At 71.8% G+C, this 56310-nt stretch carries 49 protein-coding genes and 1 pseudogene (1 of these 50 only partly in view); 23 read left to right on the forward strand and 27 right to left on the reverse strand.

Annotated elements, in window-relative coordinates:
• Positions 1 to 338 precede the first annotated feature (338 nt).
• Positions 339 to 1502, forward strand: a complete 1164-nt coding sequence (locus ACGF2Y_RS29085) for a hypothetical protein (protein ID WP_392953442.1) — start codon at positions 339 to 341, stop codon at positions 1500 to 1502.
• Here ACGF2Y_RS29085 and hemC (ACGF2Y_RS29090) read toward each other — a convergent pair.
• Positions 1489 to 2421, reverse strand: a complete 933-nt coding sequence (gene hemC, locus ACGF2Y_RS29090) for a hydroxymethylbilane synthase (protein WP_392953444.1) — start codon at positions 2419 to 2421, stop codon at positions 1489 to 1491. The genes ACGF2Y_RS29085 and hemC (ACGF2Y_RS29090) overlap by 14 nt on opposite strands.
• A gap of 98 nt (positions 2422 to 2519) precedes the next feature.
• On the opposite strand from hemC (ACGF2Y_RS29090), the gene hemC (ACGF2Y_RS29095) reads away from it, so the two are divergent.
• The 3 genes from hemC (ACGF2Y_RS29095) to ACGF2Y_RS29105 all read left to right on the forward strand — a co-directional run bounded on the left by hemC (ACGF2Y_RS29095) (position 2520) and on the right by ACGF2Y_RS29105 (position 4850).
• The gene (gene hemC / locus ACGF2Y_RS29095) at positions 2520 to 3287 is read left to right on the forward strand and encodes a hydroxymethylbilane synthase (protein WP_392953447.1); all 768 of its coding nucleotides are present in this window, start codon (positions 2520 to 2522) and stop codon (positions 3285 to 3287) included.
• Positions 3284 to 3439: a hypothetical protein gene (locus ACGF2Y_RS29100; protein ID WP_392953449.1), complete on the forward strand. Its 156-nt coding sequence runs from the start codon at positions 3284 to 3286 to the stop codon at positions 3437 to 3439. The genes hemC (ACGF2Y_RS29095) and ACGF2Y_RS29100 overlap by 4 nt, the downstream gene beginning before the upstream one ends.
• Before the next feature lie 64 nt (positions 3440 to 3503).
• On the forward strand, positions 3504 to 4850 hold the full coding sequence (locus ACGF2Y_RS29105) for an XRE family transcriptional regulator (protein ID WP_392953451.1): 1347 nt from the start codon (positions 3504 to 3506) through the stop codon (positions 4848 to 4850).
• Positions 4851 to 5197: 347 nt separating this feature from the next.
• On the opposite strand, the gene ACGF2Y_RS29110 is transcribed toward ACGF2Y_RS29105, so the two are convergent.
• From ACGF2Y_RS29110 to ACGF2Y_RS29125, 4 genes are all read right to left on the reverse strand, one after another.
• Positions 5198 to 5557 (reverse strand): hypothetical protein, encoded by a 360-nt coding sequence (locus ACGF2Y_RS29110; RefSeq protein ID WP_392953454.1) that lies wholly within the window; start codon positions 5555 to 5557, stop codon positions 5198 to 5200.
• A 291-nt stretch (positions 5558 to 5848) separates the two neighbouring features.
• On the reverse strand, positions 5849 to 6430 hold the full coding sequence (locus ACGF2Y_RS29115) for a hypothetical protein (RefSeq protein WP_392953457.1): 582 nt from the start codon (positions 6428 to 6430) through the stop codon (positions 5849 to 5851).
• Between the two features lie 117 nt (positions 6431 to 6547).
• Positions 6548 to 7369: a DUF4328 domain-containing protein gene (locus ACGF2Y_RS29120; protein WP_392953460.1), complete on the reverse strand. Its 822-nt coding sequence runs from the start codon at positions 7367 to 7369 to the stop codon at positions 6548 to 6550.
• 220 nt (positions 7370 to 7589) lie between these two features.
• Positions 7590 to 9200, reverse strand: coding sequence for a family 20 glycosylhydrolase (locus ACGF2Y_RS29125; protein ID WP_392953462.1), 1611 nt, complete (start codon positions 9198 to 9200; stop codon positions 7590 to 7592).
• 479 nt (positions 9201 to 9679) lie between these two features.
• Here ACGF2Y_RS29125 and ACGF2Y_RS29130 point away from each other — a divergent pair, with 479 nt between their 5' ends.
• From ACGF2Y_RS29130 to ACGF2Y_RS29170, 9 genes are all read left to right on the forward strand, one after another.
• Positions 9680 to 10228, forward strand: a complete 549-nt coding sequence (locus ACGF2Y_RS29130) for a 2-oxo-4-hydroxy-4-carboxy-5-ureidoimidazoline decarboxylase (RefSeq protein WP_392953464.1) — start codon at positions 9680 to 9682, stop codon at positions 10226 to 10228.
• 300 nt (positions 10229 to 10528) lie between these two features.
• Positions 10529 to 10909 carry a succinate dehydrogenase, cytochrome b556 subunit gene (gene sdhC, locus ACGF2Y_RS29135; RefSeq protein ID WP_329158766.1) on the forward strand — a complete coding sequence of 127 codons (381 nt, stop codon included), beginning with the start codon at positions 10529 to 10531 and terminating at the stop codon, positions 10907 to 10909.
• Positions 10910 to 10914: 5 nt separating this feature from the next.
• Entirely contained in the window at positions 10915 to 11397 is a 483-nt protein-coding gene (locus tag ACGF2Y_RS29140; protein WP_392953467.1) for a succinate dehydrogenase hydrophobic membrane anchor subunit, read from the forward strand.
• Between the two features lie 29 nt (positions 11398 to 11426).
• The gene (sdhA, locus tag ACGF2Y_RS29145; RefSeq protein WP_392953469.1) at positions 11427 to 13181 is read left to right on the forward strand and encodes a succinate dehydrogenase flavoprotein subunit; all 1755 of its coding nucleotides are present in this window, start codon (positions 11427 to 11429) and stop codon (positions 13179 to 13181) included.
• Positions 13181 to 13957: a succinate dehydrogenase iron-sulfur subunit gene (locus tag ACGF2Y_RS29150; RefSeq protein WP_215110459.1), complete on the forward strand. Its 777-nt coding sequence runs from the start codon at positions 13181 to 13183 to the stop codon at positions 13955 to 13957. The genes sdhA and ACGF2Y_RS29150 overlap by 1 nt, the downstream gene beginning before the upstream one ends.
• A 141-nt stretch (positions 13958 to 14098) precedes the next feature.
• Positions 14099 to 14707 (forward strand): hypothetical protein, encoded by a 609-nt coding sequence (locus tag ACGF2Y_RS29155; protein WP_392953473.1) that lies wholly within the window; start codon positions 14099 to 14101, stop codon positions 14705 to 14707.
• 135 nt (positions 14708 to 14842) lie between these two features.
• Complete coding sequence (locus ACGF2Y_RS29160; RefSeq protein ID WP_392953476.1) at positions 14843 to 15277, forward strand: hypothetical protein; 435 nt, start codon at positions 14843 to 14845, stop codon at positions 15275 to 15277.
• Positions 15274 to 15708, forward strand: a complete 435-nt coding sequence (locus tag ACGF2Y_RS29165; RefSeq protein WP_392953640.1) for a thiol-disulfide oxidoreductase DCC family protein — start codon at positions 15274 to 15276, stop codon at positions 15706 to 15708. The genes ACGF2Y_RS29160 and ACGF2Y_RS29165 overlap by 4 nt, the downstream gene beginning before the upstream one ends.
• Positions 15709 to 15718: 10 nt before the next feature.
• A complete protein-coding gene (locus tag ACGF2Y_RS29170; RefSeq protein ID WP_392953478.1) occupies positions 15719 to 16456 on the forward strand; it encodes a TetR family transcriptional regulator in 738 nt (245 codons plus the stop codon).
• A 20-nt stretch (positions 16457 to 16476) separates the two neighbouring features.
• On the opposite strand, the gene ACGF2Y_RS29175 is transcribed toward ACGF2Y_RS29170, so the two are convergent.
• The 3 genes from ACGF2Y_RS29175 to ACGF2Y_RS29185 form a co-directional block, all read right to left on the reverse strand.
• Positions 16477 to 18030 carry an ABC transporter substrate-binding protein gene (locus ACGF2Y_RS29175; protein WP_392953481.1) on the reverse strand — a complete coding sequence of 518 codons (1554 nt, stop codon included), beginning with the start codon at positions 18028 to 18030 and terminating at the stop codon, positions 16477 to 16479.
• Positions 18031 to 18300: 270 nt separating this feature from the next.
• Positions 18301 to 19779 carry a metallophosphoesterase gene (locus ACGF2Y_RS29180; protein ID WP_392953643.1) on the reverse strand — a complete coding sequence of 493 codons (1479 nt, stop codon included), beginning with the start codon at positions 19777 to 19779 and terminating at the stop codon, positions 18301 to 18303.
• 33 nt (positions 19780 to 19812) lie between these two features.
• Complete coding sequence (locus ACGF2Y_RS29185) at positions 19813 to 20058, reverse strand: SCO4848 family membrane protein (protein WP_392953484.1); 246 nt, start codon at positions 20056 to 20058, stop codon at positions 19813 to 19815.
• A gap of 133 nt (positions 20059 to 20191) precedes the next feature.
• Here ACGF2Y_RS29185 and ACGF2Y_RS29190 point away from each other — a divergent pair, with 133 nt between their 5' ends.
• On the forward strand, positions 20192 to 21583 hold the full coding sequence (locus ACGF2Y_RS29190; protein ID WP_392953487.1) for a D-alanyl-D-alanine carboxypeptidase family protein: 1392 nt from the start codon (positions 20192 to 20194) through the stop codon (positions 21581 to 21583).
• Here ACGF2Y_RS29190 and ACGF2Y_RS29195 read toward each other — a convergent pair.
• Positions 21580 to 22584 carry a YihY/virulence factor BrkB family protein gene (locus ACGF2Y_RS29195; RefSeq protein WP_392953489.1) on the reverse strand — a complete coding sequence of 335 codons (1005 nt, stop codon included), beginning with the start codon at positions 22582 to 22584 and terminating at the stop codon, positions 21580 to 21582. The genes ACGF2Y_RS29190 and ACGF2Y_RS29195 overlap by 4 nt on opposite strands.
• A 172-nt stretch (positions 22585 to 22756) precedes the next feature.
• On the opposite strand from ACGF2Y_RS29195, the pseudogene ACGF2Y_RS29200 reads away from it, so the two are divergent.
• Positions 22757 to 24138 (forward strand): annotated as a pseudogene (locus ACGF2Y_RS29200) (FAD-binding protein).
• Between the two features lie 54 nt (positions 24139 to 24192).
• The gene (locus ACGF2Y_RS29205; protein WP_392953491.1) at positions 24193 to 24948 is read left to right on the forward strand and encodes a decaprenylphospho-beta-D-erythro-pentofuranosid-2-ulose 2-reductase; all 756 of its coding nucleotides are present in this window, start codon (positions 24193 to 24195) and stop codon (positions 24946 to 24948) included.
• A 16-nt stretch (positions 24949 to 24964) separates the two neighbouring features.
• Here ACGF2Y_RS29205 and ACGF2Y_RS29210 read toward each other — a convergent pair whose 3' ends face one another.
• Both ACGF2Y_RS29210 and trpS read right to left on the reverse strand, forming a co-directional pair.
• Positions 24965 to 25564, reverse strand: a complete 600-nt coding sequence (locus ACGF2Y_RS29210; RefSeq protein ID WP_392953494.1) for a 2'-5' RNA ligase family protein — start codon at positions 25562 to 25564, stop codon at positions 24965 to 24967.
• Between the two features lie 124 nt (positions 25565 to 25688).
• Positions 25689 to 26756: a tryptophan--tRNA ligase gene (gene trpS / locus ACGF2Y_RS29215; protein ID WP_392953497.1), complete on the reverse strand. Its 1068-nt coding sequence runs from the start codon at positions 26754 to 26756 to the stop codon at positions 25689 to 25691.
• Between the two features lie 237 nt (positions 26757 to 26993).
• On the opposite strand from trpS, the gene rocD reads away from it, so the two are divergent.
• Positions 26994 to 28199, forward strand: coding sequence for an ornithine--oxo-acid transaminase (gene rocD, locus ACGF2Y_RS29220; RefSeq protein ID WP_392953500.1), 1206 nt, complete (start codon positions 26994 to 26996; stop codon positions 28197 to 28199).
• A 148-nt stretch (positions 28200 to 28347) separates the two neighbouring features.
• Here rocD and ACGF2Y_RS29225 read toward each other — a convergent pair whose 3' ends face one another.
• The 3 genes from ACGF2Y_RS29225 to ACGF2Y_RS29235 all read right to left on the reverse strand — a co-directional run bounded on the left by ACGF2Y_RS29225 (position 28348) and on the right by ACGF2Y_RS29235 (position 31377).
• Complete coding sequence (locus ACGF2Y_RS29225; protein ID WP_392953502.1) at positions 28348 to 29535, reverse strand: glutathionylspermidine synthase family protein; 1188 nt, start codon at positions 29533 to 29535, stop codon at positions 28348 to 28350.
• Positions 29536 to 29540: 5 nt separating this feature from the next.
• Positions 29541 to 29861 (reverse strand): hypothetical protein, encoded by a 321-nt coding sequence (locus ACGF2Y_RS29230; RefSeq protein ID WP_392953505.1) that lies wholly within the window; start codon positions 29859 to 29861, stop codon positions 29541 to 29543.
• A 115-nt stretch (positions 29862 to 29976) separates the two neighbouring features.
• Positions 29977 to 31377, reverse strand: a complete 1401-nt coding sequence (locus ACGF2Y_RS29235; protein WP_392953507.1) for a PLP-dependent aminotransferase family protein — start codon at positions 31375 to 31377, stop codon at positions 29977 to 29979.
• A gap of 47 nt (positions 31378 to 31424) precedes the next feature.
• Here ACGF2Y_RS29235 and ACGF2Y_RS29240 point away from each other — a divergent pair, with 47 nt between their 5' ends.
• Positions 31425 to 31940 (forward strand): carboxymuconolactone decarboxylase family protein, encoded by a 516-nt coding sequence (locus ACGF2Y_RS29240; protein WP_392953510.1) that lies wholly within the window; start codon positions 31425 to 31427, stop codon positions 31938 to 31940.
• Between the two features lie 81 nt (positions 31941 to 32021).
• Here the strand turns inward: ACGF2Y_RS29240 and ACGF2Y_RS29245 are convergent, their stop codons facing one another.
• The 4 genes from ACGF2Y_RS29245 to ACGF2Y_RS29260 all read right to left on the reverse strand — a co-directional run bounded on the left by ACGF2Y_RS29245 (position 32022) and on the right by ACGF2Y_RS29260 (position 36806).
• Positions 32022 to 33011 carry a malate dehydrogenase gene (locus ACGF2Y_RS29245; RefSeq protein ID WP_392953513.1) on the reverse strand — a complete coding sequence of 330 codons (990 nt, stop codon included), beginning with the start codon at positions 33009 to 33011 and terminating at the stop codon, positions 32022 to 32024.
• 332 nt (positions 33012 to 33343) lie between these two features.
• Positions 33344 to 34681 carry a DUF2690 domain-containing protein gene (locus ACGF2Y_RS29250; protein ID WP_392953516.1) on the reverse strand — a complete coding sequence of 446 codons (1338 nt, stop codon included), beginning with the start codon at positions 34679 to 34681 and terminating at the stop codon, positions 33344 to 33346.
• 502 nt (positions 34682 to 35183) lie between these two features.
• Entirely contained in the window at positions 35184 to 35900 is a 717-nt protein-coding gene (locus tag ACGF2Y_RS29255) for a DUF3017 domain-containing protein (protein ID WP_392953519.1), read from the reverse strand.
• Between the two features lie 24 nt (positions 35901 to 35924).
• Positions 35925 to 36806 carry a bifunctional methylenetetrahydrofolate dehydrogenase/methenyltetrahydrofolate cyclohydrolase gene (locus tag ACGF2Y_RS29260; protein ID WP_392953522.1) on the reverse strand — a complete coding sequence of 294 codons (882 nt, stop codon included), beginning with the start codon at positions 36804 to 36806 and terminating at the stop codon, positions 35925 to 35927.
• A 221-nt stretch (positions 36807 to 37027) separates the two neighbouring features.
• Between ACGF2Y_RS29260 and ACGF2Y_RS29265 the strand changes: the two genes are divergently transcribed.
• Positions 37028 to 37645, forward strand: a complete 618-nt coding sequence (locus tag ACGF2Y_RS29265; protein ID WP_392953525.1) for an RDD family protein — start codon at positions 37028 to 37030, stop codon at positions 37643 to 37645.
• 73 nt (positions 37646 to 37718) lie between these two features.
• Here ACGF2Y_RS29265 and ACGF2Y_RS29270 read toward each other — a convergent pair whose 3' ends face one another.
• The 3 genes from ACGF2Y_RS29270 to purN all read right to left on the reverse strand — a co-directional run bounded on the left by ACGF2Y_RS29270 (position 37719) and on the right by purN (position 41671).
• A complete protein-coding gene (locus tag ACGF2Y_RS29270) occupies positions 37719 to 39278 on the reverse strand; it encodes a DUF2079 domain-containing protein (protein WP_392953528.1) in 1560 nt (519 codons plus the stop codon).
• Positions 39279 to 39474: 196 nt separating this feature from the next.
• Positions 39475 to 41028 carry a bifunctional phosphoribosylaminoimidazolecarboxamide formyltransferase/IMP cyclohydrolase gene (gene purH, locus ACGF2Y_RS29275; RefSeq protein WP_392953531.1) on the reverse strand — a complete coding sequence of 518 codons (1554 nt, stop codon included), beginning with the start codon at positions 41026 to 41028 and terminating at the stop codon, positions 39475 to 39477.
• Positions 41015 to 41671, reverse strand: coding sequence for a phosphoribosylglycinamide formyltransferase (gene purN, locus ACGF2Y_RS29280; RefSeq protein ID WP_392953534.1), 657 nt, complete (start codon positions 41669 to 41671; stop codon positions 41015 to 41017). Before purN ends, purH begins: the two co-directional genes overlap by 14 nt.
• A 261-nt stretch (positions 41672 to 41932) precedes the next feature.
• On the opposite strand from purN, the gene ACGF2Y_RS29285 reads away from it, so the two are divergent.
• Positions 41933 to 43003, forward strand: coding sequence for a hypothetical protein (locus ACGF2Y_RS29285; RefSeq protein ID WP_392953537.1), 1071 nt, complete (start codon positions 41933 to 41935; stop codon positions 43001 to 43003).
• On the opposite strand, the gene ACGF2Y_RS29290 is transcribed toward ACGF2Y_RS29285, so the two are convergent.
• On the reverse strand, positions 42993 to 44819 hold the full coding sequence (locus ACGF2Y_RS29290; RefSeq protein WP_392953646.1) for a DUF6350 family protein: 1827 nt from the start codon (positions 44817 to 44819) through the stop codon (positions 42993 to 42995). The genes ACGF2Y_RS29285 and ACGF2Y_RS29290 overlap by 11 nt on opposite strands.
• A gap of 126 nt (positions 44820 to 44945) precedes the next feature.
• Between ACGF2Y_RS29290 and ACGF2Y_RS29295 the strand changes: the two genes are divergently transcribed.
• Positions 44946 to 46244, forward strand: coding sequence for a helix-turn-helix domain-containing protein (locus ACGF2Y_RS29295; protein WP_392953540.1), 1299 nt, complete (start codon positions 44946 to 44948; stop codon positions 46242 to 46244).
• Positions 46245 to 46429: 185 nt separating this feature from the next.
• On the opposite strand, the gene sucD is transcribed toward ACGF2Y_RS29295, so the two are convergent.
• From sucD to ACGF2Y_RS29320, 5 genes are all read right to left on the reverse strand, one after another.
• Complete coding sequence (gene sucD / locus ACGF2Y_RS29300) at positions 46430 to 47314, reverse strand: succinate--CoA ligase subunit alpha (protein ID WP_392953543.1); 885 nt, start codon at positions 47312 to 47314, stop codon at positions 46430 to 46432.
• A gap of 21 nt (positions 47315 to 47335) precedes the next feature.
• The gene (gene sucC, locus ACGF2Y_RS29305) at positions 47336 to 48517 is read right to left on the reverse strand and encodes an ADP-forming succinate--CoA ligase subunit beta (RefSeq protein ID WP_392953545.1); all 1182 of its coding nucleotides are present in this window, start codon (positions 48515 to 48517) and stop codon (positions 47336 to 47338) included.
• Between the two features lie 205 nt (positions 48518 to 48722).
• On the reverse strand, positions 48723 to 50090 hold the full coding sequence (locus tag ACGF2Y_RS29310; protein ID WP_392953548.1) for a VWA domain-containing protein: 1368 nt from the start codon (positions 50088 to 50090) through the stop codon (positions 48723 to 48725).
• Positions 50087 to 52606 carry a DUF5682 family protein gene (locus ACGF2Y_RS29315; protein ID WP_392953551.1) on the reverse strand — a complete coding sequence of 840 codons (2520 nt, stop codon included), beginning with the start codon at positions 52604 to 52606 and terminating at the stop codon, positions 50087 to 50089. The genes ACGF2Y_RS29310 and ACGF2Y_RS29315 overlap by 4 nt, the downstream gene beginning before the upstream one ends.
• Positions 52603 to 53727 carry an AAA family ATPase gene (locus tag ACGF2Y_RS29320; RefSeq protein WP_392953553.1) on the reverse strand — a complete coding sequence of 375 codons (1125 nt, stop codon included), beginning with the start codon at positions 53725 to 53727 and terminating at the stop codon, positions 52603 to 52605. Before ACGF2Y_RS29320 ends, ACGF2Y_RS29315 begins: the two co-directional genes overlap by 4 nt.
• A gap of 313 nt (positions 53728 to 54040) precedes the next feature.
• On the opposite strand from ACGF2Y_RS29320, the gene ACGF2Y_RS29325 reads away from it, so the two are divergent.
• Together ACGF2Y_RS29325 and ACGF2Y_RS29330 are read left to right on the forward strand one after the other, a co-directional pair.
• Positions 54041 to 55450, forward strand: a complete 1410-nt coding sequence (locus ACGF2Y_RS29325; protein ID WP_392953555.1) for an SWIM zinc finger family protein — start codon at positions 54041 to 54043, stop codon at positions 55448 to 55450.
• Between the two features lie 340 nt (positions 55451 to 55790).
• Positions 55791 to 56310: the start of a DUF5691 domain-containing protein gene (locus ACGF2Y_RS29330; RefSeq protein ID WP_392953558.1), read on the forward strand. 1136 nt of this gene lie beyond the right edge of the window; only the first 520 of its 1656 coding nucleotides appear in the window; it begins with the start codon at positions 55791 to 55793; its stop codon lies off the right edge, out of view.

The following is a 56310-nucleotide window of genomic DNA, read 5'->3' on the forward strand; positions in this document are numbered from 1 at the left end:
GACGGCAGCCGCCTGATAGCCACACCCAGCACCCCTGGGCGACCCAACCCTACGAATGGCTCGATCAACCCGCTCAAGAAGGTAGAGCCGCCTGACCGACTGGCGTGAGTGGGCGAACACCCTGCTCCCTCTCCTAAATGCACCGTCGTAACTCGCTTACCGGTGGCCGAGGCGATGGTTGCCCTCCTCGACATGAGCGGTGGGCCCGACGACGTGGATGACCTCCTCTCAGACATGGGCTTCGTGCTCTGTGAACTGGGAGTCCACGACAAGGACACCGACCACGCCGCACGCCTGTGGACCGCCGAGAAGCAGCCTCCCAAGGGGCTGTGGTTCATGTGGACCGAGATCAGCGACCTCACGTCCTCCACCGTTTCGCCACCCTCACCCTGTGCCCCTACTGGCAGGTCATCGTCGGGGAGGACTCTCGCCAGTGGTGCGACTTCCACGAGGACCATGAGAACCACGTGCTTCACGACCCTGAGGCCCACGACCTGGTCGGGGCCTTGATCACCGGTCCCCCCGAACCATCCCGTACGCCGCAGAACCTCACCCTTTCAGGAGGAGCCTTGCCCACCCATCGCTTATCGGTCCGGAACTACCTTGGCGGACCGGGGCTCACCCCCGAAGACCTCACGATGGTCTTCCTGATGCGCGAGGAGGACGACAAGTCGCCCACGTACATGCCGACGCGCACGGTCGGGGAAGCGGCGGAGGCCGCACGGGCGATAGAGGCCCTGGGGATGCGGTCCGTCAAGGTGTTCGCGGGCTCACGCATCCGGGACGGCCACGCCTCGCAGGCTGCCGCCCCGACGGGGCTCATGGCCCGCACCATCAAGGCCGTGAAGAAGGCCACGCCCGGCCTCGCGGTCATGACCGAGACGTGCGTGTGCTCCCACACCGACTCGGGCGAGTGCTGGCTCGCCAACGAGCGGGACAACAGCATGGACCTGGAGAAGACCACCACCGTCCTGGCGGCCCAGGCGGTCATGCAGGCCGAGGCCGGCGCCGACATCGTGGGACCGGCCGCGATGATCCCGGGATCGGTTCGGGCGGTACGTGAAGCTCTGGACGGAGCCGGCCACCGGGACGTGGCGATCATGCCGCACCTCATCTTCGAGTCGGTTCTCTACCAGGGATACCGGGTCACGATGGGGGCGGCCCCCCGGTCCGGAGCGCGAGCCTTCCAGATCAACCCGAGGCGGCCCGAGATGGCCGTTCACATCGCTCTGGAGATGGTCCGGGAAGGTGCGGACATGATCCTCACCGAACCCGCGCTTCACACGGTCGACACCCTCGTACACCTGAAGGACAAGCTGCCCGTCCCCGTGGTGCCTTTCTCCGTGTCCGGCGAGTACCTGCGTCTCACGGACCTCCAGGAGGGTGGAGAGCGGGACGTGAGCGGCCTGATGGAGGCGTACACCGTCCTCAAGCGGGCTGGGGCCGATCGGATCATCACCTACGGCGCGGTGGACATAGCCCGCAGGCTCAGGGCTTCCTGATCACCGCCAGAATCTCGGCGGCCCCCTGATTCAGCAGGTCGGCCGCTACGCAGAAGCCAAGCTTCTCCGGTTCGTCTGCCGGACCCGTTGCGTCTGCGGTTACCTGTTGGGCCCCGTCTGTGGATGTGACGGCGGCCGAGAGGTGCAACAGCCCGTCTTGCCCTACCCGGCCCCATGCGCCGACCGGTACCGAACAGCCGCCGTGCAGTTCGGCCAGCAGGGCGCGCTCTGCCCGTACACATGCGTCGACCTCACCGTTGCCGGTTCCGGCAAGGAGCTGGGCGGCCGTCGAGCCCGTACGGACCTGGATACCGAGCGCGCCTTGCCCCGGCGACGGAGGAAAGACATGCGGATCAAGCACCTCGTGCACCTCGGGCATCAGCCCGAGCCTGTTCAGTCCGGCGGCAGCCAGCACCACCGCGTCCAGCGCCCCCTTGGTGGTCCGGGCGAGTCGACCCGGAACGTTTCCGCGGATCGGCACCACCTTGAGATCAGGGCGGAGGGCAAGGAGCTGGGCCACCCGCCGGGGTGCCCCCGCGCCCACGGTCGCCCCTTCGGGCAGCTCGGCCAGGGTCGCCCCACACAGCACGTCCCGTACGTCTTCGCGGGGGCCAGGCGTGGTGAGCAACGTCGTGCCCTCCGTGACGGTCGTGGGGAGGTCTTTCAGCGAGTGCACGATCACATCCACCCGGCCTGTGACCAGGGCGGCTTCCTGGTTGGTGGAGAAGGCGGAACCGCCGGCCGTTTTGGCGACCTCGGCGAGAGTCGGCGTGACGCGGTCCTGATCGCCGCCTTCGAGGATGGCCTCACGCTTGAAGGTGACCCCGGGAAACTGCCCGATCAGCGGTGCAATCCACTCGCTGACCTGAGCCCTTGCCAGCTTGCTGGCCCTGGAGCCGATGCGCACCACGTCGCCCATTCGGGTCAACTCCTCGCAATAGCAGGTCCGTTGACTCGACATCGTACTTGCACCAGAACGATACACCTTCCGACAGATTGTCACTAAAGGAGAAGTTCGTGAACCCTCTCCGCGTGGGCGCCCGCGCCTCGAAGATGTCCCTCATGCAGACCGCGCCGATCTTGGCCTCCCTCTCCCCTGCCGTCCCGACCATCCTGCGCCCCTTCACCGAGGCCGGAGGCGACAGGACGAAGAACCGCGCCCCGCTGGAGTCGGACGGCGTCTTCTCCGACGAGATCGAGACCGCGCTCCTGGCTGGTGAGATCGACGTAGCCGTGCACTGCCTCAAGGACGCACCGACCCTCGACACCCCTGGCCTGACCATGTCCGCCTACCTGCGGCGCGACGACATCCGCGATTGCCTTGTCACCCGCGAGCCTGGTGTCACCCTCGACTCCCTTCCGGCTGGTGCCACCATCGCCACCGCCTCGGTGCGCCGTACCGCTGCCTTGCGCATCCACCGCCCGGACATCACAGTCGTTCCGCTGCGCGGCCCGGTCGACACGCGCCTCCGAGCCCTGGACGACCCCGCGAGCAGGATTGATGCTTTGGTCGTGGCCACTTGCTCCATGGAACGCCTGGGTATGGCCCACGCAGTCGCTGACCGCATCAGCCCCGAAGTCATCTGCCCGCCGCTCGGCGCCGCGATCATCGCGTTCCAGACCCGCGAGGACGACACGGTCACCCGCGAAGCGATCAGCGCACTACACGACCCGACGACCTCAGTCGAGCCGAGGCCGAGCGCCTGGTCCTCCGACAGCTGGGGGGTTTCTGCAATGCCCCGCTGGCCGGGTATTGCAGCACGGTCCGTGACGCGGAGGGAATGATCTCGTACATGGTTCGGGCCCGATCCTTCACGCCGGACGGCACGACCTCGATCGATGTCCGCCGCAGCGGAAGCGATGCCGCGGAAGCGGCCTTGGCCGCCTCTCACGAACTGATTCGCTTCGGCGCCAATGAGCTGGCAGCCGTGCACTGACGAACCACTCAGTCAGGCGGGGGTCACTACGGTGCCGTACAGACACCAGAGTTGAGGGGTGAGCATGACCACAGCAGCGGTACGGCATCCCCTGACCTACGTGCGCCAACAGCGCGGGTGGAGCATGGAACAGCTCGCCCATCACCTGAACCTGGCCGCCCAACGCCGCGGTCTTCGCATCCCTGCCGACCGCAGCCGCATCTACCGGTGGGAGCACAGACGGGTAGGCGTGCCCAGTGACCTCTATCAAGAGCTGCTGGCCGACGTTCTGGGCATCGATTACGCCCGGGTGCGGACCGTGGCATGGCCGTGGTGGCTTCCCGCCTACGACCGCCCATTCCCCTTCAGCCCAGCCGGCGCCCGCGCCGCCCACACGGAGTTATTGGTGGATCTCGACCAGCCTGACCGCCGCACCTTCCTCGTCCTCGCCGCCGGATCCTTGGTCGGAACGGCAACCGAATGGGCTCGTGTCGAGCCCGAACGCCTTGCCGGGGCTCTGGCCGGGCGCCGCGTCGACGAAAGCCTGCTCGCCTGGCTGGAGAGCAGCGTCGAACGTCTCCCCGGCCTGGCGAACACATCCCCTCAGGAGTGTGCCGACCTTCTCGGCGCGGCCATGCGTGTCACCATCAACCTGCTCGACTCGGCCCGCTACGGCGAACCCACCGGCCGCCGCCTGCGTACCGTCCTGGCTCAGGCAGCCCAGAGTGCCGCCTGGCTCCACTTCGACCAAGGCCGCCATGCCTCGGCGCAACGCCACTGGCGCACCGCCCTGCACTCAGCCCACAGCGCCGACGACCGCGACCTCGGAGCCGGAGTCCTCTCCGACCTCGCCTACTCCGCCACCTGGCTCGGCCATCCCAGTGAGGCGGTCAAGATCCTCTCCCTTGCCCGTACCCGAACCCGCCATGCGACAGCCCGCTCCCTGCTGGATGTACGCCGGGCTCGCGCCCTCGCGGTTCTCAAGGACGATGTCGGCACCGCCCGCGCACTCAACGACGCCGAACGCCAACTGGAGCGTGGCAGAGCACAATCCGCACCCGCGTGGGTGTCCTGGATGTCATCCGCCGACCTCGCCGTCGACGCCGGGCGCTGCTGGCTGGATCTGGAAGATCCACGGCGAGCCACAGCCGCGTTGGAGGAGGGCCTGAGCCTGCTGGTTCCCGAACGGGAGAGAACCCGCGCCATCATGCTCACCTATCGTGCCCACGCTGCGCTCGCCGGCCATGACGTCGACGCCGCCGTGTCGGATACCCGAACAGCTCTGGACACCGCCCTGGGGACAGGTGCTTCACGGTGCCTCGACCTGGTGCGCAGCACCCTGCGGGAGTCACTCGAACCCCACAAGGGCGAAACTGCCGTTCGCGACCTGCGCTCGTACGCACACCAGCGGCTGACGTCGGTGCGTGCGTGAAGGGCCTGCCCGGACACCGGACGAGCTGGGCGCATCGCATGACCAACGCGTGACCAACAGCGCCCGGGAACAGACAGAAACACCTGGCAGCAGGCCGAGGCAGTCGGAAGTCGCGAACCCGCACCTAGACAGCAAACTTGCAGGTCAGGGGGATCCCTCGACTGGGTTCGGCCAGGGGTGGCGGCCCCGGTCGTCGCTCCTCTTCGCCCGCGCCCTGACCAGGGACGCTCTTGGACGCAGATGCTCTGCGTGACCAACGGTGTGACCAACCGCGCGGACCAACGCGTCACGGATTCGTCCGAGCCTCTGCCGCCACCGGTGAGGGGTGGTCGACATCATCGCGGCACTCAGCGGCACTCATGAGTCAGCCCCTGGCCCGGGATCTGCTCGGCCACGACGACCACCGCGCTGAGATAGCCGCACAGGCCGAGAACAGTGGCGAGCCGGCTGAGCGCGGTGTGCGGACCGGTCCCGTCGGCGCGCATACCGAGATGGGCCAGCGCCGCGCGGCTCACGTGAGGCTGCGGACCGTGCGGCGGGCGCCTCTCCAGGGCCCGGCGCAGCCTGCACCGGTCTGTGGTCTCCCGCAGGCCCAGGCACACTCCGTCCCGATCGCGTACCAGCAGCACCCGGTCCGACACCCCGCCACTGGAGAAACGCGTCAGCACCCGCACCCGCTCGACGGCGGACAGGTCGACGGTTCGCACACCGGTCAGCGATCCACGCGGTCAGTCGGTCCCCGGAGACACGGACCGGTGACCGGCCCACGTGCACCTCGCCGATCAGGACGAAGCCCACGAGCGCGGCGAGCGAACCGGGAACCAGCGGGACGCCAGGACGGGTCCCCGCGGTCGCCGCCACTCCCAGCGCGGCGAACGGGCACGCGAGAGTCCGGCGACCAGGGCCACCCCCGTTCCGCGTACGACGTCGTCCGGTGCCCGGCGGCACGGGACGCTTCTTCTCGCGCTTCACCACCGGCCCCGTTTCGGCCGCTGCCGTCAGCCCCGGCCGCGGGCCCGGCGCGACATCACCGCGCGCAGCACCCGGCGCCCCTCCGTGGACAGGTCCAAAGCCTTGCGCACCCCGGCTCCGCTGCCCGCCGTGCCGGCGGTCTCCGCGAGGATCTCCAGAATGCGGACCTGCCGTCCCAGCTCCCCCGCGACCAGTGGCCCCACGGCGGCCGGTTCGCCGCTGCGGGCTGCCTTGAGCAGGTGCTCCTCGTCCGGTGACGGGTCCCCGTCCGGGGCGTCGAACCGGCCGTGGATCCTCAGCGCGACCAGCGAACAGGCGTCGGCCCACTCCCGCAGCGGTACGGGGGCGAAGTCGGAGGGGGCGGCGCCGAGCATGGCCCGCACGCGTGCGGCCGGCCCGTCCGCCACGGACTCGTGGTCCATCGCCGTACGGACGGCCGCGAGGCGCATGGCCCATTCCCGCCCGTCCTCGCAGCTCGCCCAGAGCGGGCGCAGCGGCTCGGCCCCCTCCCGCCCCGGCAGCAGCGGCAGGCAGCGGTCCAGGCAGGCCACGGCACTGGCTGCGAGCGTGCGCTCGTCGGCTCGCCCGATCAGTTCCAGCAGACTCATCGACGTCTCCCTCGGTCTATCGGGTACTGCGCCGAATGGCTGAAAATCGTCACTTCGGAGTGAACGTCGCTTCGGAACGAGCGTCACTCCGGAGCGGCCGTCACTTGTGAGTGGCCGTCACTTGTGAGCGCCCGGGGCCGCCGGGGCGGGAGCCGGCGCGTGCGCGGCCCGTTCGACCTGCATCCGGGTCACGGCGCGGACGAAGAGGATCGCGAGCACCGCGGCGACGATGTCCAGCGTGTCGGAGGCCGCCACCAGGCCCGCGGCCCGCGCGATCTCCTCCGGCTCCTCGGCCCGCTCCCACAGGCGCCCGGTGGCGCGGGAGAAGAGGAGGGTCGCGACCCAGGCGCTCCACCAGAGGTTGAGCGGGGTCCGGGGGACCGTGCGCCAGCCGCCGTCCGGCCGGGTCTGCGCACTGGCCTCCCAGATGCCGCCGGCGACCCGGTAGGGCAACCAGAAGTTGGCGAGCGGGACGAACCAGCCGCCCACCGCCCAGCCGGGGCCCATCCGCTGCACGCCGGCGTCGAAGACCTCGGCGTTCCGGCGGGTCCGGTGGAACCAGATGATGAAGACCACGGCGGTGGCCACCAGCCCCGTGCCCTGGGCCAGAGCCGCGATGCCGTACAGCCGCTCGGCCAGGCGGCCGTCAGCGCCGTAGACGTCCAGGGAACCGTCCGTCGCCAGCCCGTCCCAGAGGTCGCGCACGCGCAGTCCGGTGCCGATGGCGAACACGTCGGTGGCGATGACCACGCCGAGCAGCGCCGTCACCGCCCGGGACAGGCCGACGGGCGAGCGCGGCCAGGTGCCGACGCCCCAGCCACCGGGGGCGGAGACCGGCGGTATCAGGCCGCCGGGCAGCGGGGGGCGGGTGCCCGAGCAGAAGGTGCACAGGCCGTCGTCGGTGACGGCCGTTCTGATACGGCAACGGGTACAGAGCATGGAGCAGTCCCCCCAGGACGTGAAACAGAACGCGAGGCAGAACGCGAACAAGCCTCGGAACAAAGCACCGAACAATCCGCGAAACAAAGCGTGGAACAGGACGTGAAAGCGGTGGGTGACCTCGTGCCCCTCCCCCAGCAGCGCGCGGTCGGCGGACCGTAGCCCGTGGACAGCGGTGCTGTCCACGGGCTTGTGGCGCCGCCGGACAGCGCCCCCGGGCTCACCTCGTGCTGCCGGTCCGCTTCGCCAGTTCCTGGAACTGTGCCCAGCTCAGCGCGGGCTTCCGCGGGTCCCACAGTTTCTGCGAGGTCGCCACCAGCGGCATCCTGATGCCGCTGGCCACCTGCTCGGTGGTCTGCGCGTTCGGCAGGTCGCCCCAGACGGCGAACCGGCCGCCGAGGATCTGCGCCGAGTAGCGCTCGGCCACGGGCTCGGTGCCGCGCAGGACCAGCGGGGTCCACTGCTCGTAGATCCGCTCGCCGGTCGGGTAGACGAACTGGTTGGGCTCGCCGAGCACGTAGTAGAGGAACTCGTCGTTGAGGTTCAGCATCTTGTAGCCCGCGGCGAGGTACTCCTGCGGCGGGCGGGCGCCGATCTCCTTGCCGGTCCAGTACTCGACCTCGATGTTCTCGTCGGCCTTGACCCTCGTGTCCCGGAACAGCCCGTCGTTCCAGGCCTTGGCGGTCCGGCCCTTCGCGACGACGACGGCCGCGCGGTCGTTCAGCCAGCCGGTGGCCAGGTCCTCGATGGTGGCGCCGGAGCCGTACCGCTGCTCTGCCGCCCGCTGGAGCTGGGGGTAGGAGGCCGCCGGGTTCCGTACGGTCAGCGCCTGGTACTCGTCCGCGCCGAGGTGCCAGTACCTCCCCGGGAACAGCTCGGTGTACTCGTCGAGGAGTTCGTCGACGATCTTGGCCGCGCCCGGATCGGAGATGTCGATGGACCCCTTCGACTCGACGCCCGCGGTGTTGCGCAGCTGGAGGTCGGGGTGGGCGGCCAGCACCGCGCCGAGGTGTCCGGGCGAGTCGATCTCGGGGACGACCTCGATGTGCCGGCTGTTGGCGAGGCCGACGATGCGGCGGACCTCGTCCTGGGTGAGGGCCGGGTCGGAGACCACCTCGGGGTGGGTCTTCGACTCGATCCGGAAGGCCTGGTCGTCGGAGAAGTGCAGGCCGAGCTGGTTGAGCTTGAGGTCGCCCATCTCGCGTATGCGGTCCTCTATCCACTCCGCGCTGTAGTGCTTGCGCGCGATGTCGAGGTTGAGCCCGCGCTGCGGCCGGTCCGGCCGGTCGTTGACGACGCCCTCGGGAACGGTTCCGTCCGCCTCGAGGGACTGTTTGAGCGTGCGGGTGCCGTAGAAGACGCCCGATTCGTCGGGTCCGGTGATCTTCACCTTCGCGTCGCGCACGGTGAGCGTGTACGACTCGGTGGGGCCCGCGTCCGTCGCGCCGAGCGCCAGCTCGACGTCTCCTGTCCGGGCCGGCTCGGCGCCCCGGTAGGCGATCTTCAGCTCCTTGGCGAGCAGCTCCGCCTCGTCGGCGAGCACCGCGCTGCCCTTGGCTATGACGACCGTGCTGTCCTTGCCCGGCTGCCAGCCGGGCCCGCGCGCCGCGGTGTGCTCGCGGACCGCCGGGATCACGCTCGGCGCGCGGGACATCGGATAGCTGCGGGAGGGCGACGGGGCGGCGGCCTCGGCGGAGGTGCCGGAGGGCGACGCCGCGTCGCCGGACGGTCCGCTGCCGGATCCCTCCGGCCAGACGACGACGGTGAGGGCGACGACGGCCGCGGCCGTGACGGCCGCACCGGCGACAAGGGCACCACGCGTGGGCGACATCGGGAACATTCCTCCGTTGTGGGGACGGGAAACGGGTGAAACCGGTGAAACAGGTGAACCGCGGGTGAAACCAGTGAAGAGGGTGCAAGGTTGGCATTTTTGCCGGGGCCTCGCCCATCGGGGAGTTCGAGGGGGCGAACGGAACCCCCGCCGACGCAGGTCAGGCGTCCATCACGCGTTCCGAAACTCTCCCGTTCGGGTGATTTTTCTTCGGTCTGCCGGACGGCCGCCGACCGATATCGCTAGCGTTGGGGCACATTCGTCTCTCTCTTCACCCCCACCCCACGCAACCTCATCGCGCTCCGGCCTGTCTTCCTTCCAGGAACGGAGGCCTCTTTTCGGGGCCACGGGGTCACGGAGTCACAGATGCCGTCGACCTCATAGATGTCGTTGAGTACGAGGAGTCCACGCTGTCCAGGTCCAGCGAGTCCCCCGCCGGCCTGCCGAAGCGATCCGCGCCCCCGGCCGGCCGGTCGGCCGTGCCCGTGCAGCCGCGCCGCCCGGTTCCGGCCGAGGACCCGGGAGCGCCGCCCGCCGACGGGCCGCCAGTTGATCATGCCGTCGGCCTGGCCCATTTCAACAGCCTTCCCTTCGCCGCCGCCGAGGCGGCCTTCCTGGAGTGCTGCGGCAGTCTCCGCTGGGCCCACCGGATGGCCGCCCACCGCCCCTTCCCGGATCTCGGCTCCCTCCTGGCCGCCTCCGACGAGGCGGGCTACGACCTCGCGCCCCAGGACATCGCGGAGGCCCTGGCCTCGGAGCCGGCCCCCTGTCTGCACCACGACGCCCCCCGAGCCGCCCATCTGGCGCTGCGGGCCGCGCACGCGGCGTACGAGAGCAGGTTCGGCCACGCCTTCGTGATCTGCCTGGACGCCTATCAGCCCGCCCAGCACGTGGACCAGGTGCTGGCCGGGATCAGGGCCCGGCTGGCGCACGACCCGGACGAGGAGCGGGCGGTCACCGCCGAGGAGCTGCGACGACTCGCCCGGAGCCGGATCGTCGAGCTGGTCGTCTCGGACCCCGCACGGTAGCGGCCCTGTGGACCCCGCACCGTAGCGGCTCTGTGGACCCGGCACGGTGATGGCCCGTGGATTCCCGTGCGGCAGCGGCCCAGGACCCCGCGTGGCAGCGGCCCGCGGGCCCCTCACGGCAGGGGGCGCTCTAGCCCGTACGTGCCTGTTTGATTGCCACTTTGATCACACCAGAGGCCCCGGCGCGAACGAACCGACCATGCGTCGCTACGATGGCCGGGGCCGGTGGACCGTACCCGGCCGGGTCAGACCGACAGTCAAGCCGGCCGACCCCAATCCCCGCTCCCGGAGGGTTCTTCCGTGCCGGCTGGAACGCTGTACCGCGGCCGGGAAGGCATGTGGTCCTGGGTGGCTCATCGAGTCACCGGTGTCCTCATTTTCTTCTTCCTGTTCGTACATGTCCTGGACACCGCTCTCGTCCGCGTCTCCCCCGAGGCCTACGACGACGTCGTGGCCACCTACAAGACGCCGATCGTCGCGCTCCTCGAATACGGCCTCGTGGCCGCGATTCTCTTCCACGCGCTGAACGGTCTCCGGATCATCGCCGTGGACTTCTGGGCCAAGGGCCCGCGACTCCAGAAGCAGATGCTCTGGACCGTGATGGGCATCTGGATCGTGCTGATGGTCGGGGCCCTGTACCCCGTCCTCGGTCACGCCGTACGCGACGTCTTCGGGAGCTGAGGCCCATGTCCAGCGAAACTTCTTCCGCAGCCGCGATCGGCGACGTCGAGGGCGTGAGCCTCTACGACGTCGACCACCCGGCCCCGGTGATCGAGCCCCCGCGCAAGCGCACGGGCAAGACACCCAAGGCCTCGCGCGGCAACTTCGAGATGTACGCCTGGCTCTTCATGCGCCTGTCGGGCATCGTCCTGGTCGTCCTCGTCCTCGGGCACCTGCTGATCCAGCTGGTGCTCGACGGCGGCGTCTCCAAGATCGGCTTCGCCTTCGTGGCGGGCCGCTGGGCCTCGCCGTTCTGGCAGGCCTGGGACCTGACGATGCTGTGGCTCGCCATGCTCCACGGCGCCAACGGCCTCCGTACGGTCATCAACGACTACGCCGAACGGGACAACACCCGCTTCTGGCTGAAGATGCTCCTGTACACCGCCACGGTGTTCACCGTCCTGCTGGGCACGCTGGTGATCTTCACCTTCGACCCGAACATCCGCTAGGCGCCGGGACAGAGGGACCAGAGGAAACCATGCAGATCCACAAGTACGACACCGTCATCGTCGGCGCCGGCGGCGCCGGCATGCGCGCGGCCATCGAGTCGACCAAGCGCAGCCGTACCGCCGTGCTGACGAAGCTCTACCCCACCCGCTCCCACACGGGCGCGGCGCAGGGCGGCATGGCCGCCGCGCTCGCCAACGTGGAGGAGGACAACTGGGAGTGGCACACCTTCGACACGGTCAAGGGCGGCGACTACCTGGTCGACCAGGACGCCGCCGAGATCCTGGCGAAGGAGGCCATCGACGCCGTCCTCGACCTGGAGAAGATGGGCCTGCCGTTCAACCGGACGCCCGAGGGCCGCATCGACCAGCGCCGCTTCGGCGGTCACACCCGCGGCCACGGTGAGGCCCCGGTCCGCCGGTCCTGCTACGCAGCGGACCGCACGGGTCACATGATCCTCCAGACGCTGTACCAGAACTGCGTCAAGGAGGGTGTGGAGTTCTTCAACGAGTTCTACGTCCTGGACCAGCTGATCACCGAGGTCGACGGGGTCAAGAAGTCCTCCGGCGTCGTCGCGTACGAGCTGGCGACCGGCGAGATCCACGTCTTCCAGGCGAAGTCGGTCATCTACGCGTCCGGCGGCACCGGCAAGTTCTTCAAGGTGACGTCCAACGCGCACACCCTGACCGGTGACGGCCAGGCCGCCTGCTACCGGCGCGGCCTGCCGCTGGAGGACATGGAGTTCTTCCAGTTCCACCCGACGGGCATCTGGCGCATGGGCATCCTGCTGACGGAGGGCGCCCGCGGTGAGGGCGGCATCCTCCGCAACAAGGACGGCGAGCGCTTCATGGAGAAGTACGCGCCGGTCATGAAGGACCTCGCGTCCCGTGACGTCGTCTCGCGCTCCATCTACACGGAGATCCGGGAGGGCCGCGGCTGCGGTCCCGCCGGTGACCACGTGTACCTGGACCTCACGCACCTGCCGCCGGAGCAGCTGGACGCCAAGCTCCCGGACATCACCGAGTTCGCCCGGACGTACCTCGGCATCGAGCCCTACACGGACCCGATCCCGATCCAGCCGACCGCGCACTACGCCATGGGCGGCATCCCGACCAACGTCGAGGGCGAGGTGCTGGCCGACAACACCACCGTCGTCCCGGGCCTGTACGCCGCCGGCGAGGTCGCCTGTGTCTCCGTGCACGGCGCCAACCGCCTGGGCACCAACTCGCTGCTCGACATCAACGTCTTCGGCAAGCGCTCGGGCATCGCCGCCGCCGAGTACGCGACGAAGACCGACTTCGTCGAGCTGCCCGAGAACCCCGCCCAGCTGGTCGCCGACCAGGTCGAGCGGCTGCGGAGCTCCACCGGCACCGAGCGCGTCGCGACCCTGCGCCTGGAGCTCCAGGAGTGCATGGACGCCAACGTGATGGTGTTCCGCACCGAGCAGACGATCAAGACGGCGGTCGACAAGATCGCCGAGCTGCGCGAGCGGTACCTCAACGTGTCGATCCAGGACAAGGGCAAGCGGTTCAACACCGACCTGCTGGAGGCCATCGAGCTGGGCAACCTGCTCGACCTGGCCGAGGTCATGGCTGTTTCCGCGCTCGCCCGCAAGGAGTCCCGCGGTGGTCACTACCGCGAGGACTACCCGAACCGCGACGACGTCAACTTCATGCGCCACACCATGGCGTACCGCGAGGTGGCCGCCGACGGCGCCGAGTCGATCCGGCTCGACTACAAGCCGGTCGTGACGACCCGCTACCAGCCGATGGAGCGTAAGTACTGATGGCTACCCCGACCCTGGACAAGACCGACGGGACCGCGAAGCCCGAAGCCGGCTTCGCCGACTCCCCGTTCATCACCGCCACGTTCCGGATCCGCCGCTTCAACCCGGAGGTCTCCGACGAGGTCCAGTGGCAGGACTTCCAGATCGAGATCGACCCGAAGGAGCGTGTCCTCGACGCCCTTCACAAGATCAAGTGGGAGCTCGACGGAACCCTGACGTTCCGCCGGTCCTGCGCGCACGGCATCTGCGGTTCCGACGCGATGCGGATCAACGGCAAGAACAGGCTCGCCTGCAAGACGCTGATCAAGGACATCAACCCGGACAAGCCGATCACGGTGGAGGCCATCAAGGGCCTCACGGTCCTCAAGGACCTCGTGGTCGACATGGACCCGTTCTTCCAGGCGTTCCGCGATGTCATGCCCTTCCTCGTCACCAAGGGGAACGAGCCGACCCGCGAGCGTCTGCAGTCCGCCGAGGACCGCGAGCGGTTCGACGACACCACCAAGTGCATCCTGTGCGCCGCGTGCACGTCCTCGTGCCCGGTGTTCTGGAACGACGGCCAGTACTTCGGCCCGGCGGCGATCGTCGCCGCGCACCGCTTCATCTTCGACTCGCGCGACGAGGCCGGCGAGCAGCGTCTGGAGATCCTCAACGACCGTGACGGCGTGTGGCGTTGCCGCACCACGTTCAACTGCACGGACGCCTGCCCGCGTGGCATCGAGGTCACCAAGGCGATCCAGGAGGTGAAGCGCGCGCTCATCACGCGTCGCTTCTGACCCTCCCGGGTCCTCCCGTACGTCAACAGGCCCCGCCCCCGCAGTGCGACCGCTGCCGGGGGCGGGGCCTGTTGCTGCGCCGGGACCACCCGGACGGTACGGTTCAGCGGAGCTGAGCACCGAAAGAGAACGGGGATCGCCGTGAGCGAGCCGAATCCGTACGCGAACGACGGATACCAGTGGGGCCCGCCCCAGCCGGGGCACCAGCCAGGTCACCAGCCGACCGTGGCCGACGGTCAGGGATACGGCTACCCGGCGCCGGGCGCCCCGCCGGCGTACGGCTATCCGCAGCCGCTGCCGGAGTCCGCGGCCCAGCCCGGCCCCGGTTACGGGTACCCCGGCGCGGCGCAGCCGACGATGCCCGGCCAGTACCTCCCGGCGCCGCAGGGCGCACCGGCCCAGGGCGGCGTCCCGGTGCTGTCGATCGGCGACATCACGGTGCTGAGCGACGCGATCGTCACCCCGTCCGGGTCGATGCCGCTCAAGGGCGCGGTGTGGACGGCCACGGACATGTCGCGCACGGAGGAGAAGATCCCGGCGCACGCGATCGTGCTGGCGATCGTCTTCGCGTGGTTCTGCCTGATCGGTCTGCTGTTCCTGCTGATGAAGGAGAAGCGGACCGTCGGCTTCGTCCAGGTCACGGTCACCGGCGGCGGCCGTTATCACTCCACGATGATCCCGGTCATGGGCCCGTACACCTTCCCCGCGGTGATGGGACACGTCAACCAGGCCCGTGCCATGTGCGCCTGAGGCACGGGACCCGCCCACGGCACGTTTCGAGCACACGGCGACACCACCTCCACGACCCCTTCTTGAACATGTTCAAGAAGGGGTCTACAGTCATGCCCAAGAGCATTTTTGAACGCGTTCAAGGGAGGGTGGGGCATGGACCTCACTGTTGTCGCGTACGTCATCTACCTGCTGATCACCGGGGCGCTCACCGTCTGGGTCGCCCGCACGCTCAGCCGCAACGGGCGGATCTTCCTCGCCGATGTGCTGCACGGGAACGAGAAGCTCGCCGACGCCGTCAACCATCTGCTGGTCGTCGGCTTCTACCTGGTCAACCTCGGGTTCGTCGCGCTCTACCTCAAGAGCACCGACGGGGTGGCCAGCGCCCGCGAGCTGTTCGAGGCCCTCTCGGTGAAGGTGGGCGTGGTCCTGCTGGTGCTCGGCGTCATGCACCTGGGCAACGTGTGGCTGCTCAGCCGGATCCGCCGCCGCAGCGCCCTGGAGCGCGAACAGACGCCGCCCGTACCGCCGCAGGGCTGGACGCCTCCGGGTGCCCAGGGCCCGTGGGCCGCTCCCGCGCCCGGACAGTGAGTGCGGTGACCGGGCCCGCCCCCGTACGTCGGCTCACCGTGCTCTACGACGCGCGATGCCCGCTCTGCGTACACCTGCGGCACTGGCTCCAACGGCAGCGGCAGCTCGTCCCGCTGGACCTCGTACCGGCCGGATCGGCCGAGGCGCGGCGGCGGTTCCCGGAGCTGGACCACGCGGCGACGCTCCAGGAGATCACCGTGGTCGGCGACCTGGGGCAGGTCTACCGGGAGACCTCGGCCTGGATCGTCTGCCTGTGGGCACTCGCCAAGTACCGCCCCAGGGCCCACTGGCTGACCACCCCGGCGGGCCGGCCCTTCGCCCGGGGCACCGTGCTGGCCGCCGCCCGCTACCGGTCCCGGGCCCTCCCGCCCTGCGCCCCCGGCGCCCAGGAGTGCGAAGCCCCGCCCGGAGGGCCGTGGGGTCCCCGTTAACCTTGGGCCCGTGGCGAAGGAAGAGAAGAACGTGCAGGAGAACAAGCCGGCCAAGGCCGCGAAGAGCGAGCAGACCCGCACGCTGATTCTCGAAACGGCGCTCCGGCTCTTCGCGGAGCGCGGCTACGACCGGACGACGATGCGGGCCATCGCCCAGGAGGCGGGCGTCTCGGTCGGCAACGCCTACTACTACTTCGCCTCGAAGGAGCACCTGGTCCAGGGCTTCTACGACCGGATCGCCGGCGAACACGCGGCGGCGGTCCAGCCCGCGCTGGAGGGCGAGGGAGATCTGACCGTACGCATCAGGGGCGTGCTGCTCGGCTGGCTGGACGTGGCGGAGCCGTACCACCGCTTCGCCGCCCAGTTCTTCAAGAACGCGGCCGATCCGGACAGCCCGCTCTCACCGTTCTCCGAGGACTCGGTGGCCGCCCGCGACGCGGCGATCTCCATCCACGAGCGCTGCATCGCCGGGGCGGACGTCAAGAGCGACCCGGAACTGGCTCCGCTGCTGCCGCAGTTGATGTGGCTGATGCAGATGGGGCTGGTTCTGTTCTGGGTGTACGACCGCTCCGAGGGCGCCGACCGCAGCCGCCGGCTGGTCGAGCGCACCGCGCCGATCGCCGCACGGGCCATCGCGCTCTCCCGGTTCCGGGTGCTGCGACCGCTGGTGCGGCAGATCCACGCGCTGCTGGTGGAGTTCCTGCCGGGTACGGCGACGGCCGGGGCTCCGGCGGCGAACCGCCCCTGAGCCCCGGCCGGCCGATCCGGTCAGATCCAGCTGAGTTCCCACAGGCGCCAGAAGCCGGTGCCGTCGGAGAGGTACTGGGAGCCGGCGACCTCGGACTTGGCGACGACGTAGTCCTTCTTCTGCCACAGCGGCAGCAGCGGAACGTCCTCGCCCACCAGCGACTGCATCTCCTTGAAGTCGTTCGCGGTCCGGCCGCGGTCGCTGAACTGCTGCGTGGCGGCGATCAGCTGGTCCATCTCCTTGCTGGAGTAACCGCTGTGCAGGACGTTCCCGGTTCCGACCAGCGGCTGGCTGAAGGTGTCGGGGTCCGGGAAGTCGGGGAACCAGCCGACGGTGTACATGTCGTACTCACCGGCCGCGTACCCCTTCTGGTACCTCGTCCACTCCACGGCCTCGACCTCGACCTCGAACAGCCCGTCCTTCTCCAGCTGCCGCCGCAGCTCGGCGGTCTCCTTGGTGTACATGTCGCCCTCGCGGTACGCGAAGTGGACGGCGACCGGCGTCTCCACCCCGGCCTGCTCCAGCAGTTGAGCGGCGCGCTCGGGGTCGGAGGATGGGTAGGCGTCGAAGAAGGGGGTGCTGTGCCCGATGTAGCCGGTGGGGATCAGCGAGTAGAGCGGGTCGACGGTGCCCTGGTAGACCTTCCTGACCAGCGGACCCCGGTCGAGGAGGGTGGCGACGGCCTGGCGGACCTTCTTGTCCGCGAACGGCGAGCTCTCCCGGACGTTGAAGATGATGTTGCGGATCTCGGCACTGGCCGCCTCGGTCACCCGCAGGTCCGGGTCGGCCGAGTCCAGTTCGGCGAGCTTCTCGGACGGCAGCTGACGGTGGGCGATGTCGACCTCGCCGCCGTCCCACGCGGTCAGCAGGTCCTCGGAAGCCTTGAAGTAGCGGATGGTGACCGCCTCGCCGGTCTTCTTGAGCGCACCCTTGTACTTCAGGTTCGGCACCAGCTCGGCACGGTTGTTCGACTCGTACGACATGAGGACGTACGGGCCGGAGCCGTCGACCTGGTTGCCCTGGCGGAGCTTGTCCTCCGGGTACTTGGTCCGGTCGACGATCGCCGCGGCGCCGGTGGCGAGCTTCTGCGGGAAGGTCGCGTCCTTGCCGGACAGGTTGAACGTGATCGTGCGGCCCTCGGTCGCCACCGATTCGAGCGTGCTGAAAAGACCCGCGGGGCCGACGTCCGACTTGATCGTGAAGATCCGCTCGAAGGAGTGCTCGACGTCTTCGGCGGTGATCTTGCGACCGTTGGAGAAGGTCAGGTCGTCACGGAGCTTGCACTGGTACGTCTGGAGCTTCTGCCCGACGAATCCGCAGCTCTCGGCGGCGTCCGGTTCCGGCGTGACCGCACCGGGCTTGAAGGTCATCAGCGACTGGTAGAGGTTGCTGTAGATCGCCCAGGAACCCGCGTCGTACGCACCGGCCGGGTCGAGGGAGGTGACGACATCCGACGTCCCGACGGTGATCGCACCGGTCTTCGCCTCCCCCGACGGGAGCAGTTGCCAGGCGCCGACGCCTGCGATGACCAATACCGCGAGAATCGCGAGAATCCGTACCCGGACCGACCGCATTGCCGTGCTCTCCCTTACCAGCCCCACCTCGACGGTTGCGCTCAGATCCGCACATCGCCGCACGTTCGCGCTTACCCAATCACACGATTTTCACATCTGGAAGAGTAAATGGGGTACTCACAGCCTTTTATTGGACACGTACGGGAACCCCTGTCCGAAAAGGCTGTTTCCTGCCTCCCACCTGCGGGTTTCCGTAGCTGACGGTGACGCGTCGGTGTGGATTCCATGACGACGGATCCGGGGCTCCGGGCCGTCGCACCCGCAACGGAGTCACGCCTGACGGGAGGCGAGCTCCACGACGGTGATGTCGGACGGGGCGCCCACTCGGACCGGCGGCCCCCAGGCCCCCGCGCCACGCGAGACGAAGAGCTGGGTGTCGCCGTAGCGTTCGAGCCCGGCGACGGTGGGGTTGGCCAGCTCGGCGAGGAGGTTGCCGGGCCAGAGCTGTCCGCCGTGGGTGTGGCCGGAGAGCTGGAGGTCGACGCCGTGCTCGACGGCGTCGTGGATGACGACGGGCTGGTGCGCGAGGAGGACGGCGGCGCGGCCCCGGTCCCGGTCGCCGAGCGCCTTGCCGAAGTCGGGCCCCTGGCCCTCGGTCTCGCCCGCCACGTCGTTGACGCCGGCGAGGTCGAAGCCCTCGATCTCGACCCGGGCGTTCTCCAGCGGGCGCAGACCCAGTTCCCGGACGTGGTCGATCCAGGCCTCGGCGCCGGAGAAGTACTCGTGGTTGCCGGTCACGAAGAAGCTGCCGTGCCGGGCGCGCAGACCGGCCAGCGGTTCGGCGGCGGAGCCCAGGTCCGCGACGGTCCCGTCGACGAGGTCACCGACGACGGCGACCAGGTCGGGCGAGGTCGCGTTGATCGTGTCGACGATCCGGCGGGTGTGGGCGCGGCCGAGGATCGGGCCGATGTGGATGTCGCTGACCACGGCGATCCGGAAGCCGTGGGCGGCGCGGGGCAGTCTGGCCAGCGGGACGGTGACCCGCTTGACGCTCGGCCCGCGCAGCACCCCGTACGCGCCGTACCCGACGGTGGCGAGTCCGGCGGCGGCGGCCGCGCCGCCGACGACGCGGGAGACGAAGAGCCGCCGGGAGGGGGCGAGGGCGGGAGCCGGGGCGACCGGGTCAGCCGGGGCTTCGGCGGTCGGTCCCGTCTCCGACCCCGATCCCGGTCCTGGTGCCTCTTCTGGTTCCGTTTCCGCTTCCGTTACGGGTTCCGGGGCCGTACGCACCGCCGCTTCCGGGAGGGCGGATCCACCGCCCCGGCGGGACGTCACCAGCTCTTCGGCACGGGGATCGGCACAGGGGTCGGTACGCGGAAGGGTCTCGTCCGCAACGCCGGCACGGGTTCCGGGGACCGTTCCGCTTTCCGTCTCCGGGCGCGCGGCAACCGAGCCCGCAGCGGCCTCGGCACCGGTCCGCGCCCTCGCCCCGTCGCGCCGGGCGAGGGCCCGCAGGAGAACCGGACGTACGACCTCACCCACGAGCAGCGCCAGCGTCAGATACAGCAGGCAGGCCAGCCACAGGAAGCCCGGCCAGGCCAGCACCTGCTGGAGCCGGAAGGGCGCACCCACCCGGCCGGACGTCATGGCGCCGACGCTCAGCAGGGGCAGGACGAAGGCCGCGACCGTGCCCGCCCGTCGCAGCGCGCTGCCCGGCGCCGTCGTGTCACCGACGAAGCGCCGCCACAGATACCGGTGCACGGCGCCGAGCAGCGCCAGCACCACGAGCCCCACCAGGGCGAAGACCACTACAGCCATCCGAGCTTCCCCACGTTCCCGTCGTCATGCGCGCTTGTCACGCGAAGCCCGGACTCCACGCAACCCGATCGCGCCGACCGCCGTCCCCAGAAGAAAGGACGTGATGGCGAGCAGCAGGTGCACCCAGAAGTACCCGGTCGGTTCGCCCGCGTCGTCGAAGGCGAGCCCGCTGCCGTCCTGCCACAGGTTCTTGACGAAAGTGATCCAGATGAACCAGCTCCACGCCCCGAACGCGAGCAGGAACCAGGACACGCGGCGGCTGAGCTTCATGGATCCAGTATCGCCGCCGGCCCCCGGCCCCCTGCCCCGGGGTGGCGTCCGAACGGGGCCGTCCCGGCGTTCCCTGCGGCGGGTCAGTCGGTCCGGGTCCGCATCCACATCTTCGCCCTGTACGTTTCCGACCGTGCCTGCTCTGAAAAAGATCGCCCTCGTGGTCACTTCCGCCGCCCTGTTGTCCGGTTTCGTCCTCAGTCCCGCCGCGGCAGCCGACAAGGACAAGAGCGACGGCAAACAGCCCAAGCCGCCGAGCACGATGTCCGGCCTCGGCGGGGAGCAGCTCGCCAAGGCCGGCACCCAGGTCAACCTGGGCCCGGGGGCGCCGGTGCTGCCCAAGGAGCTGACCGGCCGGTCGTGGATCGTCGCGGACGCGGAGAACGGGGACGTCCTGGCGGCGCACAACTCGCACTGGCGGCTACCGCCCGCTTCCACCATGAAGATGCTCTTCGCGGACACGCTCCTCCCGGCGCTCCAGCCCACCACGCTGACCCACAAGGTGAAGGAAAGCGAGCTGGCCGGGGTCGGCGAGGGCAGCAGCCTGGTCGGGATCAAGGAGGACCACACCTACACGGTCCACGACCTGTGGCTCGGGGTGTTCCTGCGCTCGGGCAACGACGCGGTGCACGTCCTGGCCGCGATGTACGGGGGCATGCCGAAGACGGTGGCCGCGATGCAGGAGCACGCCGAGGAGCTCCAGGCCCTGGACACCCGGGTGGTCTCGCCGGACGGGTACGACGCGCCGCGCCAGGTCTCCAGCGCCTACGACCTGACCCTGATCGCCCGCAGCGGGATGCAGAAGAAGGACTTCCGCGAGTACGCGGCGACCGCGTCGGCCGACTTCCCCGGCAAGCAGAAGAAGGGGAAGAAGCGCGAGTCCTTCGAGATCCAGAACACCAACCGGCTGATCACCGGCGACATCGGCGTGGACCCGTACCAGGGCATCGCGGGCGTCAAGAACGGCTACACCACCCACGCGGGCAACACCTTCACCGGCGTCGCCGAGCGCAACGGCAAGGTCCTTCTGGTCACGGTCATGAACCCGTCGAAGGAGGAGAGCCACGCCGTCTACAAGGAGGCCACCCGCCTGCTCGACTGGGGCTTCGCCGCGAGCGGCAAGGTGACCCCGGTCGGCGTGCTGGTGCCGCCGAAGTCCGTGGACACCGGCACCGGGACCGGGACCGGGACCGGCGGCAAGGGCGCGGCACCCGCCGCCGGGGCGGACCAGGGCTCGGGGGGCCGGGCGGAGGCCTCGCACGCGGCGGCCGCGAACGGTTCCAGCGGGGTCGGGATCGCCCTGGCGATCGTCGGCGGTCTGCTGGTGCTCATGGCCGGCGGGGTGTTCCTGGTCAACCGCCGCTGGCCGCTGCCCGGCCTGGCCCGCCGCACCCCGGCGGCGACCGGACCGACCGAGCCCACGGACCCGGCCGAGCCCACCGAGCCGACTGCTTCGACCACCCCGGCCGGAACGGCCGGAACGGCCGGTACAGCGGGCACAGCGGGCACGGCCGAAAAGTCCTAGGAGGTGGCTCGTCGATCCGGGCCCCGTGGAACCGCCCCTGATCGACGGGAACCCCCCTGGACCCGGGTGGAGCCGCCGGGGCGGGTGGAGCCGCCCCCGGCGGTCTCCCCTGTTCCGGCCTCGTCCTGGTCGTCCTCCCGGGCTCCCTCGTCCTTGCTGCCGGTCGCGGTCCAGGCGGCGCAGAACAGCAGCAGCTTCGCGGTGAAGTTGATCCACAGGAGCAGCGCGATCGGCACACCGAACGCGCCGTACATGCTCTTGCCCGCGACCTCCCTCATATAGCTGCCGAGCAGCAGCTTGAGCAGTTCGAAGCCGACCGCCCCGAGCAGGGCCGCGACCACCAGCCGCCGCCGGGGCGGCTGGACCCCGGGCAGCAGCGTCAGCAGATAGAGCAGCAGCAGGAAGCCGGCGACGACCGCGACCGCCAGTGCGGCCACCCGCAGCAGGACGCCGCCCGCCCCGCCCTCGGGGACACCGATCAGTTCGGCGGTCCTGCCGACCGCCATCGAGCCGACGGTGGAGACCGCCACGGTGGCGAGCGCCGCGCCGCCGAGGCCGACCAGCAGCACGGCGTCCTTCGCCTTGGCGACGACGGGGTTGGCCTTCTGGACGTCGTCCAGCTCCCAGACCGCGCGCAGGCACTCCCGCATCGAGCCGACCCAGCCGATACCGGTGAACAGCAGCAGCGCACCGGCCACCAGGCCGACCGTGCCCGCGTTGGCGACCAGCCCGTCGATGCCCAGCTGGTCGGAGATGCCGGGCACCTGATCGGCGAGCTTGTCCTTGATGGTGTCCAGCTGTTCGTCGCTCAGCAGGGCGGCGGCGATGGCCGCGCCGACCGCGATCAGCGGGAAGAGGGCCAGGAAGCTGATGAAGGTGATCGCCGCGGCGAGCCTGGCCCAGTGGACCCGGTCCAGCCGCTCGTACGAACGCCACGCGTGCGTCTCCATCAGCCGGGCGGCCAGGGGCCCGATCACCGGGAGTTTCTTGAGCCAGTCCATGACGTAACGCGTACCCTCCTGGGCCCGGAACACCAGCGGCCCGCCCCGGACTCTCCCGGACCTGTCCCGCGGATCTTCGTCACGCTCCGCTGACACTCACTCCGTCACCCGTTCCGGTGAGCGAATTCACCAATGCCGCGAAGGGGATTTCCCGGACGATACGGTCACCTCCATGTCCGTCGACACGGTGTCCTTGACCGGCTGGGGCCGCACCGCCCCGACGACCGCCGTGCGGTTTCGCCCCCGTACCCACGAGGAGGCGGCCGCCGTCGTCCGGGGGCGCGGGCCCCGGGGGGTCATCGCGCGCGGGCTGGGACGGTCGCCCGGTGACGCGGCGCAGAACGCGGGCGGCTCGGTGCTCGACACGACGGGCCTGGCCCGGATCGGCGGGGTCGACGCCGCCGCCGGCCTGGTGCGCTGCGACGCGGGCGTGAGCCTGGAGCGGCTGCTGCGGGTCCTGCTGCCGCTCGGCTGGCTCCCGCCGGTCGTGCCCGGGACCGGCAGGGTGACGGTCGGCGGGGCGATCGGCTCCGATCTGCCCGGCCTCGACCACCGGCGGTCGGGTTCGTTCGCCCGGCAGGTGAGCGCCCTGGAGCTGCTCACCGCCGGCGGCGAGGTCCGTACGGTGCTGCCGGGCACCGCCCTCTTCGACGCGACCGCCGGGGGCCTGGGGCTGACCGGGGTGATCCTGGGCGCCACGCTCCGCCTCCGGCGCGTCGCCACGGCCCTGATGTCCGTCTCCACCGAGCGCGCCGGGGACCTGGACGATCTGCTGGCCCGCTTCACCGCAGGCGGCGACCGGCTGCCGTACGGCTCCGCCTGGATCGACCTGATGGCCCGGGGCCGGGCGACCGGACGCGGGGTCCTCACCCGGGGGGAGCACGCGCCCCTGGATATGCGCTCGGCGCACGCGGGGCGCACTCTGTCGTCCTCGCGTTCCCGGGGTGCCCGGGGGCGGCTCTCCGTACCCGGCTCCCCGCCGCTGCCACTGCCGCCGCCGCTGCCGGGCGGACTGCTCGGCCCGGCAGCGGCCGCCCTGTACAACGAGGTCCGCTACCGCGGCGCACCCCGCGCGCGGACCGGTGAGCTCCGCCCGGTCCCCGCCTTCTTCCACGCTCCGGACGCCTTCCCGGACGCGAACCTGCTGTACGGCCGGGGCGGCCTGGTGCGCTACCGGTTCGCCGTCGGGTACGGCCAGGAGGAGACCCTGCACCGGGTGGTGCGCCGGATCGCGGCACGCCGGATCCCGGCCGTGCGGGCCGCGCTCCAGCGGTTCGGGGCGGCGGACCCCGCCGGCTGTCGTTCGCCGCGCCCGGCTGGTCCCTGGCCCTGGACCTGCCCGCGGCCCTGCCCGGACTGCCCCGCTTCCTGGACGGCGTCGACGAGGAGGTGGCCGCCGCCGGGGGCCGGGTCTGCCTGGCGAAGGACTCCCGGATGCGGCCGGAGACGGCGGCGGCGATGTACCCGGGGCTTGCGGACTTCCAGGAGCTGCGGGCGCGACTGGACCCGACGGAGGCGTTCCGCTCCGACCTGTCGCGCAGGCTCGGGCTGTAGGCCTTCCCCCTCCTCTGCCCCTGCCCCCTCTGAACCCCTGACCAGGAGATTTCCGTGAAGGATGCCTTCGGCGCCCCGCAGTCCCTGCTCGTCCTCGGCGGCACCTCCGAGATCGCCCTGGCCACCGCGCGCCGGCTGATCGCCCTGCGCACCCGCCGGGTCTGGCTGGCCGGGCGTCCCTGCCCCGCCCTGGAGTCGGCCGCCGCCGAGCTGCGCGGCCGGGGGGCGGACGTGCGGACCGTCGACTTCGACGCGCTGGATCCCGTCTCCCACGAGGTCGCCCTCGGCAAGGTCTTCGCGGAGGGCGACATCGATGTGGTGCTGATGGCGTTCGGGGTCCTCGGCGATCAGGCGCGGGACGAGGAGGAGCCGATGGCCGCGGTCCGGGTCGCCCAGACCAACTACACGGGGGCGGTCTCCGCCGGGCTGGTGTGCGCCGGCGCACTACAGGCGCAGGGGCACGGTTCGCTGGTGGTGCTGTCCTCGGTGGCCGGGGAGCGCGCCCGGCGCACGGACTTCATCTACGGCTCCAGCAAGGCGGGTCTCGACGCGTTCGCGCAGGGGCTCGGTGACGCGCTCCAGGGGACCGGGGTGCAGGTGATGGTCGTCCGCCCCGGCTTCGTCCGGACCCGGGCCACGGCGGGGCGGCCGGAGCAGCCGCTCGCGACCGGCCCGGAGGAGGTCGCGGAGGCGATCGTCACGGGGCTGCGCCGGCGCTCGGAGACCGTGTGGGTGCCCGGTTCGCTCCGGGTGGTGATGGCGGCACTGCGGCACGTCCCCCGGCCGCTGTTCCGCAGGCTCCCGGTCTAAGGGCTGTCCCGGGTGCTCAGGGCCGCAGCGACGGGGACGGCGGCACGTCGACCGTGTAGCCGCCCTGGGCGGGGACGGCGGGCGCCCCGCCGCCCCCACCGAACGGGAAGTCCTTGATCTTGCGCCAGACGGCGTCCGGGCCCTGTTCGTACAGCGCGAAGGAATCGCAGGTCCAGGCCGCCTCGTAGTCGGCGAGCTCCTCGTAGGCCCGGTCCATGGCCTCCTCGGCGATGCCGTGGGCCACGGTGACGTGCGGGTGGTAGGGGAACTGGAGCTCGCGCACCAGCGGGCCGGAGGCGTCCCGCACCCGCTTCTGGAGCCAGGCGCAGGCCGAGGCGCCCACGGCGACCTGGACGAAGACGACCGGCGACAGCGGCCGGAAGGTGCCGGTGCCCGACAGCCGCATCGGGAACGGCCGGCCGGCCGTGGCGATCCCGTCGAGGTGCGCCTCGATCGCCGGCAGGTCGGCCGACTGCGCCTCGGTCGGCGGCATGAGGGTGACGTGGGTGGGAATGCCGAAGGCGGCAGGGTCCCCGAAGCTCGCGCGGCGTTCCTGGAGCAGGCTGCCGTAGGGCTCCGGGACCGCGATCGAAACGCCGAGCGTTACGGTCCCCACGTCGTTCTCCTCCATCGTCGATGGTCGATTTCCGGTCATGCCGCGCGGGCCGGGTGTCCGGCCCGCGCGTTCCGCCGCCGCAAGTGTGACCCCTGCGGCCATGATCTCGCCAGAGTCCTTGGACTCAGTGCTTCGCGGGCAGGAAGCCCATCCGGTCGTACGTCTGTGCCAGCGTCTCCGCGGCGACGGCCCTGGCCTTCTCCGCTCCCTTGGCCAGGATGGAGTCCAGCGTCTCCGGGTCGTCCAGATATTCCTGGGTGCGGGCCCGGAACGGAGTGACGAATTCCACCATGGCCTCGGCCAGGTCGGTCTTCAGCGCGCCGTAGCCCTTGCCCTCGTAACTCCGTTCCAGATCCTCGACCGGGCTGCCGGAGAGGGTGGAGAGGATCGAGAGCAGATTGCTGACGCCCGGCTTCTTCTCGGCGTCGTAGCGGATCACCGTGTCGGTGTCGGTGACCGCGCTCCTGACCTTCTTCGCCGTGACCTTCGGGTCGTCCAGGAGGTTGATGAGGCCCTTCGGCGTGGAGGCCGACTTGCTCATCTTCACGGCCGGGTCCTGGAGGTCGAAGATCTTCGCCGTCTCCTTGAGGATGTACGGCGCGGGGACGGTGAACGTCTGTCCGTACCGGCCGTTGAAGCGCTCGGCGAGGTCGCGGGTCAGCTCGATGTGCTGGCGCTGGTCCTCACCCACCGGGACCTGGTTCGCCTGGTAGAGCAGGATGTCCGCGACCTGGAGCACCGGGTAGGTGAAAAGGCCGACGGTGGCCCGGTCGGCGCCCTGCTTGGCGGACTTGTCCTTGAACTGCGTCATCCGGGAGGCCTCGCCGAAGCCGGTGAGGCAGTTCATCACCCAGCCGAGCTGGGCGTGCTCGGGCACATGGCTCTGGACGAAGAGCGTGCAGCGCTCCGGGTCCAGCCCGGCCGCCAGCAGCTGCGCCACGGCGAGCCGGGTGTTGGCCCGCAGCTCGGCGGGGTCCTGCGGGATCGTGATCGCGTGCAGGTCCACGACCATGTAGAAGGCGTCGTGGGTCTCCTGCAGCGCCACCCACTGGCGCACCGCGCCCAGGTAGTTGCCGAGATGGAACGAGCCCGCGGTGGGCTGGATCCCGGAGAGCACGCGCGGACGGGCGGCCGCACCGGTGCGGCCCGTCTGCGGCTGGTCGGTGGGGAGCGAAGGGCGATCAGAGGCCATGGCCCCATTGTCTCAGGTACGGGGGCGATCCCCGGCAGCCGGTGCGCGGCGGGCAGGGCGCGTACCCGCACGGTTCCGGGGCACGGGAGCGCGCGCCTGAGACGAACCGCACATTCCGGCCGCTCGGCGTGCGACGGCGGGCGCGCCGGGCGGTGGAGGTTTCCCGGCGTGGGATCCGACCGACGATACAAAGTGGGCACCACCCTCCGCCCACGCCGCACGACGAACGGAGATCCCGTGTCGACCACGGAAACCGCCATCGCCTCCGCCGAGGCGCACAGCGCGCACAACTACCACCCGTTGCCGGTCGTCGTGGCCACGGCGGACGGCGCCTGGATGACCGATGTCGAGGGCCGCCGGTACCTCGATCTGCTCGCCGGATACTCGGCGCTCAATTTCGGCCATGGCAACCGCCGTCTCATCGACGCGGCCAAGGCCCAGCTGGAGCGGGTGACGCTGACCTCCCGGGCCTTCCACCACGACCGGTTCGCCGACTTCTGTACGGAGCTGGCGGCGCTGTGCGGCATGGAGACGGTGCTGCCGATGAACACCGGGGCGGAGGCCGTGGAGACCGCGGTGAAGACCGCCCGCAAGTGGGGCTACCGGGTCAAGGGCGTGCCGGACGGCATGGCGAAGATCATCGTGGCCTCGGACAACTTCCACGGCCGCACGACGACGATCGTCAGCTTCTCCACCGACCCGGAGGCGCGGGCCGACTTCGGCCCGTACACCCCGGGGTTCGAGATCGTGCCGTACGGGGATCTCACCGCGATGCGGGAGGCGATGACCGAGAACACCGTGGCGGTGCTGATCGAGCCGGTCCAGGGCGAGGCCGGGGTGCTGGTGCCGCCGACCGGCTATCTGCCCGGCGTGCGGGAGCTGACGCGCGAGCGGAACGTGCTGTTCATCGCGGACGAGATCCAGTCGGGCCTCGGCCGGACCGGGAAGACGTTCGCGCTGGACCACGAGGGCGTGGTGCCGGACATGTACGTGCTCGGCAAGGCGCTGGGCGGCGGGGTGGTGCCCGTCTCCGCGGTCGTCTCGTCGGCGGATGTGCTCGGCGTGTTCCGGCCCGGCGAGCACGGCTCGACGTTCGGCGGGAACCCGCTGGCCTGCGCGGTGGCGCTGGAGGTGATCGCGATGCTGCGGACCGGCGAGTACCAGCAGCGGGCGGCCGAGCTGGGTGATCATCTGCACCGGGAGCTGGGCCTGTTGACGGGCGGCGGCACGGTGGAGGCGGTGCGCGGCCGGGGTCTGTGGGCGGGCGTCGACATCGCTCCGGCGCTGGGCACCGGCCGGGAGATCTCCGAGAAGCTGATGGAGCGGGGGGTGCTGGTGAAGGACACCCATGGCTCGACGATCCGGATCGCCCCGCCGCTGGTGATCAGCAAGGAGGACCTGGACTGGGGCCTGGACCGGCTGCGGGCGGTGCTGAGCGCCTGAGCCGGACGCACGGGACCGGGCGCCTGGCCCGGACGTACGGGACCGGGCGCCCGAGCCGGACGCACGGGACCGGGCGCCCGAGCCGGACGCACGGGACCGGGCCAGGCGCCCGGTCCCGTAGCACCCCGTAACCGCGGCCCCGGAGGGTTCAGAGGATGACGTGGGGCAGGAAGCGGGCGTACTCGTCCGTGACCGGCCCCGCCGACTCCCGGATGCCGAGCCCCGCCGCCTCGTCCTCGACGATCCACGCGCCGAGCACCACCCGGTTGCCGTCGATGTCGGGCAGCGGCGCCAGCTCCTGGTAGCAGCACGGCTCGTCGCGCGGGACGGGCGGCGAGCCGGGGCCGTGCAGGTCGACGCCGGCGCCCTCGCGGCCGAGCAGCGGCTTCGACACGTACCCCGCCCCGCCGGGTCCGGCCAGCTCGCGGGGGCCGTCGAGGTAGGCGGGGAGCAGGTTCGGGTGGCCGGGATACAGCTCCCAGAGGATCGCGAGCAGCGCCTTGTTGGAGAGCAGCATCTTCCAGGCGGGCTCGATCCAGCAGGTGGTGCCGGAGCCGCCGCCGTTGTCGAGGGTGTCGAGCACCTGCGGGCCGAAGCGGTCCGTGGCCAGCCATTCCCAGGGGTAGAGCTTGAAGCAGCTGCGGATGAACCGCAGCCGGTCGTCGACGAACCGGCCCGACAGCCGGTCCCAGCCGATCTCCTCGACGGACAGCGCCTCGGTGTCGATCCCGGCCTGCTGGGCGGTCTCGCGCAGATACGCGACCGTCATCAGGTCCTCGCCCGCCTCGTCGCCGTCGGAGTGGACGAAGTGCAGCGGTCCGGGCGGCAGCAGGGGCGCCTGCCGCTTCCAGGCGTCCACCAGCCTCTCGTGCAGGGAGTTCCACTGGTCGGCGCCGGGGAAGCGGTCCTCCATCCAGAACCACTGCGCGCTCGCCGCCTCGACCAGCGAGGTCGGGGTGTCGGCGTTGTACTCCAGCATCCTCGCCGGGCCGCTCCCGTCGTAGCGCAGGTCGAACCGCCCGTACACCGAGGGCAGTTCGGCGCGGCGGTGCCAGGACTCGGCGACCAGGGCGGCCAGTCGCGGGTCGGTGATGCCGAGATCGGCGAAGCGGTCCTGCTCGACGATGTGCGCGGCGGCGGCCAGGCACATCGCGTGCAGTTCCTCGACGGTCTCCTCCAGGGCCTCGACCTCGGGCAGCGAGAAGACGTAGTAGGCGCTCTCGTCCCAGTACGGACGCAGCGAGTCGTCCGGGTAGCGGGTGAGCGGATAGACGACGCCCTGCGACTCGACGGTCTCCTGCCAGCCGGGGCGCGGCTGTGTGGTGCGGCGCTCCATGGCGGTCAGCCCCCGCCGGACCGGGCGCAGCCGAAGCCGCCGCGGTCGACCGCGGACTTGTCGAAACTGCCGCCCTGTACTTTGCCGTCCGAGCTGTCGCCGCCGTAGTAGTACGAGCCGCGTCCACTGCCGCCGGAGCCGCCGCTGCCTCCGGTGCTTCCGCTGCTTCCGTTGCCGCTCCGGCACTCGTAACTGGGCAGCGTTTCGCGGGTCGTCCGGTCGGCGCAGCGCCGGTCCGGCTCCGAGCCGCAGGACGTGATCGTCAGGGCGAGCAGCCCCATGCCGCCGAGCACGACCGTGCTCGACCTCAGTCTCCGTTGTGCCATGTCCGGTTCTCCCCCGTGGTACGTGATCGGATCCGGCTTCCTTCCAGCGACCGGACCTCTTGTCAGATTAGTTCGGGGGACGGCCCGTCAGAAACCTGACCCGACGGGACACTTCCTACGGCAGCACCCGGCACAGGGCGTCCAGGGCGCCCGCCCAGGCGCTCTCCGACGGTGAGCCGTAGCCGATCACGAGGGCGTCGCGGGCGGCCGGCGCGTCCGGGTGGCGGTAGCGTGCGAGGCCCTCCAGCGCCAGGCCCTGGAAGGCCGCCGCCTGGATCACCGAACGCTCGGCGCCCGGCGGGAGTTCGAGGACCGCGTGCAGCCCGGCGGCGATCCCGCTGACCTCGACGCCCGGCGCACGCTCCGCGAGCGCCGCGACGAGCTGGTCGCGGCGGCGGCGGTAGCGCAGCCGCATGGAGCGCACATGCCGGTCGTACGCCCCCGAGGCGATGAACTCCGCGAGCGTCAGCTGGTCGGGCGAGCCGGACATCCAGTCGGACACGCCCTTCGCCGCCGCCACCTCCCCCACCAGGCTCCGGGGCAGCACCATCCAGCCCAGCCGCAGCCCCGGGGCCAGCGACTTGCTGGCGGTGCCGAAATACACGACCCTCTCTGGATCGAGGCCCTGGAGCGCGCCCACCGGCTGCCGGTCGTACCGGAACTCCCCGTCGTAGTCGTCCTCCAGGATCAGCCCGCCGGTGGACCGGGCCCAGTCGACGGCGGCGGCCCGCCGGTCCGGGTGCAGCGGCACGCCGGTGGGGAACTGGTGCGCCGGGGTCAGCAGGACCGCTCCCGCGCCGCGCATCGCGGCCAGCTCACCGGTCCGGGACCCGTGCTCGTCCAGCGGCAGGCACGGGGTGCGCAGCCCGGCGTCGGTGAGGAGGTTCGTATGGAGGTCGAGGACGTACGACTCGACGGCGACGTCCCGGACCCGGCGCCGGCGCAGCACCCGGCCGAGCAGCATCAGCCCGTGCGCGAAACCGGAGCAGATCACGATGCGCTCCGGGTCGGCGTACACCCCGCGCACCCGCGCCAGGTACTCGGCCAGCACCGTGCGCAGTTCGGCGCGGCCGCGCGGATCGCCGTAGCCGAAGGCCTCGTCGGGCGCGGCCGTGAGCGCCCTGCGGGCAGCCTTGAGCCAGGCGGCGCGCGGGAAGGCGGACAGGTCCGGCGAGCCGGGCTTCAGGTTGTACCCGGCCCCGGACCGCACCGGCCGGGAGGGGACCGCCGCCGGGTCCGTCCGGCGCGGCGCGGACCGCTGGGCGACCCGGGTCCCCGAGCCCTGCCGGGCGGTGAGCCAGCCCTCGGCGACCAGTTCGGCGTACGCGTCGGCGACCGTGTTGCGGGCGACGCCCAGGTCGGCGGCGAGCACCCGGGAGGACGGCAGCCGGGTGCCGGGGGTCAGCCGGCCGGTGCGCACCGCCTCCCGCAGCGCCTCCATCAGCCCGCTGCGCAGCCCCTGGCCGACCGGTTCCAGATGCAGGTCCACGCCGAAAGTGGCCCAGGAATCTGTCATGCCAATGGACCATACCGGGGTGCCACCCGGGCCGTAGCGTCGTCCTCATGACCTCGACGCACGAGCATCACCACGCCCCTGCGGACCTCGCCCCCGAGCACCCGGCCCGGATCTCCGTCTCCCAGCTCCTCCCGGACGTCTACAAGGCGATGGTCCGGCTCGACATCGCCGCCCGCAAGGGCCTGGACCCGGTCCTGGTGGAGCTGGTGAAGATCCGGGCCTCGCAGCTCAACCAGTGCGCGTTCTGCCTGGACATGCACAGCAAGGACGCGCTCGCGGCGGGCGAGTCCGTCGAGCGGATCGTCCAGCTCAGCGCCTGGGAGGAGTCGCAGCACTTCTACACCGAGAAGGAGCTGGCGGCGCTCGCCCTGACCGAGGCGGTCACCGTCCTGACCGACGGCTTCGTCCCGGACGAGGTGTACGCGAAGGCCGCCAAGCACTTCGAGGAGACCGAACTGGCCCAGCTGATCGCGGCCATCACCGTGATCAACGCCTGGAACCGCTTCGGTGTCACCGGGCGCCTGGCCGCCGGCCACTACACGCCCGGCGATCACAAGAGCTGACCACGGGTCATCCGGAGGGCATGCGGAAGCGCCCCCGGCAGCAGCTGCTGCCGGGGGCGCTCGACGTGCCGCGGGTGCGGGTCAGATGAGGCCGAGCTCGCGGACCGCGTCGCGCTCCTCGGTGAGCTCCTTGACCGACGCGTCGATGCGGGTACGGGAGAACTCGTTGATGTCCAGGCCCTGGACGATCTCGTACTTCCCGTCCTTCGTGGTGACCGGGAAGGAGGAGATGATGCCCTCGGGGACGCCGTAGGAGCCGTCCGACGGGATGCCCATCGAGGTCCAGTCGCCGGCGGCGGTGCCGTTGACCCAGGTGTGCACGTGGTCGATGGCGGCGTTGGCCGCCGAGGCGGCCGAGGACGCGCCACGGGCCTCGATGATCGCGGCGCCGCGCTTGGCGACGGTCGGGATGAAGGTGTCGGCCAGCCACACCTCGTCGTTGACGACCTCGGCCGCGTTCTTGCCGGCGATCTCCGCGTGGAAGATGTCCGGGTACTGGGTGGCCGAGTGGTTGCCCCAGATCGTCAGCTTCTTGATGTCGGAGACGGCGGCGCCGGTCCTGGCGGCCAGCTGCGAGATCGCGCGGTTGTGGTCCAGGCGGGTCATCGCGGTGAAGCGCTCGGCCGGTACGTCCGGGGCGGCGGCCTGCGCGATGAGCGCGTTGGTGTTGGCCGGGTTGCCGACGACGAGGACCTTGATGTCGTCCGCGGCGTTGTCGTTGATGGCCTTGCCCTGCGGCTTGAAGATGCCGCCGTTGGCGGCGAGCAGGTCGCCGCGCTCCATGCCCTTGGTGCGCGGGCGGGCGCCGACGAGCAGGGCGACGTTCGCACCGGCGAAGCCGACGTTCGGGTCGTCGGTGATCTCGATGTTGCGCAGCAGCGGGAAGGCGCAGTCGTCGAGCTCCATCGCGGTGCCCTCGGCGGCCTTGAGGCCCTGCGGGATCTCCAGGAGGCGCAGGTTGACCGGCACGTCCGGGCCGAGCAGGTGGCCGGAGGCGATGCGGAAGAGCAGCGCGTAGCCGATCTGGCCGGCTGCGCCGGTCACGGTGACATTCACGGGAGTGCGGGTCATGGCGGTCTCCGTTTAGACAGCTGGCGGTGGGGGTCCCGGCCCCTGGTGCCGGACCCTGGTGCTGGACGCCTCTTCCGCCCCGACGAATCTTGACGTGAAGAGATATCCAGCGGTCAGGCTATCGGACCCGGCCGGGCCGGGCCGCCCGGCCCCCTGTGGCACCGCGCACAACCGGTCACACACCGCACGCACGGGTGACGCAGGCCTCCGGGTGACGTCGGCCTCCGGGTGACTCCGGCTCCCGGGCGGGGCTGGCCCCGGGCGGGCCGACCCCCGGGGGGCCTGGCCTGCGTCACCCGCCGGGGTCCGGTGTCACTCACCCAGGGCCGGGGTCACCCGCCCAGGTCCGTGCACCCCTTCGTACCGGAGGTGAGCGTCGCGCAGGCCTTCGCGTCGGACGCCTCCTCCACCGCGATCATCGGGGTGTACGCGTCGGTGTCCCCCATGACCTCGCTGTCCTGCCCGCCGACGTCCCCGGTGATCCGCACGGTGTCGCCGACGGCCGCCTCGGTGAGCCGGGCCCAGGCGGCGGAACAGACCTCGCTGTAGCGGACTTCGATCTTGCTGCCGCCGACCACGACGTCGGCCGCCGTACGGGCGAAGTCTCCGCCGCAGCCCATCGCCTCGGGGTCCTTCCCGGTGCAGTCCGCACCGCTGCACTCGACGCCCACGGGCAGCTCCGGGGCGGCCGTGGTGGAGGCAGCCGACGGAGGCAGGGTGGCCTTGGCGGCCCCGACGCCGCCCGGGGCGAGCAGCACCGCGCCGACCACGACGATCAGCGCGCCGACGGCCCCGACGGCGAGCATGACGCCCTTGTTACGGACGCCGGGGGACTCGCCTCCGGTGGCCCGGCCCGCCCGCTGCCCGTCCTGCGGCGGCCGGGGAGCCCCCGGCGCGCTGTCGCGCTGGTGGGGTACGGAGGGCGGGCGTGCCGCGTCACGGACGCCGGGCCCGTGGACACCGGTCCCCTGGACACCGGGAACCTGGCCGTGATTCCCGTGGACGGCCGCGTAACCGCCCGGTTCCTGGACGTCGTTGCCGTGGACACCGGGGCCATAGCCGTCCGGTCCCTGGCTGTAGCTCTCGTGGCCGCCGCTCCCGTAGCCGCCGCTCCCGTAGCCGCCCGGTCCCTGGCCGTACGCCCTGTTGGCGGAGGCTCCGCGTCCGTCGGGAGTCGCGGTGTCGCGGGGCCGGGCGTCCGTACCGGCCGGGCCCGTGGTGGCGGGGACCCGCGCGCCGGATACGGCCGCGCTGTGCCGGTCGCCGGCGGAGGGCCTGCCCGGCGGGCGGCCGGACCGGTCGCCCGCAAAAGCGCCGGGAGCCTGCGTGCCGGGTTCGCCGAACGTGGCACCGGCCTGCGTGCCGCGGATGGCCCCCATCGTCATGTCGTGGCGCTTCTCGGACCGGCTCCAGGCCCGTTCCGCCAGCTCCAGCATGGTCGTGAGGTGGTGCTGCGGGGTGCCCGTCACCTCGGCGAGGGCGACGACGGCCCCGCGCGGGGCGAGCAGCCGCCCGTCGACATACCGCTCCCAGGACGTCTTGCTGTAGCCCGTGCGGTCGGCCACCGCGTTGATGTCGAGCCCGCTGTGGTCCACGAGACTGCGCAGCCGGCTGACGAACTCCCTGATCTGCGGGTCGAGCTCTTCGGGCAGTGCCTTCCAACGAGGCATCGCGTTTCCCCCCTCATGTCCCCCGGACGTACTTGCTGTGCCCCGCTGCGGCCGGTCCCCGGCCCGTGCGTCCCCCGGTCCGTCCGCTGTCCGTCCGTTCCGGACCGTCAGCTGACTACCCACGAGAATGCGCGGAACCAGGGTGCCGGTTCCTGACGAGGGGGCGCACGGGAGCGTTCGGGGCGAGGTGCATGTCTTCACGCGCCCCGATCACTGTTCCGGCCACTGCTCAGCCGTCTCCGTGCCGCTCTGTGCGCCGTGCCAGTCTGCCATCGTTGCGCCGCGATCACACCGTGCCGGAATGGTCACTTCCGTGCCACAGGCCCCGGTGAGCGCTTGTTCCGGTTCTTCATGTCTATGACGCTGGAGTCCGGACGGGGCAAGGCCGCCCATCTCGCCGCATACCGGGGCTTCTTGCCCGGTCGCCCCGTTCCGCCGTGGTGTCCGTCCCTCCTCGGGGGTAGGGACGGGCACCACGGACCTGGCCGGGGCCGGACGTCCGCTAGCGGATCGTGAAGCGGACCGCGTCCTCCAGGATCGGGACGTCGAGCCACGGCGCGGGCTGTGCGACCAGCGCGAGCAGCACGATCAGTGTGCCCATCAGCCCGTACGTGACCAGGTCGGTGAAGCGGGAACGTACCGCCAGCATCCCGACCGATGGCACCACCCAGCGCAGCACGGCACCGGCGATCAGCGCGCCGCCGATCAGGATGGTGCCGATGCGGAATGCCTGGTCGAACGGGTCCAGGGCCACGATCAGCAGGCCGAGGCCCGCCGCGCAGAGCACGGTGAGCAGCGGCCACTGCCGGGCCGGGGCGGGCGCGTCGCCGGACGCCGCCCGGCCGCCGCCCTCGGGCCGGGCGGTGTCCCGGGTGAACCGCGGGAACCGCCGGGACCGGCGAAGCCGCCCGCCGGACGCGGCGTCGCGAGCGGCAGGCTCGGCGTCACGAGCGGCAGGCCCGGCATCACGACCGGCGGGCTCGGCGTCACGACCGGCGGGCTCGGCATCACGAGCGGCAGGCCCGGCGTCACGACCGGCGGGCCCGGCGTCACGACCGGCGGGCCCGGCGCGGCCCCCGTCCGTGGCCGGTACCGTGCCCCCGTCCGTAGCCGGGCCCGGCACGCCGGACCCGTCCTGCCCGCCCTGCCTGTCCGGCTCGCCCGCCGCCCGGCCCGCAGCGGCGGGGCCGGGGTCGGCCGGACTCGTACCAGCACCCATGGGGTTTCCTCCGGATCCGGGCCGTCAGCCCGCGGCCGCGGCGTCGGCGGCCTCGGCGGCGGCCCGTTCGGCGGCCTCCACCACGTTGACCAGCAGCTGCGCGCGGGTCATCGGGCCGACGCCCCCGGGGTTCGGGGCGACCCAGGCGGCCACCTCGCGGACCCCCGGGTGCACATCGCCGACGATCTTGCCGTCCGCGTCCCGGCTGACGCCGACGTCGAGCACGGCAGCGCCCGGCTTCACGTCCTCGGGCTTGATCAGGTGCGGCACCCCGGCGGCGGCGACGATGATGTCGGCCTGCCGCAGGTGGGAGGAGAGGTCCCGGGTGCCGGTGTGGCACTGGGTGACCGTGGCGTTCTCCGACTTGCGGGTCAGCAGCAGGGGGATCGACCGGCCGATGGTGACACCGCGTCCGACGACCACGACGTGCGCCCCGTTGATCTCCACACCGTGCGCGCGCAGCAGCTGGACGACGCCCTGCGGGGTGCAGGGCAGCGGGCCGGTCTCGTTGAGGACGAGGCGGCCGAGGCTCATCGGGTGCAGCCCGTCGGCGTCCTTCGCCGGTTCCATCAGCTCCAGGACCCGGTTGGTGTCGATGCCCTTGGGCAGCGGCAGCTGGACGATGTAGCCGGTGCACTCGGGGTTGGCGTTGAGCTCCCGGACGACGTCCTCGATCTCCTCCTGCGTGGCGGTGCCGGGAAGTTCGCGCTGGATGGAGCCGATGCCGACCTGGGCGCAGTCACGGTGCTTGCCGTTGACGTACCACCGGCTGCCCGGGTCGTCCCCGACGAGCAGGGTTCCCAGGCCGGGGGTGATGCCCTGCGCCTTGAGGGCCGCCACACGGACGGTCAGATCGGATTTGATCGCGGCAGCGGTGGCCTTGCCATCGAGAATCTGGGCAGTCATGGGCCCATCCTCGCGGATGACCCCGCCCGCATACCAATTGCCGGCGCCACCCCCGTACCGGAGATTGCACTTGCACAACGTCCGGGGCCCCGGACTGGACAGACAAGGGATCCCCTTATAACGATGAGGGCCGCGGTTGTACGGGGGGGCGGGCCGCTGATCGATGTCCTTCCTCCGTGTGGCCATCTCGTCCCCACATGCCTGTTGAAGGAAAACCCCATATGAGCTTCGGCGACCCGAACAACCCGTACGGGCAGCAGCCCGGCCAGCCTCCCCAGGGACCGCCGCAGGAGCAGCCCGGCTACGGCTACCCGCAGCAGGCTCCGCAGGGTGTCCCGCCGCAGGGCTACGGCTATCCGCAGCAGCCCGGTTACCCGCAGCAGCCGGGCCAGCCCTACGGCGGCTACCCGCAGCAGCCCGGCTACGGCGGCGGCATGCCGGAGCTGGCCCACTGGGGTCTGCGCTTCGGCGGCCTGATCGTCGACGGGCTCGTCATGATGGTTCCGTACATCCTCGTCGTCATCGGCGGTGCGGTCGGCGAGGGGTTCGGCGCGATCCTCGCGATCGTCGGCTTCCTCGGCCTCATCGGCGTCGTCATCTGGCAGCTGTACCAGGAGGGCACCACCGGCCAGACGATCGGCAAGAAGGCCGTGGGCATCCGCCTGCTGCGCGAGGCCGACGGCCGTCCGCTGGGCTTCGGCATGGCCTTCGTGCGCCGCCTGGCCCACTTCCTGGACACCGTCGCCTGCTACATCGGCTGGCTGTGGCCGCTGTGGGACGAGAAGAAGCAGACGTTCGCGGACAAGGTCTGCTCGTCCGTGGTCGTCAAGTCCAAGTGACCCACCCGCACACCCTGTGCGCGCGAAGGCCGCCCCGGCACATCGGGGCGGCCTTCGCGCGTACGCGCGGGGCTCAGCGGCCCCCGCGCACGCCCGGGATCTCCGCCGGCTCCGGCGTCGTGCGCTCCATCACCACGAAGCTGCCGCCCCGGTGCTTGAGCCGGTAGCGCGCCTCGGGGTGCAGCTGCTGCGCGTACGCCACCGGGTCCTGGATCGGGCGGGACCAGCCGAAGTCCAGGTTGATGGCGACGATGTCGGGTGCGGTGCCCGGGGCACCGCCGACCCAGTAGACGGTGCGGTCGGAGGTGAGGTGGGCCATCAGCGTGATGTCCGTCTCGACCCGTGAGCCGACCGGGATGGCGTCCAGCGCCGCGCGGGCCGCCTGGCTGCGGGCGTCGTCGGTGCGGTAGGTCTCCGGGCGCAGCAGATCGCGCAGCGGCAGGTGCTGGGTCATCGCGACGGCGACCGCGGCCGCGACGGGGACGGCGACCTTCGCGTACGAGGCAAGCCAGGGGCGGTGCGAGTCGCGGCTGCGGCGGACGCCGTCGGCCAGCGCGAGGAAGAGCACCGGCATGAGGATCGCGCTGTAGTGCCAGACCATGCCCCAGTGGTTGCTGTCCTGCGAGAGCAGCCGCCAGCCGAGCGTGGGGATGATCAGCAGCGTCAGCGGTGAACGCAGCGCCATGAACGCGGTGATGCCGAGCAGGAAGACCAGCATCTCGATCTTGACGGAGGAGTTGAGGACGCCGAGGACGGAGTCCAGCATCGAGACGTCCTGCTCGCCCTTCTTGTCGATCTTCGTCCAGTAGTCGTAACGGCCCGCGCTGCTGGCCGCCGGGATGAGGACCACGAGGGTGACCACGAAGGCCACGACCCCGAACGCGGCGAGCAGTGCGCCCTGGAGGCGGCGGCCGTACACGAAGAGCAGGAAGCCGACGACGGCGACGGTCGCGCCGAGGTCCTCCTTGACCAGGACCAGGGGCAGCGACCACAGCAGGGCGGCCGTCCAGCGCCGCAGGAGCAGGGCCCGGCAGACGAGGGCCAGCAGCGGTACGGCGAACGCGATCTCGTGGAAGTCGGCCTTCACCGCTTCCTGGATGCCCCAGGAGAGTCCGTACGCGACGGTGACGCAGAGGCCGGAGCGTCCGCCGAGCAGCTGCTGGGTGGTGCGGCCGACCACGACCGCCCCCAGCGCGAACAGCGCCGCCTGGGCCAGCAGCAGGGACTCGGCCGACGGCCAGAGCCAGTACAGCGGGGCCAGCAGCGCCACGATCGGGGAGAAGTGGTCGCCGAGGATCAGATAGCCGGGGCCCTTGATGTCGACGACCGGCGCGTCGAACCCGGCGTACGCCCTGACCTCCTGCTCGAAGATCCCCAGGTCCCAGGAGGGCGAGCCGAAGCGGCTGTACTGGAAGTACGAGTAGAGGAAGTAGAGCGCGCACAGAATGGCGCCCGCGATGAGGTACGGGCGCAGGGGTACGCGTTCGGCAGCGGCTTCGGCCGTCGCCGGCGCGTCGCCGACCGGACGGGCGTCCGGCGCGACGGCGTCCGACCCCGCGTCCGGACCCGGCCCCTGGGCAGGCAGACGTCCTGATTCCGGCCGGTCCGTTCCACTCTTGTTCAGCTCAAGCACGGTGACTGCCCCCGCTAGGGATTCTCACGGCCGTTCATTACCCACGGCCGTTCCACGCCGGTCGTTACCACGGCCGTTCACACAACCGTTCACTACCACGGCCGTTCATTAGAACAGAGCGACGAGCGGATTCCGTACGACGGACACGGCGGTGGCCGCACCCCGGGAGAGGGTGCGGCCACCGGAGGACGACCGGTCAGTGGAAGAAGTGGCGCGTGCCCGTGAAGTACATGGTCACGCCGGCCTTCTCCGCGGCCTCGACCACCAGCTCGTCGCGGACGGATCCGCCGGGCTGGACGACGGCCTTGACGCCGGCGGCCGTGAGGATCTCCAGGCCGTCGGGGAACGGGAAGAAGGCGTCGGACGCGGCGTAGGAACCGGCTGCCCGCTCCTCGCCCGCCCGCTCGACGGCGAGCTTCGCGGAGTCGACGCGGTTGACCTGGCCCATGCCGACGCCGACCGACGCGCTGTCCTTGGCGAGCAGGATCGCGTTGGACTTGACCGCGCGGCACGCCTTCCAGGCGAAGGCCAGCTCCTTCAGCTCCGCCTCGGAGAGCGCGTCGCCGGTGGCGAGGGTCCAGTTGGCCGGGTCGTCGCCCTCGGCCTGGAGGCGGTCGGTCACCTGGAGCAGCGCACCGCCGTCGATCGGCTTGACCTCGAACGCGGTGGTCGGGGCGTCCGGGGCGCGCAGCACACGGATGTTCTTCTTGCGGGCCAGCACCTCGACGGCGCCGTCCTCGTACGCCGGGGCGACGATGACCTCGGTGAAGATCTCCGCGACCTGCTCGGCGAGCGCGACGGTCACCGGGCGGTTGACGGCGATGACACCGCCGAACGCGGAGAGCGGGTCGCAGGCGTGGGCCTTGCGGTGCGCCTCGGCCACGTCGTCGGCGATGGCGATGCCGCACGGGTTGGCGTGCTTGATGATCGCGACGCACGGCTCGGCGTGGTCGTAGGCGGCGCGGCGGGCGGCGTCGGTGTCCGTGTAGTTGTTGTAGGACATCTCCTTGCCGTGCAGCTGCTCGGCCTCGGCGAGACCGCCGTCGCCGGAGGTGTAGAGCGCGGCGGGCTGGTGCGGGTTCTCGCCGTAGCGCAGGACGTTCTCACGGGTGTAGGTGTCACCGAGGAATTCGGGCAGCCCCGAATCGTCGGCGGCCGCGTAGTCGTCGGCGAACCAGGAGGCGACGGCCACGTCGTACGCGGCGGTGTGCTGGAACGCCTCGGCGGCGAGCCGCTTGCGGGCGGTCAGGTCGAACCCGCCTTCCTTGACCGCGGCGAGGACGTCGGCGTACCGCCCGGGGCTGGTGACGACGGCGACCGACGGGTGGTTCTTGGCGGCGGCGCGGACCATCGAGGGGCCGCCGATGTCGATCTGCTCGACGCACGCGTCGTCGGAGGCGCCGGAAGCGACGGTCTCCTTGAACGGGTAGAGGTTCACCACCACCAAGTCGAAGGGCTCGACGCCGAGCTCGGCGAGCTGCTCGCGGTGGGCGCCCAGGCGGAGGTCGGCGAGGATGCCGGCGTGGACGCGGGGGTGCAGCGTCTTGACGCGGCCGTCCAGGCACTCGGGGAAGCCGGTGAGCTCCTCGACCTTGGTGACCGGCACTCCGGCGGCGGCGATCCGCCCGGCGGTGGAGCCGGTGGAGACGAGTTCGACGCCCGCCTCGTGCAGACCGCGGGCGAGGTCTTCGAGCCCCGTCTTGTCGTAGACACTGACCAGGGCGCGGCGGATGGGCTTATTCACCGACATGACCGAGATGAACCTTTCGTCCCTCAATGCGATAGCCGTCACGGGCGATCCGCCCCACGGCCTCGACGAGCAGCGAGCGCTCGACTTCCTTGATGCGTTCATGGAGGGCGGCTTCGCCCTCCGGGGTGTCCTCCTCGGTCACCTCGACCACGCCCTGCGCGATGATCGGACCGGTGTCGACACCGTCGTCGACGAAGTGGACGGTGCAGCCGGTGACCTTCACGCCGTACGCGAGCGCGTCACGCACTCCGTGGGCACCGGGAAAGCTGGGCAGCAGGGCGGGGTGGGTGTTGACGGTCCGGCCGCCGAACGCGGCGAGGAACGCCGGGCCGACGATCTTCATGAAACCGGCGGAGACGACGAGGTCCGGGCGGTGCTCGGCGACGGCCCCGGCGAGCGCCTCGTCCCATTCGGCGCGGGTCGCGTGGTCCTTGAGCTTGCACACGAACGTGGGGATTCCGGCCCGCTCCGCTCGCTCCAGGCCACCGGTACCGTCGCGGTCCGCGCCGACCGCGACGATCCGTGCTCCGTACCCCTCGGGGTCGTCGCCGATGGCGTCGAGGAGCGCCTGGAGATTCGTACCGGATCCGGAGACCAGCACGACCAGCCGGGCAGGGGAAGCTGAGGGGGGCGGGGAGGCCACTTCGGGGCCCTTTCTCACGTGATGACCGCAGGGTGACGCGGGTGCGGCAGGCTCTTTGTAGGGTCGTACGAAAGTATCGCCTCGCCCGATACGGGGAACCCTACGAACGGGCCGACCGTCAGCAACGATACCGGCACACCCGACGGCCCCCACGGGACGGGGGCGTGAGCGGAAGGTAGCGTCAGGGGACAGCGAGCCGTCCACCGGGCGGACGAACCGTCCTTCGGGCGGACATGACGAGATGGGGAAGACGTTCATCACATGCCGGACCGACGCCGTCGCACCGCCTTCCGCCTCCCCCTGCCCGAGCGGTCCGCTCTACTGATGCGGGAACGCCAGTCCTCTTCACCGGACTCCGCATCGCCGGACTCCGCATCGCCGGGCCCCTCCTCCTCCGGGTCCTCTTCGCCGGGCTCGCCCTCCCCCGGTTCCTCCTCCACCTCCTCCTCGGGATCCACCTCCTCCTCGGGATCCGCTTCCTCCTCGGGATCCGCTCCGGGCTCCGGCTCCGCCGGGAAGCCCCAGGAGGACAACCCGTTCGCCGCGCCGCCCGCGAACCGACCGGACCAGCCGTGGCAGCCGCGCCGCCACTCCGCGCCGAACGGATCCAGCGGGTCCGACGGGAATAGTGAGTCCGACGGGAACGGTGGGGCCGACGGGAACGGCGACGGCTCCTCCGGCAACCGCCCGTCGTGGGGCAGCCAGTGGAGCAGCAAGCAGCCCGGCCGGGGCAACGGCGGCTTCGGCGGCCGCCCCGGCGGTAGCGGCACCGGTGGCCCCGGGGGCAAGGGCGGAACCGACAGCGGCGGTCCGGGCGGAGTGCGCTGGGACCCCACCGACCCCGCGCAGCGGCGCGCCCGCTACGCGGTGCTCGGCGGTATGTGGGCCTTCTTCTTCGCGCTCTTCGACTTCACGGAACTCGCCCTGCTGCTGGGCGCGCTCTCGACGTACTGGGCGATCAGCGCGCTCCGCGCCCCGCAGAAGAACGCCTCCGCGACGGACCGCACGGTGGCGGGCGGCGCGGGGACGGCCGGTTCCGCTTCCGGCACCGGCACGGGAGCCACGGCGGACGACGTCTCCGGAGCCGCACCCTCGCCCGCCTCGCCCGCCTCGCCGCAGAACGTCAGCAGCAGGCAGCAGACCACGGCGGCCGTCGGCGGCTTGGTGACAGCCCTGTTGGCACTGCTCATCGTGGCGACGACGTTCACCGTGCAGCTCGTCTACCGCGACTACTACACCTGCGTGAACGACGCCCTGACCAAGACCGGCGCGCTCGCCTGCAACGACCACCTGCCGGAGCCGCTGGAGCCGTACTTCGGCGTCAAGGAGTAGTTCCCGGGCCGTCCGGCTCCGCAGCGGGCCGGTCCGCGGCGGGATCGGCGGGAAAGTCGGCCATCAGTCCGCCGGAACCCCGCTTCAGGGAGGCCCAACGGGCCTCCCTGAAGCTTTTCTCGTGCCACGGATCGGCCTTCTCGTCCCAGGGATCAGACTTCTCGTGCCAGGGGTCGGTCGGCAGGAAATCGTACGGCTCGAACCCCGCGCCACTCCGCCCCGCCCCCGGGCCGGGCAGCGCGCCGGAGGCCGTCGCGGAGGCCGTACCGGAGGCGGCTTCGGTCGCCGCGCCGGGGGCCGCGCCCGGGACCGGAACGGCACCCGCAGCGGCCGGGGTCACGGGATCGCCCGGCCCTGCTTCGCCGGACTCGGCCTCCGACGCACCGCCCCGCCCACGCCACGACGGCCACCAGCGGCGCGGACGCCCGATGACGACTTCCGCCTCCGCCTCGGCCACCGTCCCCATACCCGCCGCTGTCGCTGCCGCCGGGGCCCCTTCCACTTCCGGTACACCCCTTACATCCCGTACGCCGGTGTCCCTGCGCCAGGCCCAGCCCGGGGTGCGCAGTCGCCACAGCCGCAGCAGCAGGGCCGCCGGTACGCCGACAGCCGCGGTCCACGCCAGCGCCGCCGGGCCGGTCAGCCACCACACCGGACCGAACGCGCTCAGTGCCCCGGTGCCGAGGGGCCCGCCGGCCACTGCCGTGAGCAGCGCCGTTCCGGCACCGCACCCCAGCGCGGCGAACAGGGTCACCAGCACCGTCTCGCGCGGGCTCCACACCTGCGCGCGGGGCGCGTCGGCGGGGGCGGCCCTGCGTACGGTGAACCATGCCACCGCCAGCGCGGCCGCCACCGGTACCGCCAGGGCCGCCCCGCTCAGCAGGCTGCCCGGCCCCTGGTCCGGCACCGCCGCCAGCAGCGGGAAGCCGGGCACCGCCGGGGCACCGTCGAGGCCCAGCGGGGTGGCGGTGGCTCCCGTACCGAGCGAGAAGCCGGGCCCGAGCCCGTACGCCGCACCCCACAGCGCGGCGTTCGGCACGAGCGAGGCAGCGAGCAGGAGCACGGCGAACCAGCCCGACCAGTCGCCCGCGAGCGCCAGGAACGCGTCCTGGGCCACCGCCGCGTTCCGGCCGAGCGCGACCGCGACCAGCAGCGCGCCGCCCCCGAGCAGCACCATCACGCCCACCGCCGCCGACCGGCACGCCGTCTCGGCCCGGTCGCGGAAGAGCGTCCGCGCGAACGCCTCCTGAAGCGCCAGGGGCGACCAGGACGGCAGGGGCCCGAACGGCCGCCCGGCCGCCGTCCACACCCCGGCCGCCGCCGCACCGGCCACCACCAGCGCCACCGGGAACACCAGCGTGTCCGGTTCCGCCCGCAGCGAGCCGCCCCGCGCATAGGCCGCCGCCCCCGCCACCACCAGCAGATACCCCGCGGTCACCGCGCAGAACGCGCCCGCCCGCGAAGGCCTGGGCCGCCCCTCCTCCGGCTCCGCCGCATCACGCGCAGCGCGGTGCGCCAGCCAGACCGGGCCCAGCACGAGCAGCAGCGGCACCATGCCGACAGGCGCGGGAACGCCGCTCAGGGTGTCGGGGCGTACGAGTCCGGCGCCGTGGGCGAGCAGCCAGACCCCGGCGGCCGCGCGCAGCGCCCCGCCCGGCCCGCTGTCGGGGTACGGGGAGCTGATCCACAGCACCATGACCAGCACCGCCAGCGCCCCGAGGCCGAGCCCGGCGGCCACGGCACCCCGCACCAGGGCGGAGGCCAGGGCGAGGGTGCGGTTCCGCTCGGCCGTCGCCTTCGGGCTGCGTTGCGTCATTTGGGTCACGCGGCCCATGCTGCCAACGACACGCGCTTATCTCGCGTAACGCGCGAACAGCCGCCGTGTCGCTCAATATACGTTTATGTACTTTTTCACCCAGTGCGGCGCTGCCGGAGGTCACCCATGACCCGGAGCACGACCGACGAGGCCGCGCCGCCGCTGCCCTCCCCCAAGGAGCGCCGCAGACTGCGCGAGGCGAAAGCGCTGAGCGAGGAGCAGGTGGCGGCGGCGGTCGGCGTTACGCGCGCCACCGTGCGCTCCTGGGAGACGGGGCGCACCAGCCCGCGCGGACGCAAGCGCGCGCTGTACGCGAAGCTCATCGCCCCCGAACCGGAGACGCTCCCCACCACCGCACCTCCGACCGCTATGACACCTCCGGCAGCTCCGGAAGCGACCGTCGAAGCCGCCCCGGAGGCCCCGCTCGCGACACTGCCCGCAAGCCCGGACACAGAGCCGGAGACGGCTCCGGACACGGGGAACAACACAGGCACAGGCACAGGAACGGGGCTGGGGCCGGACACGGGAACGGGGACGGAGGCGAGCGCGGAGGCGAGCGCTGAAGCGGCCACGGACACCGGTGCGGAGGCGGCCGGCGAGCGGTCCCTCTCGCCCGCCGAGGCGTTCGACGACCTGTACGCCCGCACCGCCCCCGGCCTCGTCCGGCAGACCTATCTGCTGACCGGCCGCCGCGCCCTGGCCCGCGAGTCCGTCGAGCGCGCCTTCCAACTGGCCTGGCAGCGCTGGCCCGAGGTGGCCGTCGACCGCGACCCGGCCGGCTGGATGCGCGCGGCGGCGTACGAGTACGCGATGTCCCCCTGGCACCGGCTGCGCCGCACGCACCGGCACCCCGACGCCCCGCCCACGGAGCCGGGCAAGCGGGCGCTGTTCGACGCGCTGCTCGACCTGCCCCCGGTCTACCGGCGCACACTGCTCCTGTACGACGGGGTCGGCCTGGACCTCCCGGAGACCGCGGCCGAGACGGAGGCCAGCACCCCGGCGGCGGCGGGCCGTCTGATGACCGCCCGCGCCGCCGTCGCCGAGCGGCTCCCCGAACTGGCGGTCGCGGACTCGCCCGCCGAACAGTCGGCCCTGCTGCACGACCGGCTCGGCGGCCTCGCCCGCGCCGAGCACGTCCCCGTACCGCAGCCGGCCCGTGCCGTGCGCACCGGCAGCGAGAACACGGCCAGGCTGTGGACCCGGGCCGCCGTCGCGGGCGCCGCGCTGCTCATCGCCATGACCGGACTGACCCTGCACACCGCGCCCACCCACTACGAGCAGCCGATCTCTCCCGCCGAGCGGGTCGGGGGCGTACCGCCGCGTGGTGGTCCGCAGAAGCTCACCGCGCAGGACCTGAAGCTCCAGAAGTCGCTGCGCGAGCAGTTGGCGCACGGTCCGGAGCGGCTGGTTCCGCAGCTCCGGTGACCCGGCCGACAGGCACGTAGGCACGTAGGCACGTAGGCAGCTACATACGCGAACGGCGCGGGCCCGCACCCCCTGTGTCACTCAGAGGTGCGGGCCCGCGCCGTTCGCTGCGTGCCGCTGCTGCCCGACTGCCGGACTGCCCGACTGCCCGACCATCTGGCAGCCTGGCCGTCTGGCTTTCTGCGTCAGGCGCCGAGGATCTCGCGCGCCAGCTTGGCGGTCTCGGTCGGCGTCTTGCCGACCTTGACGCCGGCGGCCTCAAGGGCCTCCTTCTTCGCCTGGGCGGTGCCCGAGGAGCCGGAGACGATGGCGCCGGCGTGGCCCATGGTCTTGCCCTCCGGGGCGGTGAAGCCCGCGACGTAACCGACGACCGGCTTGGTGACGTTCTTCGCGATGAAGTCGGCGGCACGCTCCTCGGCGTCGCCGCCGATCTCGCCGATCATCACGATGAGGTCGGTCTCCGGGTCCGCCTCGAACGCCGCGAGGGCGTCGATGTGCGTCGTACCGATGATCGGGTCGCCACCGATGCCGACGGCCGAGGAGAAGCCGATGTCACGGAGCTCGTACATCATCTGGTAGGTCAGCGTGCCGGACTTGGACACGAGACCGATGCGGCCGGGCTTGGTGATGTCGCCCGGGATGATGCCGGCGTTGGACTGGCCGGGGGTGATGAGACCCGGGCAGTTCGGGCCGATGATCCGGGTCTTGTTGCCCTTCTCGCCCGCGTACGCCCAGAAGGCGGCGGAGTCGTGAACGGCGATGCCCTCGGTGATGACGACCGCGAGCGGGATCTCGGCGTCGATCGCCTCGACGACGGCGGCCTTGGAGAACGCCGGCGGCACGAAGAGGACGGACACGTTCGCGCCCGTCTTCTCCATCGCTTCCTTGACCGAGCCGAAGACCGGGACCTCGGTGCCGTCGATGTCGACGGAGGTGCCGGCCTTGCGCGGGTTCACGCCGCCGACGATGTTGGTGCCGTCGGCGAGCATGAGCTTGGTGTGCTTCATGCCCGTCGCGCCGGTCATCCCCTGGACGATGACCTTGCTGTCCTTGGTGAGGAAGATAGCCATGGTGGTCTGAGTCCCTCTTCCTTACTTCGCAGCCGCGGCGAGCTCGGCGGCCTTGTCGGCCGCGCCGTCCATGGTGTCCACGCGCTGCACGAGCGGGTGGTTGGCGTCGGAGAGGATCTTGCGACCCAGCTCCGCGTTGTTGCCGTCGAGACGCACGACCAGCGGCTTCTCGACCTTCTCGCCCTTGGACTCGAGCAGCGCGAGCGCCTGCACGATGCCGTTGGCGACCTCGTCACAGGCGGTGATGCCACCGAAGACGTTGACGAAGACGGACTTGACGTCCGGGTCGCCGAGGATGATCTCCAGGCCGTTCGCCATGACCTCTGCGGAGGCGCCGCCACCGATGTCGAGGAAGTTGGCGGGCTTCACGTTGCCGTGGTTCTCACCGGCGTACGCGACGACGTCCAGGGTCGACATGACCAGGCCGGCGCCGTTGCCGATGATGCCGACCTCGCCGTCCAGCTTGACGTAGTTGAGGTTCTTGGCCTTGGCGGCAGCCTCGAGCGGGTTGGCTGCGGCCTTGTCCTCGAGAGCCTCGTGCTCCGGCTGGCGGAAGTCGGCGTTCTCGTCGAGCGAGACCTTGCCGTCCAGCGCCAGGATGTCGCCGGAGGCGACCTTGGCCAGCGGGTTCACCTCGACGAGGAGCGCGTCCTCGGCGACGAAGGTGTCCCACAGCGTCACCAGGACCTCGGCGACCTTCTCGGCCACCTCGGCCGGGAACTTCGCCTGGGCCACGATCTCGCGGGCCTTGACGATGTCGACGCCGGAGTTGGAGTCGACCGGGACCTTCGCGAGGGCCTCGGGGGTCTTCTCCGCGACCTCCTCGATGTCCATGCCGCCCTGCACCGAGGCCATGGCCAGGAAGGTGCGGTTGGTGCGGTCGAGGAGGTACGAGACGTAGTACTCCTCAAGAATCTCGGGAGCCGTCTCGGCGATCATCACCTTGTGGACCGTGTGGCCCTTGATGTCCATGCCGAGAATGTCGGTCGCCCGGGCGACCGCTTCGTCGGGGGTGGCGGCCAGCTTGACGCCACCGGCCTTGCCGCGGCCGCCGACCTTCACCTGCGCCTTGACGACAGACTTGCCGCCCAGCTTCTCGGTCGCCTCGCGGGCTGCCTCAGGCGTGTCGATCACTTCACCGGCCAGCACCGGTACACCGTGCTTGGCGAAGAGGTCCCTCGCCTGGTACTCGAACAGGTCCACGCGCGTCCGTCCCTTTTAGTGGTATCGCGGTTCGTTCTTCTGCGTGGGCGTGCCGCGAAGGGCAACGTGACTGCGCTGTCACTAGGGAGGCGTACACGGTGTCCGAGCACGCGGCATGTCCATCCGGCAGGTTATCCCCGCGCTCCGTGTGACCCTAAATCGCAGATCACACCTGAGCGGTGATAACGGTCACAGAGGGTGGCCCCTAGAGCTCCCCGGCGGGGCGTTCTTTGTCCGGTATGGGCAGTGGCCTCTTCTCGATCGCCGCCGCCATGACGTCCGGGAAGAGATCCGGCGTACAGGCGAACGCGGGTGCGCCCAGTGCCCCGAGCGCCGCCGCGTGCTCGTGGTCGTACGCGGGTGCGCCCTCGTCGGAGAGTGCGAGCAGCGTCACGAACTGCACGCCGGAGGCCTTCATCGCGGCGACCCGCTTGAGCATTTCGTCGCGTATGCCGCCCTCGTAGAGATCGCTGATGAGAACGACGACGGTGTCCGCGGGGCGGGTGATCTTCGACTGGCAGTAGGCGAGCGCCCGATTGATGTCGGTGCCACCGCCGAGCTGGGTGCCGAAGAGGACGTCGACCGGGTCGTCGAGCTGGTCGGTGAGATCGACGACCGCCGTGTCGAAGACGACGAGCCGGGTCGACAGCGTGCGCATGGAGGCGAGCACCGCGCCGAAGACCGAGGCGTAGACGACCGACGCGGCCATCGAGCCCGACTGGTCGATGCACAGGACGATGTCCTTCTTGGCGGACCGGGAGGCGCGCCCGTAGCCGATGAGACGCTCAGGAACGATCGTGCCCCTCCCCTCCACGCCTCCCGGGACTCCCGCGCCTCCCGCGCCTCCCGCGCCTCCCGCGCCTCCCGCGCCGAACGATCCCGGGAGGGGGCCCGGGACGGGGAGGTAGTTCTTGAGGTTGGCCCGGATGGTTCGGTTCCAGTCGATGTCCCGGTGGCGCGGCCGGCTGATCCGCGCCGAGCGGTCCAGAGCGCCGGTCAGGGTGGCTCTGGTGCGGCTTTCCAGGCGCTTCTCCAGGTCCTCGACGACCTTGCGGACGACGGCACGTGCGGTCTCCCTCGTCGTCTCGGGCATCGCCTTGTTGAGCGAGAGCAGAGTGCCGACGAGGTGGACGTCCGCCTCGACCGCCTCCAGCATCTCCGGCTCCAGGAGCAGCGACGCCAGGCCGAGCCGGTCGATCGCGTCGCGCTGCATGACCTGGACCACGGAGCTGGGGAAGTAGGTCCGGATGTCGCCGAGCCAGCGGGCGACGGAGGGCGCCGACGCGCCGAGCCCCGCCGAACGGCCACCGGAGCTCCGGCCGCCGGGCTTCTTCCCGGTGCCCCCGCCGTACAGGGCGTTCAACGCACCGTCCATCGCCGCGTCCTGGCCGGTGAGGGTGTGCCCGGTGCTGTCGGCGCTGTCCGCGCCGAGCACCATCCGCCAGCGCCGCAGCCGTTCGGCGTCGGGCACGTGCGAGGCGGTTGGCCGCGCGGTCTGCGAGGCCTGTGCCGTCGTCGTCGTCCGTTCCATCGTCTCCCCCGTCGAGTCCGTCACGACCTGGTCCGTCGTCATCCGGCGGCCTCCGCGGGCTCGGGTCCGCGGCCGAGCAGCAGGCTCAGCACCGGCTCCACCGCGTCGGCCCTGGCCCGGTCGAGACCGGGTCCGAAGCCCCCGGGCACCCGGCCGACGTCGTCCCGGCGGGCGCCCTCGGGTGCGGGCCCGCGCCGGACCAGCTCGCCCAGAGTGCGCCGTACGCCCGGTTCGTACGCGGAGAACGTGCGGCGCAGCAGCGGCAGCACATCGGTGAACATGTCGGCGGGGACACCGGTCAGCCAGGCGTCGACGAGGCCGAGCAGCCGCTCGTCGTGGACCAGCAGCATGCCGCCGCCCGACGCGCCGCCGACGAACCCCTCGATCCAGGCCGCGGCGTCGGCGGGCGGGGTGCCGGGCGAGAGCGCCAGGCCCATCAACCGGGCCGCCTCGTCCTCCGCCAGCCGTCCCTCGTCCAGGAGCAGCCGGGTGGCCCGGCCCCGGATGATTCCGGCGACCGTGTCCCGCGCCGCCAGCTTGTGCAGGACGGCGTCCCAGCGCTCCCGCAGCCCTTCGGCGGGGTCCGTGCCGGCGAGCAGCAGCCCGATCGCGCCGTGCACGGCTTCCACCTGACGGCGCAGCGCCTCGGCCCCGTCGGCGTCGAGGCCGGTGCAGGCGGGCGGCAGGCCGACGCAGATCCGCTCGGCGAGTCCGGCGGCGACCTCCGCGAGCGCCGCCGTGTCCGTGGAGCGCACGTCCCCGTACCGCAGGGAGCGGGCCAGGGCGGGCAGCGCGTCCGCGAGGTGGCCGACGTCCGCGTCGAGTGCGGCCCGGTCGGCGAGGGCCTTCATCACGACGGGCAGCGCGTCGGGCAGTTCGGCCAGGAGGCAGCGTTCGGCGAGTGCGGTGACCTCGGCCAGAGCGGTCGCCGCCACGGCCCCCGACTCGGCCTTCGCGGTGGCGGCGGTGAGCACGGTGGTGCCCCACACGCCCGCCTCCGCGACCCGGACGTGCAGTTCCGGTTCCCAGCTCAGCCGCCAGCTCTCGCGGAAGGTGCCGGTGCTGCCGCGCCCCGCGACGGGGTCGCCCCAGCCGACGTCGAGGAGGCACAGCCGGTGCAGGAGGCGGCTGCGGGCGGCGTCGGTCTCCTTGCGCAGGTCGAGGTCCAGCTCGCGTTCCGACGCCTCCTGCTTGAGCCGGAGGGTGCGCTGGCTGCGGGTCAGGTCCCGTTGCAGCGGGACGGCCGGGGCGGTGTCCGGCACCTCGCCGAGGGTCTCGCCGACGATCAGCCGGTCCCGGACGAGGGCGAGCGGGACGTCGGACCCCTCGCACATGACGGCCCGCACCGCGTCGGTCGTCTCGCCGAGACCGGCCAGCGGCCGGCCCCGGAAGGCGGCGAGGGTCTCGGCGAGCCGGACGGCCTCGATGACATGGGCGGTGGAGACGAACCGGTCCTCCTCGCGCAGCAGTCCGGCGACCTTGGTCATCCATCGCTCGATCGGCCGGTCGGCCACGTCGAAGAGGTGCCCGTACCAGCCGGGTGAGTCGATCCCCGCCCCGTATCCGCTGTGCCGGGCGAGCCGGCGGTGGGTCCAGGGCACCCAGGTCAGGTCGGTCCTGACCTTCGGGAGGCCCTTGAGCAGGGCGCGGTCGGCGGCGAGGGTGGTCCGCGCGGCGAGCGCGGGAACGTGCCAGGCGCCGCAGACGACCGCGACGTCGTCCCCGAACTCCTTGCGCGCGGTACGCAACTGGATCCGCATGTACGCCTCGCGCACCGCGTCCCGGGGCTGCCCGCCGTCGCCGTAGGCCTCACGGAGAGCGGTCATGGCCTCCGCCAGCGCCGCGAACGGCGCCAGCCCGTCGCCTGCCGTTCCCTCGGTGGGCGCTCCTTCGGTGGCCGTTCCTCCGGGGGTCGGTCCTTCGGTGATCGCTCCTTCGGTGCGCGCGCCTTCGGTGCCCGTTCCCTCGGTGGGCGCTCCTTCGGCGGGCGCTCCCCCGGAGGCCGTTCCTCCGGGGGGTGAGCGGTGCTCGACGACGTCCTCCCACCAGCGCTCGGGGTCGTCGTATCCGGCGGTCTCGGCGAGCACCCGGATCGGGTCGACGACCGGCGTGACCTCTTCCGGGGCCTGCTCCCCCGGTGCCTCGTCGCTCCCCGGTCCCGGCGCGGGTTCCTTGAGCGCGAGGGAGTGGGCGGCGGGCAGGTCGATGAAGCGGACCGGGACATCGTGGTCCAGGGCCCACCGGATGGCCACCCACTCCGGCGAGAACGCGGCCATCGGCCAGAAGGAGGCCCGCCCCGGGTCGTCCACAGCGTGCGCGAGCAGCGCGACGGGAGGGCGCATCTGCGGGTCGGCGGCGAGAGGCAGCAGCGCGTCCCCCTCGGGCGGCCCCTCGATGAGGACGGCGGCCGGGCGGGCCGCCGCGAGCGCGGCGAGGACCGCGCGGGCCGACCCGGGGCCGTGATGCCGCACCCCCAGGAGCCAGGGCCCGGCAGCCGGGCCAGGCCCTGGCCCGGCCGTTCCGGTCGTCGGGGCCTCCGTCCCGGCCGGGCTCGTCATGCGGTCACCTCGCGGCAGGCGCGGTAGAAGTCCTTCCAGCCGTCCCGCTCGCGGACCACGGTCTCCAGATACTCCTGCCAGACCACCCGGTCCGCCGCGGGGTCCCGGACGACCGCGCCGAGGATGCCGGCCGCGACGTCGCCGGGGCGCAGAATGCCGTCGCCGAAGTGGGCGGCGAGGGCGAGGCCGTTCGTGACGACGGAGATCGCCTCTGCGGTGGAGAGCGTGCCGGAGGGCGACTTGAGCTTGGTGCGCCCGTCGGTGGTCACCCCGTCGCGCAGCTCACGGAAGACCGTCACCACGCGCCGGATCTCGGTCAGGCCCTCCGGAGCCGGGGGCAGGTCGAGCGAGCGGCCGATCTGGTCGACGCGCCGGGACACGATGTCGACCTCGGCGTCCGCGGTGGCGGGCAGGGGCAGCACGACCGTGTTGAACCGGCGGCGCAGCGCGCTGGACAGCTCGTTGACGCCGCGGTCCCGGTCGTTGGCCGTGGCGATGAGGTTGAACCCGCGGACCGCTTGGACCTCCTGTCCCAGCTCGGGGACGGGGAGCGTCTTCTCGGACAGGATCGTGATGAGCGAGTCCTGCACGTCGGCGGGGATACGGGTCAGCTCCTCGACCCGGGCGGTCATGCCCTCGGACATGGCCCGCATCAGCGGACTGGGCACCAGGGCGTCGCGGCTCGGGCCCTGGGCCAGCAGCTGGGCGTAGTTCCACCCGTAGCGGACGGCTTCCTCGGGCGTCCCCGCGGTGCCCTGCACGAGCAGTGTCGAGTCACCGCTGACGGCGGCGGCGAGGTGTTCGGACACCCAGGTCTTGGCCGTGCCGGGGACACCGAGCAGGAGCAGCGCCCGGTCCGTGGCCAGCGTGGTCACGGCCACCTCGACCAGGCGGCGCGGGCCCACGTACTTCGGCGTGATCACCGTCCCGTCCGGCAGGGTCCCGCCCTGCAGATAGATGGCGACAGCCCAGGGCGACAGCCGCCAACGGGCGGGCCTCGGCCGGTCGTCGGCGGCCGCGAGCGCCTTCAGCTCGTCGGCGAACGCGTCTTCGGCGTGCGGGCGGAGCGCCTCGGCGCCTGCCTCCGCCTCGACGGCCGCGGTGGTCTCGGGCACGGTCATGGATCCCCCTCCAGATCGGTCGACCTGATGTGGTTCCACCGTGCACCATGCCACTGACAACGGGCATGAGCCGGGTGATCGCGAGGGCGCGGGCGGCGGTGCCCACGGGGCGGGTGGTCCTGAAGGTACGCGTGGTTCGGATGGCGTGCGGATCGTGCGGTTCAGCCGGTGGGATCCTCGCGGGACCGGTCCGCCCGGATCTGCTCCTCACGCCGAGAAACGCAGAGGGCCGGACGCAGGGTCGCACCCCCATCCGGCAGTTGCTTCGCAGGTCGGAGGGGGACTGTCAGTGGCGCCCCCTACCGTCGGAGACATGCTGCTATCTCACGGGGGAGAACCCTCGCCCACCGGTGGACCGGTGGCGCGCTGGTCGGTGGAACAGGTGCTGGCACTGGCTCCTGACGACGCGTCACGCAAGGCGGGTACGCGACTCGGCGCGGCCGGCCCGTGGACCGGCACGGGCTGCGACGCCACGGGCGGCGCGGTGTGGGGCCTGTGCAAGGGGAGCGGGAGCACGCCGTATCGGACGGTGGTCGACACCACCGGCCCGGCCTTCTCCTGCAGTTGCCCGAGCCGGAAGTTCCCGTGCAAGCACGCGCTGGGGCTGTTGCTGCTCCTGGCATCCGACGACGCCGCGTTCCGGCCGGGTGAGCCGGCCGACTGGGCCGCGGCGTGGATCGAGGGCCGGCGCGGACGCGCGGCGGAGAAGGGCGGGGCCGCGGCGGGCGGCGACACCGCGCGGGGGCCCGCCGACACCGCCGCCGCCAGAAAGCGGGCGGAGCGCCGTGCCGAGCGCGTCACGGGCGGGGCCCAGGAGCTGGAACAGCGTCTGGCCGACCTGCTGCGCGGCGGGCTCGCCGCGACCGACCACGCGGGATACGGCCTGTGGGAGGAGACAGCGGCCCGCATGGTCGACGCCCAGGCCCCGGGGCTTGCGGCCCGGGTGAGGGAGCTGGGCGCGATCACCGGGTCCGGACCGGGCTGGCCGGTCCGCCTGCTGGAGGAGTGCGGCCTGCTCCATCTGCTGGACACGGCCTGGCTCGGCAGGGAACGGCTGCCGGACCCGCTGGCCGCGACCGTGCGTACGAGAGTGGGGCTGCCGGTGTCCGCCGAAGGCACCCCGGTCCGTGACCACTGGCTGGTCCTCGCGCAGTACGACACCCCGGACGGCAAGATCGTCGCCCGGCGGATCTGGCTGTACGGGCGGGAGTCGGGCCGCACCGCTCTGCTGCTCTCGTTCGGCGCGGCAGGCCGGTCCCCGGCGCAGGCGCTGCCGGTGGGCGCGACGATCGACGCCGAGCTGACGCCTTATCCGGGCGGCGGGCAGCTCCGTGCGGAGCTCGGCGAACAGTTCGGAGCCACGGCCCCGGCCGGGCCCCCGCCGGGGATCGCCGCGGCAGCCGCGCCGGCCGTCTACGGAACCGCCCTGCGGGAGGACCCCTGGCTGGACGCCTGCCCGGTCACCCTGTGCGACGTCATACCCGTGCCGTCCAAGGACGGCTGGCAAGTGGCCGACGCACACGCCGATTCCGCCCTGCCGATCACCCCGGCCGCACTGTCCCGGCCGGGCCTGTGGAAGCTCGTCGCCCTGTCCGGCGGCGGCCCGGTCACCGTGTTCGGCGAGATCGGCCACCGCGGCTTCGACCCGTTCGCGGCCTGGGACCCGGACGAGAGGGGGGAGGGCAGGCACACCACGGGCGGGTCGGTCATCCAACTGGTCTGACCGGCGCCCCGGCAACCGGGTGACCGGGTGACCGGGTGACCGGGTGACCGGGTGACCGGGTGACCGGGTGACCGGGTGACCGGGTGACCGGGGCGGCCTGCCCCGGCCGTCCCCGGTGCACCCCGACGCCCACCCCGCCCCACCCTTCCGCCCTCGGCCGCCCGCCCACTACCCGCCGCTCGCTGCCCACCGTTCCTGCCCACCACTCGTGTCTGCCGTTCCTATCCGCCGTTCCTGCCCACCATTCGTAGCCGCCGCTCGCTGCCCACCGTTCCTGTCGGCCGTTCCGATCGGCCGTTCCTGTCCGACATCCCCGTATTCCTGCCACTGGAGGGGAAAGATGCCTCGCACGACCAGCCCCACCACCACCGCTTCCGCTTCCGCCACCGACACCGCATCCGCATCCGTCGGCTCCCTCCCCTGGGAGGAGCTGGTCACCTCGGCGCTCCTGGGCACCGACCGCCGGCCTCCGGCCCCGCGCAGCGGCCCCGTCCCGGCCGACGCTCCCGCGGCCCTGCTGGACGCCGCCGCGCTGCACACCGTGCGGCAGCGGGCCGGGCTGCTGCCCGCCGTGCCGGAGGCCCGGCCCGAGCCCGCCGCCCCGGATCCGCGTCCGCCGCTCCCCGAGGCCGCCCGGCACCGGCTCGCCCATCTGCTGGCCGACCGTGCCGCGCCCCCGGGCGGCGGGCGGCGCGGGACCGCGCCCGACCTCACCGAGCTCATTCCGCAGTGGCTGGCCACCGCCAACCGGAAGGGCTTCCGTGCCCCTGCGGCCCTCCTGCCGCCGCTGCTGGACGCCGCCCGCGCCCGGACGGACCTGCGCCCGCAGGCACTCGCGTTCGCCGGGCCGCGCGGTCTGT

The sequence above is a fragment of the Streptomyces sp. NPDC048142 genome (assembly GCF_043202835.1).
GTDB lineage: Bacteria > Actinomycetota > Actinomycetes > Streptomycetales > Streptomycetaceae > Streptomyces.

Coding starts and splice junctions, on each gene's coding strand:
- hemC (WP_392953444.1), bottom strand. CDS start 2,421: ATGGGCGACGTGGTGCGCATCGGCTCCAGGGCCAGCAAGCTGGCAAGG.
- ACGF2Y_RS29100 (WP_392953449.1), top strand. CDS start 3,284: ATGATCTCGTACATGGTTCGGGCCCGATCCTTCACGCCGGACGGCACG.
- ACGF2Y_RS29105 (WP_392953451.1), top strand. CDS start 3,504: ATGACCACAGCAGCGGTACGGCATCCCCTGACCTACGTGCGCCAACAG.
- ACGF2Y_RS29115 (WP_392953457.1), bottom strand. CDS start 6,430: ATGAGTCTGCTGGAACTGATCGGGCGAGCCGACGAGCGCACGCTCGCA.
- ACGF2Y_RS29120 (WP_392953460.1), bottom strand. CDS start 7,369: ATGCTCTGTACCCGTTGCCGTATCAGAACGGCCGTCACCGACGACGGC.
- ACGF2Y_RS29125 (WP_392953462.1), bottom strand. CDS start 9,200: ATGTCGCCCACGCGTGGTGCCCTTGTCGCCGGTGCGGCCGTCACGGCC.
- ACGF2Y_RS29140 (WP_392953467.1), top strand. CDS start 10,915: ATGTCCAGCGAAACTTCTTCCGCAGCCGCGATCGGCGACGTCGAGGGC.
- sdhA (WP_392953469.1), top strand. CDS start 11,427: ATGCAGATCCACAAGTACGACACCGTCATCGTCGGCGCCGGCGGCGCC.
- ACGF2Y_RS29150 (WP_215110459.1), top strand. CDS start 13,181: ATGGCTACCCCGACCCTGGACAAGACCGACGGGACCGCGAAGCCCGAA.
- ACGF2Y_RS29160 (WP_392953476.1), top strand. CDS start 14,843: ATGGACCTCACTGTTGTCGCGTACGTCATCTACCTGCTGATCACCGGG.
- ACGF2Y_RS29175 (WP_392953481.1), bottom strand. CDS start 18,030: ATGCGGTCGGTCCGGGTACGGATTCTCGCGATTCTCGCGGTATTGGTC.
- ACGF2Y_RS29185 (WP_392953484.1), bottom strand. CDS start 20,058: ATGAAGCTCAGCCGCCGCGTGTCCTGGTTCCTGCTCGCGTTCGGGGCG.
- ACGF2Y_RS29195 (WP_392953489.1), bottom strand. CDS start 22,584: ATGGACTGGCTCAAGAAACTCCCGGTGATCGGGCCCCTGGCCGCCCGG.
- trpS (WP_392953497.1), bottom strand. CDS start 26,756: ATGGCCTCTGATCGCCCTTCGCTCCCCACCGACCAGCCGCAGACGGGC.
- ACGF2Y_RS29225 (WP_392953502.1), bottom strand. CDS start 29,535: ATGGAGCGCCGCACCACACAGCCGCGCCCCGGCTGGCAGGAGACCGTC.
- ACGF2Y_RS29230 (WP_392953505.1), bottom strand. CDS start 29,861: ATGGCACAACGGAGACTGAGGTCGAGCACGGTCGTGCTCGGCGGCATG.
- ACGF2Y_RS29235 (WP_392953507.1), bottom strand. CDS start 31,377: ATGACAGATTCCTGGGCCACTTTCGGCGTGGACCTGCATCTGGAACCG.
- ACGF2Y_RS29240 (WP_392953510.1), top strand. CDS start 31,425: ATGACCTCGACGCACGAGCATCACCACGCCCCTGCGGACCTCGCCCCC.
- ACGF2Y_RS29245 (WP_392953513.1), bottom strand. CDS start 33,011: ATGACCCGCACTCCCGTGAATGTCACCGTGACCGGCGCAGCCGGCCAG.
- ACGF2Y_RS29250 (WP_392953516.1), bottom strand. CDS start 34,681: ATGCCTCGTTGGAAGGCACTGCCCGAAGAGCTCGACCCGCAGATCAGG.
- ACGF2Y_RS29255 (WP_392953519.1), bottom strand. CDS start 35,900: ATGGGTGCTGGTACGAGTCCGGCCGACCCCGGCCCCGCCGCTGCGGGC.
- ACGF2Y_RS29260 (WP_392953522.1), bottom strand. CDS start 36,806: ATGACTGCCCAGATTCTCGATGGCAAGGCCACCGCTGCCGCGATCAAA.
- ACGF2Y_RS29265 (WP_392953525.1), top strand. CDS start 37,028: ATGAGCTTCGGCGACCCGAACAACCCGTACGGGCAGCAGCCCGGCCAG.
- purH (WP_392953531.1), bottom strand. CDS start 41,028: ATGTCGGTGAATAAGCCCATCCGCCGCGCCCTGGTCAGTGTCTACGAC.
- ACGF2Y_RS29285 (WP_392953537.1), top strand. CDS start 41,933: ATGCCGGACCGACGCCGTCGCACCGCCTTCCGCCTCCCCCTGCCCGAG.
- ACGF2Y_RS29290 (WP_392953646.1), bottom strand. CDS start 44,819: ATGACGCAACGCAGCCCGAAGGCGACGGCCGAGCGGAACCGCACCCTC.
- ACGF2Y_RS29295 (WP_392953540.1), top strand. CDS start 44,946: ATGACCCGGAGCACGACCGACGAGGCCGCGCCGCCGCTGCCCTCCCCC.
- sucD (WP_392953543.1), bottom strand. CDS start 47,314: ATGGCTATCTTCCTCACCAAGGACAGCAAGGTCATCGTCCAGGGGATG.
- ACGF2Y_RS29310 (WP_392953548.1), bottom strand. CDS start 50,090: ATGACGACGGACCAGGTCGTGACGGACTCGACGGGGGAGACGATGGAA.
- ACGF2Y_RS29315 (WP_392953551.1), bottom strand. CDS start 52,606: ATGACGAGCCCGGCCGGGACGGAGGCCCCGACGACCGGAACGGCCGGG.
- ACGF2Y_RS29320 (WP_392953553.1), bottom strand. CDS start 53,727: ATGACCGTGCCCGAGACCACCGCGGCCGTCGAGGCGGAGGCAGGCGCC.
- ACGF2Y_RS29325 (WP_392953555.1), top strand. CDS start 54,041: ATGCTGCTATCTCACGGGGGAGAACCCTCGCCCACCGGTGGACCGGTG.